The organism is Micromonospora sp. NPDC049049 (assembly GCF_040649115.1).
Lineage (GTDB): Bacteria > Actinomycetota > Actinomycetes > Mycobacteriales > Micromonosporaceae > Micromonospora.
On sequence record NZ_JBEZEX010000041.1, the window covers coordinates 1 to 49,768 of the forward strand.

At 71.6% G+C, this 49,768-nt stretch carries 44 protein-coding genes; 25 read left to right on the top strand and 19 right to left on the bottom strand.

Annotated features, from left to right (window positions below; translation table 11 throughout):
* Positions 1-223: 223 nt before the first annotated feature.
* The 3 genes from AB0B68_RS28825 to AB0B68_RS28835 are packed head-to-tail and all read right to left on the bottom strand — an operon-like array spanning position 224 to position 3,607.
* The gene (locus tag AB0B68_RS28825) at positions 224-988 is read right to left on the bottom strand and encodes a succinate dehydrogenase/fumarate reductase iron-sulfur subunit (RefSeq protein WP_355007162.1); all 765 of its coding nucleotides are present in this window, start codon (positions 986-988) and stop codon (positions 224-226) included.
* A complete protein-coding gene (locus tag AB0B68_RS28830) occupies positions 985-2,922 on the bottom strand; it encodes a fumarate reductase/succinate dehydrogenase flavoprotein subunit (RefSeq protein ID WP_355007163.1) in 1,938 nt (645 codons plus the stop codon). Before AB0B68_RS28830 ends, AB0B68_RS28825 begins: the two co-directional genes overlap by 4 nt.
* A gap of 1 nt (position 2,923) precedes the next feature.
* Entirely contained in the window at positions 2,924-3,607 is a 684-nt protein-coding gene (locus AB0B68_RS28835; protein ID WP_357206583.1) for a succinate dehydrogenase cytochrome b subunit, read from the bottom strand.
* A gap of 83 nt (positions 3,608-3,690) precedes the next feature.
* Between AB0B68_RS28835 and AB0B68_RS28840 the strand changes: the two genes are divergently transcribed.
* Positions 3,691-4,623 carry a LysR family transcriptional regulator gene (locus tag AB0B68_RS28840; RefSeq protein WP_357206571.1) on the top strand — a complete coding sequence of 311 codons (933 nt, stop codon included), beginning with the start codon at positions 3,691-3,693 and terminating at the stop codon, positions 4,621-4,623.
* A 79-nt stretch (positions 4,624-4,702) separates the two neighbouring features.
* Here AB0B68_RS28840 and hrpA read toward each other — a convergent pair whose 3' ends face one another.
* The gene (gene hrpA, locus AB0B68_RS28845) at positions 4,703-8,767 is read right to left on the bottom strand and encodes an ATP-dependent RNA helicase HrpA (protein WP_357206573.1); all 4,065 of its coding nucleotides are present in this window, start codon (positions 8,765-8,767) and stop codon (positions 4,703-4,705) included.
* 143 nt (positions 8,768-8,910) lie between these two features.
* On the opposite strand from hrpA, the gene AB0B68_RS28850 reads away from it, so the two are divergent.
* Complete coding sequence (locus AB0B68_RS28850; protein WP_357206575.1) at positions 8,911-9,303, top strand: cytidine deaminase; 393 nt, start codon at positions 8,911-8,913, stop codon at positions 9,301-9,303.
* Positions 9,304-9,314: 11 nt separating this feature from the next.
* Here the strand turns inward: AB0B68_RS28850 and AB0B68_RS28855 are convergent, their stop codons facing one another.
* Entirely contained in the window at positions 9,315-9,674 is a 360-nt protein-coding gene (locus AB0B68_RS28855; RefSeq protein WP_357206577.1) for a YciI family protein, read from the bottom strand.
* Between the two features lie 118 nt (positions 9,675-9,792).
* Here AB0B68_RS28855 and AB0B68_RS28860 point away from each other — a divergent pair, with 118 nt between their 5' ends.
* Genes AB0B68_RS28860 through AB0B68_RS28880 form a run of 5 tightly spaced genes read left to right on the top strand, consistent with a single transcriptional unit; the run spans position 9,793 to position 15,875 of the window.
* Positions 9,793-11,772 (top strand): multicopper oxidase domain-containing protein, encoded by a 1,980-nt coding sequence (locus AB0B68_RS28860; protein WP_357264034.1) that lies wholly within the window; start codon positions 9,793-9,795, stop codon positions 11,770-11,772.
* A 60-nt stretch (positions 11,773-11,832) separates the two neighbouring features.
* Positions 11,833-12,873 (top strand): iron ABC transporter permease, encoded by a 1,041-nt coding sequence (locus tag AB0B68_RS28865; RefSeq protein WP_357264036.1) that lies wholly within the window; start codon positions 11,833-11,835, stop codon positions 12,871-12,873.
* Positions 12,870-13,985, top strand: coding sequence for an iron ABC transporter permease (locus tag AB0B68_RS28870; protein WP_357264039.1), 1,116 nt, complete (start codon positions 12,870-12,872; stop codon positions 13,983-13,985). Before AB0B68_RS28865 ends, AB0B68_RS28870 begins: the two co-directional genes overlap by 4 nt.
* A gap of 19 nt (positions 13,986-14,004) precedes the next feature.
* Complete coding sequence (locus AB0B68_RS28875; protein WP_357264042.1) at positions 14,005-14,928, top strand: ABC transporter ATP-binding protein; 924 nt, start codon at positions 14,005-14,007, stop codon at positions 14,926-14,928.
* A complete protein-coding gene (locus AB0B68_RS28880) occupies positions 14,928-15,875 on the top strand; it encodes an iron-siderophore ABC transporter substrate-binding protein (RefSeq protein ID WP_357208448.1) in 948 nt (315 codons plus the stop codon). The genes AB0B68_RS28875 and AB0B68_RS28880 overlap by 1 nt, the downstream gene beginning before the upstream one ends.
* 136 nt (positions 15,876-16,011) lie before the next feature.
* Here AB0B68_RS28880 and AB0B68_RS28885 read toward each other — a convergent pair whose 3' ends face one another.
* Complete coding sequence (locus AB0B68_RS28885; protein ID WP_357264045.1) at positions 16,012-16,941, bottom strand: hypothetical protein; 930 nt, start codon at positions 16,939-16,941, stop codon at positions 16,012-16,014.
* 284 nt (positions 16,942-17,225) lie between these two features.
* Positions 17,226-17,870, bottom strand: coding sequence for a hypothetical protein (locus tag AB0B68_RS28890; RefSeq protein ID WP_355007174.1), 645 nt, complete (start codon positions 17,868-17,870; stop codon positions 17,226-17,228).
* Positions 17,871-18,111: 241 nt separating this feature from the next.
* Here AB0B68_RS28890 and AB0B68_RS28895 point away from each other — a divergent pair, with 241 nt between their 5' ends.
* The gene (locus AB0B68_RS28895; protein WP_357264078.1) at positions 18,112-18,843 is read left to right on the top strand and encodes a class I SAM-dependent methyltransferase; all 732 of its coding nucleotides are present in this window, start codon (positions 18,112-18,114) and stop codon (positions 18,841-18,843) included.
* 186 nt (positions 18,844-19,029) lie between these two features.
* On the top strand, positions 19,030-20,166 hold the full coding sequence (locus tag AB0B68_RS28900) for an acyltransferase (RefSeq protein ID WP_357264048.1): 1,137 nt from the start codon (positions 19,030-19,032) through the stop codon (positions 20,164-20,166).
* Here AB0B68_RS28900 and AB0B68_RS28905 read toward each other — a convergent pair.
* The gene (locus AB0B68_RS28905; RefSeq protein ID WP_357264051.1) at positions 20,144-22,657 is read right to left on the bottom strand and encodes a DUF3516 domain-containing protein; all 2,514 of its coding nucleotides are present in this window, start codon (positions 22,655-22,657) and stop codon (positions 20,144-20,146) included. The genes AB0B68_RS28900 and AB0B68_RS28905 overlap by 23 nt on opposite strands.
* A gap of 112 nt (positions 22,658-22,769) precedes the next feature.
* Positions 22,770-23,399, bottom strand: coding sequence for a tRNA (guanosine(46)-N7)-methyltransferase TrmB (gene trmB / locus AB0B68_RS28910; RefSeq protein WP_357206151.1), 630 nt, complete (start codon positions 23,397-23,399; stop codon positions 22,770-22,772).
* Between the two features lie 208 nt (positions 23,400-23,607).
* Between trmB and AB0B68_RS28915 the strand changes: the two genes are divergently transcribed.
* From AB0B68_RS28915 to AB0B68_RS28925, 3 genes are all read left to right on the top strand, one after another.
* Positions 23,608-24,195 carry a hypothetical protein gene (locus AB0B68_RS28915; protein ID WP_357264081.1) on the top strand — a complete coding sequence of 196 codons (588 nt, stop codon included), beginning with the start codon at positions 23,608-23,610 and terminating at the stop codon, positions 24,193-24,195.
* A 235-nt stretch (positions 24,196-24,430) separates the two neighbouring features.
* Positions 24,431-25,096 carry a class F sortase gene (locus tag AB0B68_RS28920; protein ID WP_357264054.1) on the top strand — a complete coding sequence of 222 codons (666 nt, stop codon included), beginning with the start codon at positions 24,431-24,433 and terminating at the stop codon, positions 25,094-25,096.
* 573 nt (positions 25,097-25,669) lie between these two features.
* Positions 25,670-26,638 (top strand): zinc-binding dehydrogenase, encoded by a 969-nt coding sequence (locus tag AB0B68_RS28925; RefSeq protein ID WP_357264057.1) that lies wholly within the window; start codon positions 25,670-25,672, stop codon positions 26,636-26,638.
* 14 nt (positions 26,639-26,652) lie between these two features.
* Here the strand turns inward: AB0B68_RS28925 and AB0B68_RS28930 are convergent, their stop codons facing one another.
* Genes AB0B68_RS28930 through AB0B68_RS28940 form a run of 3 tightly spaced genes read right to left on the bottom strand, consistent with a single transcriptional unit; the run spans position 26,653 to position 28,745 of the window.
* The gene (locus AB0B68_RS28930) at positions 26,653-26,970 is read right to left on the bottom strand and encodes an antibiotic biosynthesis monooxygenase (RefSeq protein ID WP_145784112.1); all 318 of its coding nucleotides are present in this window, start codon (positions 26,968-26,970) and stop codon (positions 26,653-26,655) included.
* Positions 26,971-26,989: 19 nt separating this feature from the next.
* On the bottom strand, positions 26,990-27,787 hold the full coding sequence (locus AB0B68_RS28935; RefSeq protein ID WP_357206145.1) for an exodeoxyribonuclease III: 798 nt from the start codon (positions 27,785-27,787) through the stop codon (positions 26,990-26,992).
* A gap of 37 nt (positions 27,788-27,824) precedes the next feature.
* Positions 27,825-28,745 (bottom strand): PAC2 family protein, encoded by a 921-nt coding sequence (locus AB0B68_RS28940; protein WP_357206147.1) that lies wholly within the window; start codon positions 28,743-28,745, stop codon positions 27,825-27,827.
* A 420-nt stretch (positions 28,746-29,165) separates the two neighbouring features.
* Here AB0B68_RS28940 and AB0B68_RS28945 point away from each other — a divergent pair, with 420 nt between their 5' ends.
* The 3 genes from AB0B68_RS28945 (at position 29,166) to AB0B68_RS28955 (ending at position 31,084) form a co-directional block, all read left to right on the top strand.
* A complete protein-coding gene (locus AB0B68_RS28945; protein ID WP_357264060.1) occupies positions 29,166-30,026 on the top strand; it encodes a peptidase M23 in 861 nt (286 codons plus the stop codon).
* A 106-nt stretch (positions 30,027-30,132) separates the two neighbouring features.
* Positions 30,133-30,279, top strand: coding sequence for a hypothetical protein (locus AB0B68_RS28950; protein ID WP_167457721.1), 147 nt, complete (start codon positions 30,133-30,135; stop codon positions 30,277-30,279).
* 49 nt (positions 30,280-30,328) lie between these two features.
* Positions 30,329-31,084, top strand: a complete 756-nt coding sequence (locus AB0B68_RS28955) for an EcsC family protein (protein ID WP_357264063.1) — start codon at positions 30,329-30,331, stop codon at positions 31,082-31,084.
* A 16-nt stretch (positions 31,085-31,100) separates the two neighbouring features.
* Here the strand turns inward: AB0B68_RS28955 and AB0B68_RS28960 are convergent, their stop codons facing one another.
* The gene (locus AB0B68_RS28960) at positions 31,101-31,952 is read right to left on the bottom strand and encodes a GDSL-type esterase/lipase family protein (protein WP_357207257.1); all 852 of its coding nucleotides are present in this window, start codon (positions 31,950-31,952) and stop codon (positions 31,101-31,103) included.
* Between the two features lie 120 nt (positions 31,953-32,072).
* On the bottom strand, positions 32,073-32,666 hold the full coding sequence (locus AB0B68_RS28965; protein WP_357207259.1) for an antibiotic biosynthesis monooxygenase: 594 nt from the start codon (positions 32,664-32,666) through the stop codon (positions 32,073-32,075).
* Between the two features lie 123 nt (positions 32,667-32,789).
* Between AB0B68_RS28965 and AB0B68_RS28970 the strand changes: the two genes are divergently transcribed.
* From AB0B68_RS28970 to AB0B68_RS28990, 5 genes are read left to right on the top strand one after another with little or no spacing between them, the layout of a single operon-like run.
* On the top strand, positions 32,790-33,053 hold the full coding sequence (locus AB0B68_RS28970) for a DUF6343 family protein (protein ID WP_091401582.1): 264 nt from the start codon (positions 32,790-32,792) through the stop codon (positions 33,051-33,053).
* A gap of 12 nt (positions 33,054-33,065) precedes the next feature.
* Positions 33,066-34,481: an NADP-dependent succinic semialdehyde dehydrogenase gene (locus tag AB0B68_RS28975; RefSeq protein ID WP_357230711.1), complete on the top strand. Its 1,416-nt coding sequence runs from the start codon at positions 33,066-33,068 to the stop codon at positions 34,479-34,481.
* 42 nt (positions 34,482-34,523) lie between these two features.
* Positions 34,524-35,489 (top strand): TIGR03885 family FMN-dependent LLM class oxidoreductase, encoded by a 966-nt coding sequence (locus AB0B68_RS28980; RefSeq protein ID WP_355007188.1) that lies wholly within the window; start codon positions 34,524-34,526, stop codon positions 35,487-35,489.
* Positions 35,490-35,527: 38 nt separating this feature from the next.
* Complete coding sequence (locus tag AB0B68_RS28985) at positions 35,528-37,099, top strand: Na+/H+ antiporter (RefSeq protein ID WP_357207263.1); 1,572 nt, start codon at positions 35,528-35,530, stop codon at positions 37,097-37,099.
* Entirely contained in the window at positions 37,096-37,353 is a 258-nt protein-coding gene (locus tag AB0B68_RS28990) for a UBP-type zinc finger domain-containing protein (RefSeq protein ID WP_091401591.1), read from the top strand. Before AB0B68_RS28985 ends, AB0B68_RS28990 begins: the two co-directional genes overlap by 4 nt.
* 65 nt (positions 37,354-37,418) lie before the next feature.
* Here the strand turns inward: AB0B68_RS28990 and AB0B68_RS28995 are convergent, their stop codons facing one another.
* Complete coding sequence (locus AB0B68_RS28995; RefSeq protein WP_357264066.1) at positions 37,419-38,393, bottom strand: hypothetical protein; 975 nt, start codon at positions 38,391-38,393, stop codon at positions 37,419-37,421.
* A 244-nt stretch (positions 38,394-38,637) separates the two neighbouring features.
* Between AB0B68_RS28995 and AB0B68_RS29000 the strand changes: the two genes are divergently transcribed.
* Positions 38,638-39,294, top strand: a complete 657-nt coding sequence (locus AB0B68_RS29000; RefSeq protein ID WP_357264069.1) for an HAD family hydrolase — start codon at positions 38,638-38,640, stop codon at positions 39,292-39,294.
* Between the two features lie 67 nt (positions 39,295-39,361).
* On the opposite strand, the gene AB0B68_RS29005 is transcribed toward AB0B68_RS29000, so the two are convergent.
* Complete coding sequence (locus AB0B68_RS29005; protein WP_357264072.1) at positions 39,362-41,971, bottom strand: glycoside hydrolase family 9 protein; 2,610 nt, start codon at positions 41,969-41,971, stop codon at positions 39,362-39,364.
* A 271-nt stretch (positions 41,972-42,242) separates the two neighbouring features.
* On the opposite strand from AB0B68_RS29005, the gene AB0B68_RS29010 reads away from it, so the two are divergent.
* Entirely contained in the window at positions 42,243-42,968 is a 726-nt protein-coding gene (locus AB0B68_RS29010) for a protein phosphatase 2C domain-containing protein (RefSeq protein WP_357207008.1), read from the top strand.
* A gap of 8 nt (positions 42,969-42,976) precedes the next feature.
* Here AB0B68_RS29010 and hrpB read toward each other — a convergent pair whose 3' ends face one another.
* The 3 genes from hrpB to AB0B68_RS29025 are packed head-to-tail and all read right to left on the bottom strand — an operon-like array spanning position 42,977 to position 46,612.
* Entirely contained in the window at positions 42,977-45,517 is a 2,541-nt protein-coding gene (hrpB, locus tag AB0B68_RS29015; protein ID WP_357207010.1) for an ATP-dependent helicase HrpB, read from the bottom strand.
* A gap of 28 nt (positions 45,518-45,545) precedes the next feature.
* Positions 45,546-45,746, bottom strand: coding sequence for a DUF397 domain-containing protein (locus AB0B68_RS29020; RefSeq protein ID WP_355007195.1), 201 nt, complete (start codon positions 45,744-45,746; stop codon positions 45,546-45,548).
* A gap of 41 nt (positions 45,747-45,787) precedes the next feature.
* Positions 45,788-46,612 carry a helix-turn-helix transcriptional regulator gene (locus tag AB0B68_RS29025; RefSeq protein WP_357207017.1) on the bottom strand — a complete coding sequence of 275 codons (825 nt, stop codon included), beginning with the start codon at positions 46,610-46,612 and terminating at the stop codon, positions 45,788-45,790.
* Positions 46,613-46,794: 182 nt separating this feature from the next.
* On the opposite strand from AB0B68_RS29025, the gene AB0B68_RS29030 reads away from it, so the two are divergent.
* The 3 genes from AB0B68_RS29030 to AB0B68_RS29040 are packed head-to-tail and all read left to right on the top strand — an operon-like array spanning position 46,795 to position 49,568.
* Positions 46,795-47,421, top strand: coding sequence for a GPP34 family phosphoprotein (locus AB0B68_RS29030; RefSeq protein ID WP_355007196.1), 627 nt, complete (start codon positions 46,795-46,797; stop codon positions 47,419-47,421).
* A gap of 48 nt (positions 47,422-47,469) precedes the next feature.
* Positions 47,470-48,981 carry an APC family permease gene (locus tag AB0B68_RS29035; RefSeq protein WP_357207013.1) on the top strand — a complete coding sequence of 504 codons (1,512 nt, stop codon included), beginning with the start codon at positions 47,470-47,472 and terminating at the stop codon, positions 48,979-48,981.
* Positions 48,978-49,568 carry a GNAT family N-acetyltransferase gene (locus AB0B68_RS29040; protein WP_357264075.1) on the top strand — a complete coding sequence of 197 codons (591 nt, stop codon included), beginning with the start codon at positions 48,978-48,980 and terminating at the stop codon, positions 49,566-49,568. Before AB0B68_RS29035 ends, AB0B68_RS29040 begins: the two co-directional genes overlap by 4 nt.
* Positions 49,569-49,768 lie beyond the last annotated feature (200 nt).

Sequence of the window (49,768 nt, forward strand, 5' to 3'; positions counted from 1 at the left end):
GCAACGGCCGCTCGCTCGCCCCGGCAGGGGCCGACGGGGTGGATCAATCCGATCGACGCCGGCCGGTACGGTGGCTAGGTCGCCCCAGCCCCACCGCAACCGAAGCCCGAAGCCCGGAGCCGGAGCCCGGAGCCGGAGGCCAAAGCCCGCAGCCGCGAGAAAGCAAGACCGCCGTACCCCCGAGGAAAGCGGGATACGGCGGTCTGGTGTCGTGCGGCGCAGCTCAGGAGCCGGGGGTGTTGTTCGCTCCCTTGGCGGTGGCCGCGAGGTAGTCGCGGTTGAGCCGGCCGATGGTGTTCAGCGGGATGCCCTTCGGGCAGGCCGGGGTGCATTCGCCGGCGTTGGTGCAGCCGCCGAAGCCGGCCTCGTCGTGCGCGTCGACCATGCCGATCACCCGGGTGTAGCGCTCGGGCTGGCCCTGCGGCAGCAGGGAGAGCTGGGTGAGCTTGGCGGCGGTGAAGAGCATGCCGGAGCCGTTCGGGCAGGCTGCCACACAGGCGCCGCAGCCGATGCAGGCCGCCGACTCGAAGGCGGCGTCGGCGTTGGCCTTGGCGACCGGGGTGGAGTGGGCCTCGGGCGCGCTGCCGGTCGGCGCGGTGACGTAGCCACCAGCCGCGATGATCGTGTCGAAGGCACTCCGGTTGACGACCAGGTCCTTGACCACCGGGAAGGCGCTGGCCCGCCACGGCTCGATGTCGATCGTCTCGCCGTCCTTGAACTGCCGCATGTGCAGCTGGCACGCGGTGGTGCCGCGCTGCGGCCCGTGCGCGTCGCCGTTGATCATCAGGCCGCACATGCCGCAGATGCCCTCGCGGCAGTCGTGGTCGAACGCCACCGGGTCATCGCCCGCGAGGATCAGCCGCTCGTTGAGCACGTCGAGCATCTCCAGGAACGACATGTCCGGGGACACGTCGTCGACCGGGTAGGTCACCATCCGACCCTTGTCCTCAGGGCCCTTCTGGCGCCAGATGCGCAGGGTCAGGTTCACTTGTAGCTCCGCTGCGTGGGGTGGACGTATTCGAACTTCAGGTCTTCCTTGTGCAGCACCGAGGGCTCGCCGTCGGCGGTGAACTCCCAGGCCGCCACGTACGCGAACCGGTCGTCGTCGCGCTGCGCCTCACCGTCGGGGGTCTGGTGCTCGGCCCGGAAGTGGCCGCCGCAGGACTCCTCGCGGTGCAGGGCGTCGATGCACATCAGCTCGGCCAGCTCGAAGAAGTCGGCCACCCGGCCGGCCTTCTCCAGCGACTGGTTGAGTTCCTCGCCGGTGCCGGACACCTTGACCCGCTGCCAGAACTGCTCGCGCAGGGCACGGATCTCGTCGATCGCCTTGCGCAGCCCGGCCTCGCTGCGCTCCATGCCGCAGTGTTCCCACATGATCTGGCCCAGCTCCCGGTGGAACGAGTCCACGGTCCGGTCGCCGTCGACAGCGAGCAGCCGCCGAATGCGGTCCTCGACGTCGGTGCGCGCCTCGATCGCCGCCGGGTGGGTGGCGTCGACAGTGTCCAGCCCGCCGGAGGCCAGGTAGTTGGCGATGGTGGTGGGCAGCACGAAGTAGCCGTCGGCGAGGCCCTGCATCAGCGCCGAGGCGCCAAGCCGGTTCGCGCCGTGGTCGGAGAAGTTCGCCTCGCCGATCACGAACAGGCCGGGGATGTTCGACTGGAGGTCGTAGTCGACCCACAGGCCGCCCATCGTGTAGTGCACGGCGGGGTAGATGCGCATCGGCACCTCGTACGGGTCCTCGCCGGTGATCCGCTCGTACATCTCGAAGAGGTTGCCGTACTTGGCCTCGATGGCCTTGCGGCCCAGCCGGCCGATCGCGTCGGCGAAGTCGAGGTAGACGCCGAGCTTGGTCGGCCCGACGCCCCGCCCCTCGTCGCACACGTTCTTCGCGGCGCGGGAGGCGATGTCGCGGGGGACCAGGTTGCCGAAGGAGGGGTAGATCCGCTCCAGGTAGTAGTCCCGCTCGTCCTCCGGAATGTCCTTCGGGCTGCGGTCGTCACCCTTGGTCTTCGGCACCCAGACCCGGCCGTCGTTGCGCAGCGACTCGCTCATCAGGGTCAGCTTCGACTGGTGGTCGCCGGAGACCGGGATGCAGGTCGGGTGGATCTGCGTGTAGCACGGGTTGGCGAAGTACGCGCCCTTGCGGTGCGCGCGCCAGGTGGCGGTGACGTTGCAGCCCTTGGCGTTCGTGGAGAGGTAGAAGACGTTGCCGTAGCCGCCGGAGCCGAGCACCACGGCGTCCGCCATCTCGGTGCTGATCTCGCCGGTGACCATGTCCCGGACGACGATGCCGCGGGCCTTGCCGTCGACGAGGACCAGCTCCAGCATCTCGTGCCGGGTGTTCATCTCGACGTTGCCCAGGCCGATCTGCCGTTCGAGGGCCTGGTACGCGCCGAGCAGCAGCTGCTGGCCTGTCTGGCCCCGGGCGTAGAAGGTGCGCTGCACCTGGGCGCCACCGAAGGAGCGGGTGTCCAGCAGGCCGCCGTACTCGCGGGCGAACGGCACCCCCTGGGCGACGCACTGGTCGATGATGTTGACCGACACCTCGGCGAGCCGGTGCACGTTCGACTCCCGGGAGCGGAAGTCGCCGCCCTTGACGGTGTCGTAGAAGAGCCGGTGGACGGAGTCGCCGTCGTTGCGGTAGTTCTTCGCCGCGTTGATGCCGCCCTGTGCCGCGATGGAGTGCGCCCGGCGCGGGCTGTCCTGGTAGCAGTAGGACTTGACGTGGTAGCCCTGCTCGGCCAGGGTCGCGGCGGCGGAGCCGCCGGCCAGGCCGGTGCCGACCACGATCACCGTCATCTTGCGGCGGTTGGCGGGGTTGACCAGCTTGGCCTCGAAGCGCCGGGTCTCCCAACGCTTCTCGACCGGGCCGGTGGGAGCCTTGGTGTCGGCGATCGGGTCGCCCTCGGTGAAGAGTTCCATGTCAGGACACCAATCCGGTGAGTACGGCGAACGGGACCACCAGGTACCCGGCGCAGAGCAGCACGGCGAAGACCAGAGCCGCGGTACGCGCCCTGCGCTCACCGCGTGGCGTCTGCTGGCCGAGGCTGCGGAACGCGCTGAACGCGCCGTGGCGCAGGTGGAAGCCGACCGCGAGGATGGCGAGGGTGTAGAAGAGCGTGACGTACCAGCGCTCGGGCGCGAAGTCGGCGACGACGTTGCCGTACGGCTTGCTCTCGTCGCCGACCGGGTTCAGCGTGCCGGTGGTCAGGTCCAGCAGGTGGTAGATCACGAAGAGCAGGATGATCACTCCACCCCAGCGCATCGTGCGGGCCGCGTAGCTGCCGTTGACCTTCTTGCGGTGGGCGTACTTGACCGGGCGGGCGGCGCGGGCGCGCCGGGCCAGCACGGTGGCGGCCACGATGTGGGCGACGACCGCCACGACCAGCACGGTGCGCAGGATCCACAGGAACCAGACGCCGGGCAGCAGTGGCTTGCCGATGTCGCGCAGCCAGTGCGCGTAGTGGTCGAACGAGGTCTCCCCCGTGAACACCTTCAGGTTGCCGAGCATGTGGGCGATGAGGAACAGCGCCAGCAGGATGCCCGTCACCGCCATGACGGCCTTGAGGCCGACGTTCGAGCGGATGGGCGACCGAGTCTTCGTGATTACCACGCAACCGACGCTAGGAGCACTTCGATCAGTCGTCCAATGCATCAAACTCGCAGTGTTGATAGCCGTAGGCTATTTAGATGCAGCTCCATCAGCTCCGGTACTTCGTCGCGGTGGCCGAAGTACGACATTTCACCCAAGCGGCCGACCTCGTGGGCATCACTCAGCCTTCTCTCAGTAAGCAAATTCACGCTCTGGAGGCCGACCTCGGAGCACCACTGTTCGAGCGGGTAAGGGGCAATATCGCCCTCACCGCAGCGGGTGAGGTGCTGCTGCCGTTGGCCACCCGGATCCTCGCCGACGTGGAGACCGCGACCCGGGAGGTCCAGGAGTTGGTCGGGTTGCGCCGGGGCCGGGTCCGGCTCGGGGCCACCCCCAGTCTGGCGACCTCGCTCGCCCCGCCGGTGCTGCGCCGGTTCCGCGACGCCCACCCCACTGTCGACCTCAAGGTCGAGGAGGGCGGCTCCCAGGACCTGGTCCGCGACCTGCTTCGCGGCGACCTCGACCTGGCCCTCATCATCATGCCGGCGCAGGGGGCCGACCCGGGGCTGCGGGTCGACCCGATCCTGCGCGAGAGTCTGGTGGTGGCCTCGGTGGGGGAGGTGCCCACCGCGTCGACGACCGGGGAGCTGCGCATCACCGACCTGCGGGACCAGCCGATGGTGATGTTCCGGGAGGGGTACGACCTGCGCGACGCGACCATCCAGGCGTGTCGGGAGGCGGGCTTCGAGCCCACCTTCGCGGTGGACGGCGGCGAGATGGACGCGGTGCTCAGCTTCGTCGAGGCGGGACTCGGCATCGCTCTCGTGCCCGGCATCGTGTTGGCCCGGCGGCCGGGCGTGCGGATCACCCCGCTCGCCCCGCCCGGGGTGCGGCGGACCATCGCGGTGGCCCGTCGGCGCGACGTCGTACCCACCCACGCGGGTCGGGAGCTTCGGCGCATCCTGCTCGACTACATCCAGTCGGCGATCAACCTCGGCGAACTGCCCCCCGGCGTCGAGCCACTGACCTGACCCGCCGGGGAAAGCTGCCGCGAGGAGGCCGGACGGGGCCGCCGCCGCGACCAGGTCGGCGACGGCCCCGCGGTCCGGCTCAGCGGCCCTCGGCGTCGTCCATCGCCCGGTAGATCCGCTGCTCGGAGACGGGGTACGGGGTGCCCAGCGCCTGAGCGAAGACGTTCACCCGCAACTCCTCGATCATCCAGCGGATCTGCCGGACGGCCGCCTCCTGGCGGCGGGCCGGCGACAGGTTGGCGAGCAGGTCGGCGTACTCCTTCTGCACCACAGCGATCCGGTCCTGCTGCTGGCGGTCCCGCTGCGGGTTGCCGCCGAGGCGCTCCAGCCGACGCTCGATGGCGGTGAGGTAGCGCAGCAGGTCGGGCAGGCGTGCGTACCCGGTCTCGGTGATGAAACCAGCGTGCACCAGCCCGGCGAGCTGGTTGCGGATGTCGGCCAGCGCCGCCACCACGGCGAGGTTGCGGGTCGCGCCGAGCCGCTGCTCGACGGTGTACGCGGCGGCGAGGACCTTGCGGACCCGGTCCATCACCTCGACCACTGTGTCGACCAGGTCGGCGCGGACCTTCTCACGCAGGGCCGCGAAACCGTCGGCGTCCCACGCCGGCCCACCGGCCACAGCGATCAGCCGGTCGATGGCGGCGCCCGCCGCGTCCTCGATCAACTCCTGCACGCCGCCGTGCGGGTTGCGGCTCAGCGCCAGCTTCGCCTCGTTGTCCAGCCGCCCCTGCAGGAACCGCGCCGGGGACGGCACGGTGAGCCGCAGCAGCCGGCGGGTGCCGGCCCAGTGCGCCGCCTCCGCCTCGGCGGGGGAGTCGAACACCCTCACCCCGACCGTGGCGCCCTCGTCGACCAGCGCCGGGTACGCGGTGACCGCGTAACCCGCGCGGACCTGCTCGATGGTCCGGGGCAGTGTGCCGATGCTCCACTCGCGCAGCCCGGTGCGGGCCACCTCCGGCGCGGCGGCAGCCACCACCTGGCGTACCTCCTGGCGGAGTTGGCGTTGCAGGGCCGGCAGGTCCTTGCCCTCGGCGACCGGCTTCTCGTCGTCGCCGAGGACCCGGAACGTCACCCGCAGGTGTGCCGGGAGCTTGCCCGGTTCCCACGCGTCGCGGGGCACTGTCACTCCGGTCATCCGGCGCAGTTGCCGGGTGAGCGCGTCCAGCAGCGACTCCTCGCCGGGAGTGATCGCCGCCAGGGCCGCCCGGGCGTAGTCCGGCACCGGGACGAAGTTGCGGCGGATCGCCTTGGGCAGCGACCGCATCAGCGCGATCACCGTCTCCTCGCGCAGCCCCGGCACCTGCCAGTCGAAGGTCTCCGCCGGCACCTGGTTGAGCAGCGGCAGCGGGATGTCCACTGTGACGCCGTCGTCCGGTGTGCCCGGCTCGAACCGGTAGGTCAGTGGCAGGCTCACCCCGTCGGCCTGCCACTCGTCCGGGTAGTCGTCCTCGTCCACCCCCGGTCGGCCGTCGTTGATCAGCAGGTCGCGGGTGAAGGTGAGCAGGTCGGGTTGCTCGCGGCGGGTCTTCTTCCACCAGCTGTCGAAGTGCCGGCCGGAGGACACGTCGGCCGGTATCCGCTGGTCGTAGAAGCCGAAGATGGTCTCGTCGTCGACCAGGATGTCCCGGCGTCGGGCCCGGCTCTCCAACTCCTCGATCTCGGCGAGCAGTCGCTTGTTGTCCGCCCAGAACTGGTGGTGGGTCTGCCAGTCGCCCTCGACGAGGGCGTGCCTGATGAACAGCTCCCGGCTCAGCGTCGGGTCGATCCGGCCGAAGTTGACCTTTCGGGAGCTGACCAGCGGGACGCCGTACAGGGTGACCTTCTCGTAGGCCATCACCGCGGCCTGCTTCTTCTCCCAGTGCGGTTCGCTGTAGCTGCGCTTGACCAGGTGCTGCGCCAGCGGCTCGACCCACTCCGGCTCGACCCGCCCGGCGATGCGCCCCCACAGCCGGGAGGTCTCCACCAACTCGGCGGCCATCACCCAGCGCGGCGGCTTCTTGAACAACGCCGAGCCGGGGAAGATCCCGAACTTCGCTCCCCGCGCCCCCAGGTACTCGTGTTTCTGGGCGTCCTTCAGGCCGATGTGCGACAACAGGCCGGGCAGCAGCGACTGGTGCACCTTCGGGGTGTCGATCTCCTCCGGCAGGTCCGCGCCGCCCCGGCGGCCCCGGCCGGCGTCCGCGTCGTCCGAGGTGTCGCGCGCCGGCCGCCCGCCACGCCGGTCGCCGTCGGACGGGGTACGCAGCACCTGGCGCAGCTGGCTGACGATGTCCTGCCACTCGCGGATGCGCAGGTAGTTCAGGTACTCCGCCTTGCACATCCGGCGGAACGCGCTGGAGGAGAGCTCCCGCTGCTGCTCGCGCAGGTAGCGCCACAGGTTGAGGAAGGCGACGAAGTCCGACTCCTTGTCGGCGAACCGGGCGTGCGCCTGGTCCGCCTGAGCCTGCTTCTCCGCCGGCCGCTCCCGCGGGTCCTGAATGGAAAGCGCCGCGGCGATCACCAGCACCTCGGTGGCGCAGCCGTTGCGTTCGCCCTCGACCACCATCCGGGCCAGGCGCGGGTCGACAGGCAACTGGGCCAGCCGCCGGCCGAGCGCGGTGAGCCGCTTCTCCGGGTCGGCCTCGGTCGGGTTCAACGCGCCCAGCTCGTGCAGCAGGTTGACGCCGTCGGTGATGTTGCGCTTGTCCGGTGGGTCGATGAACGGGAACGCGGCGAGGTCGCCGAGCCCGATCGCGGTCATCTGGAGGATGACCGACGCCAGGTTGGTCCGCAGGATCTCCGGGTCGGTGAACTCGGGCCGGGAGAGGAAGTCCTGCTCGTCGTAGAGGCGGATGCAGATGCCGTCCGAGGTACGGCCGCACCGGCCCTTACGCTGGTTGGCCGACGCCTGGGAGACCGGCTCGATCGGCAGCCGCTGCACCTTGAGCCGACTGGAGTAGCGGGAGATGCGGGCGGTGCCCGGGTCCACCACGTACTTGATGCCGGGCACTGTCAGCGAGGTCTCCGCGACGTTGGTGGCGAGCACCACCCGGCGCGAGGAGTGCGCGGCGAAGACCCGGTGCTGCTCGGCGCTGGACAGCCGCGCGTACAACGGCAGGATCTCGGTGCCGAGGAGCGAGCGCTTCGTCTGCACCAGCTTGCCCAACGCGTCGGCGGTGTCCCGGATCTCCCGCTCACCGCTGAGGAAGACCAGGATGTCGCCGGGGCCCTCGGCGGCCAACTCCTCCACGGCGTCGCCGATCGCCTGGATCTGGTCGCGGACGGTCTCCTCGTCGCCGTCGCCGTCCTCCTCACCCTCGGCGAGCTCGACGAGGGGCCGGTAGCGCACCTCCACCGGGTAGGTACGCCCCGAGACCTCGACCACCGGGGCGGGCACTCCGTCGGGCTCGTCGGCAGTGGGTGGCCCGGCGAAGTGCCGGGCGAACCGGTCGGTCTCGATGGTCGCCGAGGTGATGATCACCTTGAGGTCGGGTCGTCGGGGCAACAGCTCCCGCAGGTACCCGAGGATGAAGTCGATGTTGAGGCTGCGCTCGTGTGCCTCGTCGATGATCAGCGTGTCGTACTGGCGCAGCATCCGGTCGGTCTGCAACTCGGCCAGCAGGATGCCGTCTGTCATCAGCTTCACCAGGCTGCGCTCGCTGACCTGGTCGGTGAAGCGCACCTTGTAGCCGACCACGTCGCCCAACTCGGTGCCCAGCTCGTCGGCGATCCGGTCGGCCACCGTCCGGGCGGCCAACCGCCGGGGCTGGGTGTGCCCGATCAGGCCGTGCACCCCGCGCCCCAACTCCAGGCAGATCTTGGGAATCTGGGTGGTCTTGCCGGAGCCGGTCTCGCCCGCCACGATCACCACCTGGTGATCGCGGATCGCAGCGGCGATGTCGTCCTTGCGCTCACTGACCGGCAGACCCACCGGGTACGTGATCACGGGCACCGCCGCCTGCCGGGCGGCGAGCCGTTGCTCGGCCCGGACCAGGTCGGCGGTGATCTCGGTCAGCGCCGCCTCCCGACGCTGCGGGTCGCGCAGCTTGCGGGCACCGTCCAGTCGCCGCTGGAGCCGGCGCTGGTCGCGGAACATCAGAGGTGTGAGGCGGCGGTGCAGCTCGCGAACGGGGTCGGACGCGACGGAGGCGGTTGGATTCTGCATGTCGTGCCCAAGGATAGGCAGCCCGGCGGCGCAGCGCCCCTGGGTTACCGAGCGGCCGGCTCTCCGACGGCCACCTCCGGTCCCTTGACGGTCACGGGCGGGCCCTAGAGTTGGCGGCCGACGTCGAGCGCTGGGGGAGCCGGATGGAGATGCGCGACACCGACCGCGCGTTGGTGCAGGCCGCCACCGCGGTCTCCAAGCTGCGCTGTCGCAGCCGGCACCACACTGTCGCGTCGGCGGCCCGGACCGCGGACGGGCGGGTCTTCACCGGCGTGAACGTGCAGCACGCCACCGGAGGGGTCTGCGCCGAACTCGTCGTCATCGGCACGGCCGCCACGCAGGGCGTCACCGCGTTGGAGACGATGGTCACTGTCGCCGACCGTGGCCGCGAGGTCGTCGCGCCCTGTGACCGGTGTCGGCAGGTGCTGCGGGACCACTTCCCGCACCTGCGGGTGGTCGTCGGCCCGATGGACGCCCCGCGGGTGGTCCCGATCGGGGAGTTGCCCGCGGAGGCCGGCAGCGGCTCGGCCGGCTGACCGGGCCCGGGTCAGTCCCCGGAGGCCGCCTCCAGCATCGACTGCGGCACCGGCACGCTCTCGAACCGCAGGGTGCCCTCCGGAAGCAGCCACGATGTGACCCGCGCGACCAGGCGACCGGCCCGCACGGCGGGGTCGTTGGCGAACAGCGCGCGTGCCTCGTCCGGGGCGATGGACATCACCACGAAGCCCCGCAGATGTTCGTCGTCGGGATGCAGGAACGGCCCGGCCGCGAGGACGAGGTCCTGCTGCACGAGGCCCGCCTGGTGGGCCAGGTGGGCGTCCCGCAACCTGTCGATCGCGTCCTGCGGCAGCTCCGGCGGATCCGACGGTCGGGTCAGCAGGACGACCGTGTGCTGGTCGAATCGCATGTCCACACCCTATGACGTGAATGTCCCTCTTATGGGTGTCATCTGCCATCTGTCCGCCCTGTGGTCGTCCGCGAATCTCATTCTCATATCGAGGTTCGAAGCGACTGGGAGGTGCGGCATGGTCACCAGACGTCGGCTGCTCGCGGCCGGTGCCACCGGCGGCGCGGCGGCGCTGATCCCAGCGGGCTGGGCGGCCTCGGGCCGGGCCCTCGCCGCGGTCGCGCCGCTGGACGTCCGGGACATTCCGAAGTACGTCACGCCGCTGCGGATCCCCCCGGCCATGCCGACGGTGGTCACCGATCCGGAGCGCGACACGTACGAGATCGCGGTGCGACAGTTCCGCCAGCAGATCCTGCCGCCGTCATGGCCCCGCACCGCGGTGTGGGGGTACGGCTCCACCGCCCACCCCGGCAGCTTCGGATACCCGGCGCCCACCATCATGGCGCGGGTCGGCCGCCCGGTACGGGTGACCTGGGTCAACCAACTCGTCGACGACCGGGGCGACTACCTGCCGCACCTGCTGCCGGTGGACCCCACCCTGCACTGGGCCAATCCGGCCGGTGGCATCGAGCACCGGGACCACCACGGGCAGTGGGACGGCAGCCCACGGGGCTATCGCGGCCCGGTGCCCCAGGTGGTGCATCTGCACGGTGGGCACAGCACGCAGGAGAGCGACGGACACTCCGAGGCGTGGTACCTGCCGGTGGCCCGTGACCTGCCGTCCGACTTCGCCGTGTCCGGCAGCGCGTACCGGGAGTTCCGGTCCCGGTTCGCCGAGCGGTCCGGCCTGCGCTGGGCGCCGGGCTCGGCCACCTTCGAGTACGCGAACGACCAGCGGTCGGGCACCCTCTGGTACCACGATCACGCGCTCGGGCTCACCCGGGAGAACGTCTACGCCGGGCCGGCCGGGTTCTACCTGCTCGGTGGTGGGGACGAGCTGCCGGAGGGAGTGCTGCCCGGCCCGGCGCCGACCCGCGACGATCCGCCGAACGCCTCGTACCACGACATTCCGCTGATGATCCAGGACCGCAGCTTCACCGCCGACGGTGAGCTGCGCTATCCGTCGAGGTACTCCGGCGGCGGCGACGGGCCACCGACCTGGGTGCCCGGGTTCTCCGGCTCCACGATCGTCGTCAACGGCCGCACCTGGCCCTCGTTGACGGTCCAGCGCCGTCGCTACCGGTTCCGGCTGCTCAACGGCTGCAACAGCCGGTTCCTGCTGCTCAGCGTGGCCGCCCACGCCACCGCGCGGCCGGCCCGGCCGGTGCTGCCGGTCTGGCAGATCGGCAGCGACGGCGGTCTCCTGCCCGAGCCGGTGCCGCACGAGCGGGTCACCCTCGGCCCGGCCCAGCGGGTCGACGCGATCGTCGACTTCACCGACGTGCCGGCCGGCACCGAGCTGTACCTGGTCAACGAAGGGCCGGACGGGATGTATGGCGGCGGTCGGCCCGGGGTGGACTTCGACCCCGCCGACCCGCACACCACCGGGCAGGTGCTGCGCTTCGTGGTCACCGACGCGGCCGGCGCGGATTCGAGCGTGCCACCGGAGCAGCTACGGCTGCCGTCACACCCGCGCCTGGGCCAGGCCCAGCGGGTACGCCGACTGTCGCTCAACGAGCGGATGTCCGGCGGTTCGATGATCATGCTGCTCGGCGTCCTCGACGAGCGCGGCCGGGGGCTGCCGTTGCGCTGGAGCGACCCGGTGACCGAGCAGCCGTCGCTCGGCGACACCGAGGTGTGGGAGGTGCGCAACTTCACCCGTCACGTGCATCCGGTCCACCTGCACCAGGTCCAGTTCGAGCTGCTCGGCCGGGGACACTCGGGGCGGTCGCTGCCGGACCCGGGGGAGCGGGGGTGGCTGGACACGGTGCTCGCGTACCCGTGGGAGGTGACCCGCATCAAGGCGCGCTTCGACCTGCCGGGTCGCTTCGCCTGGCACTGCCACCTGCTGGAGCACGAGGACAACGAGATGATGCGGCCGCTCAACGTCCTGCCGCGCGGCGGCGCGGCGGCCGGGGACGGCGGCTCGCGTGACGTGCCGGAGTCGCCACGGGGCGTGCCGGAGGTGCCGGTCACTGCATCGACCGAGGCCGGTTAGGCGCCTTTTCGCAGGTCGGCTAAGGTTAGGCGAACCTAAGCCCGATCGTGCAGGAGATTCGTGACCGCCCTCGCCAGCCGGCCGACCCGTAGTCGGGCCAGCACCCGCACCGGGCGTCGGGTGACAGTCACCGTCGGGGCCGCGCTGGTGCTGCTGCTCACCGTGCTGGCCAGCTTCGCGCTCGGCAGCCGACAACTCGGCGTCGACCAGGTCTGGCACGCGCTCGTCGCGCCGGACGGCAGCGATGCCGGCACCATCGTCCGGGAGCTGCGGATGCCCCGGACCGCGCTCGGTCTCGCTGTCGGGCTCGCGCTCGCCGTGGCCGGGGTGCTGTTCCAGGCGCTCACCCGCAACCCCCTCGCCGAGCCGCGCATCCTCGGCATCAGCGCGGGCGCGTCGTTCGGGGTGGTGCTCGCGATCTCCGTCTTCGGCGTCGGCACGCTCGCCGGGTACGTCTGGTTCGGCATCGCCGGGGCCCTGATCGCCGGGCTGCTGGTCTTCGCCATCGCCACCCGCGCCCGCGAGGGCGCCAGCCCGGTCACCCTCGCGCTGGTCGGCGCGGCGCTCGACGCCAGCCTGGCCTCCGGGGTGTACGCGCTGCTCAGCATCGACGCCCGCACCTTCGAGGAGTACCGCTTCTGGGTGGTCGGCGGGCTGGCCGGACGGGACCTGTCGGTCGCCGCGCAGGTGCTGCCGTTCGTCCTCGTCGGGTTGGTGCTCGCCGCCCTGGTGGCGCGGGGCCTGGACGCGCTGGCCCTCGGCGACGACGTGGCCCGTGGCCTCGGCCACCGCATCGGCCTGGTCCGCCTCGGTGGTGGCCTCGCCGCCGTGCTGCTGACCGGCGCCGCGGTGGCCGCCGCCGGACCTGTCGCGTTCGTCGGGCTGGCCGTGCCGCACCTGGCCCGCGCCCTGGTCGGCGCCGACCACCGCTGGACCCTCGCCGTCTCCGCCCTGCTCGGCCCGGCGCTGCTGCTCGCCGCCGACATCGCCGGTCGACTCGTCGCTCCGCCCGGCGAAATCCCGGCCGGGATCGTCACCGCGCTGATCGGCGCGCCACTGCTGGCCGTGCTGGTCCGCCGCGCCCGGGTGGTGACAGCGTGACCACCACCCAGCGCCCCCCGGACCCCACCGACACGCCCCGCCCGTCGAGCCCGATCGGGCTCGCCGAGCCGGCCGGGCAGGCCCGGCTTGCGGGGCGGTCGCTGCTGCGGATCGGCCCGGTCAGCCTGCTGATCCGCCGACGCGCGGTGCTGGTGGCCGCCGTGCTGACCGTGCTTCTTCTGCTGGCCGTCGTGCTCAGCCTCTCGCTGGGCACCCCGTACGTCGCCCCGGCCGACGTGCTGCGTGCCCTCTCCGGAGCCGGCACCCCGTACGACCTCGTGGTCTTTGACCTGCGGCTGCCTCGGGTCGTGCTGGCGGCCGTGGCCGGCGCCGCCTTCGGCGTGGCCGGCACACTGATCCAGAGCGTGGCCCGCAACCCACTCGCCAGCCCGGACGTCATCGGCATCACCCAGGGTGCCGGCCTCGCTGCGACAGTGGCCCTGACCAGCGGAATGGCCGCGGTGCTGGTGGCTCCCACCGCGCTGGTGGGCGGGCTGCTCGCGGCGGTGCTGCTGTTCGCCCTCGGCGCCCGGCACGGGCTGGCCGCGCAGCGGTTCGTGCTCGCCGGGGTGGCTGTCGCGTTCGGCTTCCGGGCGCTCACCGAGGTGGTCATGCTCACCGCCGACCCGATCGACGGGCTGCGCGCGCAGATCTGGCTGATCGGCACCCTGGCCGGCAAGGGCTGGACCGAGGCCGCCTGGATCGCCGGCACACTGCTGGTGCTGCTGCCGGTGCTGGCCTGGGCCGGCTGGGCGCTGAACAGCACCGCCCTGGACGACGACACCGCCCGGGGAGTCGGGCTGCGTCCGGTGGCCCGCCGGGTCGGCCTCGCCGGCACCGGCGTGCTCGTCGCCGCGATGGTCACCGCCCAGGTCGGCGCCGTCGACTTCGTGGCGCTGGTCGCCCCGCAGGTGGCCCGTCGCCTGGTACGCGCCGAACGACCACCGCTGGTCTGCGCGGCGCTGCTCGGCGCACTCCTGCTGGTGCTGGCCGACCTGGCCGGCCGACGCCTGTTCGCACCCACCCAGCTACCCGCCGGTGTGCTGACCGCCGCGATCGGCGGCCCGTACCTGATCTTCCTGCTGCTGCGCGGCCGGCGGCGGTCGTCGTGACGCCTCAAGGAGTCGTGTGATGCTCTCCACCCGCGACCTGGTCGCCGGCTACGACGAGCGGACGGTGCTCGACGGGCTCGACCTCGACCTGCCCACCGACGCCTTCACCGTGATCGTCGGACCCAACGCGTGCGGCAAGTCCACCCTGCTGCGCACGATGGCCCGGCTGCTCACCCCCCGCCGAGGCACCGTGCTGCTGGACGGCACCGCCATCCGCGAACTGCCGACCCGGGAGGTCGCCCGCCGCCTCGGCGTCCTGCCGCAGAGCCCACTGGTGCCCGAGGGCGTCACTGTGGCGGACCTGGTCGGGCGCGGCCGCCAGCCCTACCAGCGGTGGTGGCGGCAGTGGTCGGCGCAGGACGGCGCCGCGGTGGACCAGGCGATGGCCCTCGCCGACGTCACCGACCTGGCCGACCGGCCGGTGGACAGCCTCTCCGGCGGTCAGCGGCAACGGGTGTGGATCGCCATGACACTGGCCCAGGACACCGACGCCCTGCTGCTGGACGAGCCGACCACCTTCCTCGACCTGGCTCACCAGGTGGAGGTGCTGGATCTCCTGCACCGGCTGCGCTCCGAGCGTGGCCGCACCGTGGTGGCCGTGCTGCACGACCTGAACCAGGCCGCCCGCTACGCCGACCACCTGGTCGCCATGCGCGCCGGCGCAGTGGTCGCGGCCGGCCCGCCCCGGGAGATCCTCACCGCCGACCTGGTCCGTGACGTCTTCGGGCTGGCCTGCGTGGTCGTGCCCTGCCCGGTGACGGGAGCACCCCTGGTGGTGCCCGCCTACACCGGAGGCAACGCTCTGGTCCCGGGTGACCCGGCCGACGCGTCCGCCGGCGCGAAGGACCCCGATTCGTCGACGGCGTCCGTACCGGACGCCCGACCCGCCACCGGCGACGCGGCCAACCCGCTCGCCGGCTCGCACCCCTCGAAAGGACTCTGATGCGTCGTCTCGTCGCAGCTCTCGCCGCGGCCGTCGCCCTCGGCGCCGGCCTCACCGCCTGCGGTGAGAGCGACCCGGTCGCCGGCTCCACCACCGGGGAGACCCGGGAGATCACCCACGCCATGGGCACCACCAAGGTCCCGGCCGAGCCCAAGCGCGTCGTCGTGCTCGACACCGACAAGATCGACACGGCGCTCTCGCTGGGCATCACGCCCGTCGGCGCGGCCACCGCCGGTGAGGCGAAGAGCTGGCCCACGTACTTCGGCGCGGACAAGCTCGCCGGCATCAAGGAGGTCGGGGTGCTCACCGAGCCCGACCTGGAGGCGATCAACGCGCTGAAGCCGGACCTCATCCTCGGCAGCAAGTTCCGCCAGGAGAAGTTCTACGACGAGCTGGCCGCCATCGCGCCGACCGTGTTCACCGACAAGGTGGGCATCACCTGGAAGGACAACCTCCTCCTCGACGGCAAGGCGCTCGGCCGCGAGCAGCAGGCAAAGGATCTGCTCGCCACCTACGAGAAGCGGGCCAAGGACTTCGGCGCGACGCTCGGCGACGCCGCCGCGCGCAAGGTCTCCATCGTGCGGTTCCTGCCCGGCAACATCCGGGTGTACGGGCCGGACTCGTTCTCCGGCATCGTCATCGGCGACACCGGCCTGGGCCGCCCCGAGCGGCAGCTGCTCGCCAACAAGGAGGACAAGCGCTTCGACCTGGTCAGCCCCGAGCGGATCAACGAGGTCGACGGTGACGTCATCTTCGTGACCGCCTACGGCGACAAGGCCGCCGCCGAGCAGACCAAGGTCTCCGGCGGGACGCTGTGGAAGGGCCTCGGCGCGGTCAAGGCCGGCAAGGCGTACCCGGTCTCCGACGAGGTCTGGATGACCGGCATCGGCGTCGGCGCCGCCAACAAGATCCTCGACGACCTGACCAAGTACCTCCCCGCCGCCTGACACCCCCCAGCGCCATCCGCGTGAAGGCACGCATCTCGCGCACCCTGCGCGAGGCACGCGAGGCGTGCGCTCGCGGGCGCTGGCTCATGATCGTGCTCGATCCAGGATGTAGTGGCCTCCCCATCTAGGGAGGCCACTACATCCATGTTCGAGCACGATCATCGTCACCTGGGGGAGTTCGAGCGTGCCCGTAGGGCGGCCCGGACCTCGGCGAGGAACCCGTCAAGTCGTCTCGGAGGCGCTTGGCGGTCAGGTGCAGCACGATCCAGTCGCCGCCGAGCAGTCGGTTGAGGCGTTGGCGGTCCCGGTGGAACTGCTCAGGATCGTCGTGCCAGAGTCCGTCGTACTCCACCGCGACCTTGAACTGCGGCCAGGCCAGGTCCAGACGGGCCACGAATCGGCCCTGCTCGGCCACGACCCACTGCGTCTCCGGCCTCGGCAGGCCGGCGGACACCAGCCCGACCCGGGTGCGGGACTCCTGAGGGGACTCCGCGCCCGCGTCGGCCAGGTCGACCGCGCGTAGCAGCGATCGCCAGCCGCGTCGACCGGCCCGGCTCAGCGCGTACTCGCGCAGGGCTGGCGTGGTCGTCAGCCGGTTGGCCAGCATGGCGTCGATGACGACCACCGCCTCGATCACATCGAGCCAACGGGCCAGGTCCCAGCAGGTACGCGCTGGGCTGGTCACCGTGACCCCGGCCCGGTCCACGGTGTCGCCGGAGTCGATCTCTCCGTGGTGGACCCGGATGCCGGCGGTCGGGCCGATCCGGGTGGCGGTGGGAACGAGGACGTCGACCGGCTCGCTCGCGCTCGATTTCGCGCATCCGTAAAGGCCGGCCGCAGCGCGCCCTGCGATGGCCGCACCGGGCGGGACCAGCCAACGTCCGATGGCGGTGCATCTGATCGTGTGGGTGACTGCGATCTGGGCATCGGCGTAGACGTCGCGGAAGAGCGGTCGCCACGCCGAGCTGCGTAGCTCGTTGCGGGTCAGGAGGCCTCGCGAGACGGCGGTCGAGCCACGGAAGACCCGGCCCCGCAACTGCGGCGGCCGACGAGGAGCTTTCGGCATGGGCCTCAGACTGGCCGAACCTCTTCGCGTCACGCTGCCCCTGTGGATAACTACAGTCAACACACCGGCGCCGATGCGCGTCGTTATCCCCATGATCGCGCTCGAACATGGATGTAGTGGCCTCCCGAGGAGCGGAGGCCATTACATCCTGGATCGAGCGCGATCTTGCCGGGCTGGCGCACGGAGCGCGCGTCGCGCCTCAGGCGGACGTGGGTCGCGGGAGCGGGTGGGGTGCGTGGGTGGGAGGTAGAGGTCGGGGGTGGGACGTGGAGGTCGGGGGTGGGTCAGGCGGCGGTGGACCAGATGGCGCGGAAGGCGGCGGCTTCGCCGGAGAGCCAGCGTTCGATCTGGTCGGGCTTGGCGTCGGTGGGCATGCGGTGGGCCAGGCCGCGGCGGACGTCGACCAGGACCGGCTCGGCGTGCGGGAGCACCGCGTCCATGTGTCGGGCCATCAGGTGCAGGGTGGCGAGCACCGATTCCTCACTCGGTGGGGCCTCGTCGAAGTGCAGGCGGACCGCTTCGGCGCGGCCGTCGGCGTGGCGTACCCCGAAGTGGGGGTTGATCTTGACGGGCAGGTCACCCAGCATGGCCAGGGCGTCGCGGGTCTGGGCGAGATCGACGGCGGCCGGCTCGCCGAGGGAGCGAAGCCAGGTCGTGGCGCCGGGGACGAGCGCCTGGTAGAGCGGGCGCCATCGTGGCTTGACGATGTCGGCCACCCCGGCCAGGTGGGTGCCGCCGGTGTGGAAGGCGATGTCGGCCTTGAGTGCCTTGACGAACTGGCCGTGCGGGTTGAAGCCGGATCGGCTGGCGCGCTGCTTGCGCAGCCCGCCCACGAAGGTCGCCTTGGTGGGGCCGGTGCGGTCGACGTAGCGGGTGAAACCGAGCAGTGTCGCGTAGGGGGTGAGGGGCGTGGAGGCGGGCGCGGTCACGGGCGTCCTCCCAGGTCAGGATCTTGATTAGTACATACATTCTAATCGACAGGTCTGACATTGCCCAGCGAAGTTGAGGGGATCGCCGCCCAGTCGATGGCAGTCGATCGGAGCGCCACGAGTCATCCGGACGGCGGGCGGACCCGGTGACGCCGACGTAATCCGCCCAGGCGAATTGCCGTAGGTGAATCGCAGCATCCATCCTTGCCGCAGCCGGTACGGAAGCGGTTGGGTCAGTGACATGGCTCGCATCGCCTACAACAGCCACGACGCGGCAGCGTTCGAGGCCACCCGTCACTTGTCCGACCAGGCACTCGCCGGATGGTGTGAAGCGGTGACCCGCCACCTCAACCCTCAGCCCGGCACCCGCCTGCTCGACCTCGGCGCGGGCACCGGCGCGTGGGCGCAGACCTTCACCGACTGGTACGACGGCATCGACGTTGTCGCCGTCGAGCCGTCCGAGGCCATGCGAGCCCGCTGCCTACACCCTCAGGTCCTGGCCGGAGACGCTGCCAACGTCCCGCTGGCGGCCGGAAGTGTCGACGCGGCCTGGCTGTCCACCGTCATCCACCACGTGCCAGACCTGACCGCTGCCGCACGTGAGCTGCGCCGCGTGCTGCGTCCCGGCGGGCAGGTGCTGATCCGCTCCGCCTTCGCTGGGCGCCACCACGCAATCACGCTGTTCCGCTTCTTTCCCGAGGCCATCCGCGTGTTGAACACCTACCCCAGCGTGCACGACGTCGAGGCGGCTTTCGCCGCCGCTGGCTTCGCGACGATCTCACTCGAGCAGGTCCCGCAGACCACGGCACCGTCGCTTCGTGACGTCGCGGCCAGCATGCGCCGAGAAGCACACACGCCCCTACAGCTGATCACCAACAACGAGTACGCCGCCGGTCTGGCTCGACTCCACCTCGCCGCTCAAACCGAGTCCGGCCCAGTCATCGACGCACTCGACCTTCTCGTCCTTCGATAGAACGCCGTCCTCAGCGGCCAATCCAAGATCCGCGCGCATGGTGATTCCCTCGGGATCCACGTCCGGTGGGCTGTCTGTCGGGGGGAACTGGCTGATCGGAGGGACAGCCTGCCGGCGGCGGCCGCTCCCGTTACTCGCGTTCGCGATGCCACAAACTTTGTCCTAGTTGTGGCGTTATTGTGCGTTGTGGTCATCGGTGAGGCGTCCAGGGTCGTCATCCCTGGTAGGAGTACGGCGGCGCGCGCCGTCCAGTCCGCCGACCCCGCAGATGGCCGAAACCGCTACCTGGACCTGCTGCGGACGCTCGCCCTGGTCCGCGTCGTGATCTTCCACGTCACCGGTTGGATCTGGTTGAGCCTGCTGGTGCCGGCGATGGGTCTGATGTTCGGCATCGCTGGTTCGTTGATGGCGGCGTCACTCGACCGGCACGGTCCGCCGGCCGTACTCCGGCGGCTGCGCCGGCTGCTGCTGCCGTACTGGGCGTTCGGCGCGATCGCACTGGTGGTGCTCTCCGTCGGGTGGCGTCCGCTGCCCAGTGGCGTGGCCGGCTGGGCTGAACTGCTCTGGTGGGTGCTACCCCTGCGGGTGCCACCGGTGGGCGGACAGTCCTGGGCCTGGGTGTTCCACATCGGGCTCTGGTACGTCGTCACCTATCTGTGGTTGGTGCTGCTCTCGCCGGTGCTGTTGTGGCTGTTCCGGCGCTGGCCGTGGCCCAGCATCGCCGTCGCCACCGCGCTGCCGGTCGGGATGCATCTCGGCGGTGTGCACGCCGGCTACTTCGTCGCCGCCTACCTGTCCTGCTGGCTGCTGGGCTTCGCCCACCACGATCGGCTGCTGCACCGCGTCCCGTGGCGCTGGTACGGCTGCCTCGTGGCCGGCCTCGCCGGGGTGGGCGGCACCTGGGTGGTGGCCGCCATGGTGACCGGCCGGGCCGTCGACCTCAACCACATCGCGGGTGGCACCACACTGTGGTCGATGGCGCTCGTCGCCGTGCTGCTCAGAGTGCAGCCCCGGCCGGTCGGCCGGCCGCTGGGCGCCGTGCTCCGGGTGGTCAACGCCCGGGCGGTCACCATCTACCTGTGGCACATCCCGGCCAGCCTCGGGATGTTCCTGCTGCTCGCGCCGGTGCTCCCGTACAACTCGGTGGCCTCGATCGCGCTGCGACTGACCGGGGTGTGCCTACTGGCCGCCGGGGCGGTACTGCTGTTCGGCTGGATCGAGGACGTGGCCGCCCGGCGTACCCCGGCCCTGTTGGGCCCTCGGTCGGGCGCCGCCGGTCGGCACCGCGCCGATCGACACCTCAGAGCTGGCCGACGTCGGTGATCCGGACGACCGCCGCGCCGACCTCGTCCGAGGCCACCAGGTCGATCTCGGCGCTGATGCCCCAGTCGTGGTCGCCGTCCGGGTCGTCGAAGATCTGCCGTACGGTCCACCGCTCCCGGCCCTGCTCGATCATGAGCAGCGCCGGACCGCGGGCGTCCGGACCGACCCCGATCGAGTCGTACGACTCGAAGTACGGCGCCAGGGCGTCGGCCCACGCGTCGTAGTCCCAGCCGTCCTCGGCGTCCAACTCGGCGAGCAGGTCCCAGCGGCGTAGCGCGGCCAACTCGACGCGCCGGAACAGTGCGTTGCGCACCAGCACCCGGAACGCCCGCGCGTTGCGGGTCACCGCCGGTGGCCGATCGGTCAGGGCGGCGTGCGCCTGAGCGACCTCGGCAACGTCGGACGGGTTGCGCAGCCGTTCCCACTCGTCGATGAGGCTGGAGTCGACCTGGCGGACCAGCTCGCCCAACCACTCGATGAGGTCGATCAACTCCTCGGTCTTGGCGTCCTCGGGCACTGTCTGGCGCAGCGTCTTGTACGCGTCGGCCAGATAGCGCAGGACGAGACCTTCTGAGCGGGTCAGCCCGTAGAACTGCACGTACTCGGTGAAGGTCATGGCCCGCTCGTACATGTCGCGGACGACGGCCTTGGGGGAGAGCTGGTGGTCGGCCACCCAGGGGTGCCCCTGCCGGTACATCTCGTACGCGGCCTCCAGCAGCTCGGCCAAGGGCTTCGGGTGGGTCACCTCGTCGAGCAGTTCGAGGCGCGCCTCGTACTCGATGCCCTCGGCCTTCATGGCGGCGACCGCCTCGCCGCGTGCCTTGAACTGCTGCGCGGAGAGGATCTGCCGCGGGTCGTCGAGGATCGACTCGATGACGCTCAGCACGTCGAGCGCGTACGACGGGGACTCGGCGTCGAGCAGCTCGATGGTGGCCAGTGCGAGGGGGGAGAGCGGCTGGTTGAGAGCGAAGTCGAGCTGAAGGTCGACGGTGAGCCGGATCCGCCGGCCGGTCTCGTCCGGCTCGGGCAGCTCCTCGACGACACCGCCGGCCCGCAGCGCCCGGTAGATGGCGATGGCGCGGCGGATGTGCCGGCGCTGCGCGGCGGGCTCCTCGTGGTTGTCGGTGAGCAGGTGCCGCATCGCGGTGAACGCGTCCCCGGGCCGGCCGATGACGTTGAGCAGCATCGAGTGGCTGACCTGGAAGCTGGAGGTCAGCGGCTCCGGCTCGGCGTCGACGAGCCGGTCGAAGGTGGGCTGGCCCCAGCCGATCGAGCCCTCCGGCGGCTTCTTGCGGACCACCTTGCGTCGCTTCTTCGGGTCGTCGCCGGCCTTGGCGAGGGCCTTCTCGTTGTCGATGACGTGCTCGGGGGCCTGCACGACGACCCGGCCGATGGTGTCGTAGCCGGCCCGGCCGGCCCGCCCGGCGATCTGGTGGAACTCCCGGTTCTTCAACAGCCGGGTACGGACCCCGTCGTACTTGGACAGGCCGGTGAACAGCACGGTGCGGATCGGCACGTTGATGCCGACGCCGAGGGTGTCGGTGCCGCAGATGACCTTCAGCAGGCCGGCCTGGGCGAGGGTCTCCACCAGGCGGCGGTACTTGGGCAGCATGCCGGCGTGGTGCACGCCGATGCCGTGCCGGACCAGGCGGGACAGCGTCTTGCCGAAGCCGGCGGTGAACCGGAAACCACCGATCGCCTCCGCGATCATGTCCTTCTCGGCGCGGGTGCAGACGTTGACGCTGGTCAGCGCCTGGGCGCGTTCCAGCGCGGCCGCCTGGGTGAAGTGCACGACGTACACCGGGGCCTGCTTGGTCTCCAGCAGTTCCTCGAGCGTCTCGTGCAGCGGCGTCATCGCGTACGAGAAGATGAGCGGGACCGGCCGCTCCGCCGTGCGCACGACGGCGGTGGGTCGCCCGGTGCGCCGGGTCAGGTCGTCGACGAAGCGGGTGGTGTCTCCGAGCGTGGCGGACATCAGGATGAACTGGGCCTGCGGCAGCTCGATGATCGGCACCTGCCACGCCCAGCCTCGGTCGGGCTCGGCGTAGAAGTGGAACTCATCCATGATCACCTGGCCGACGTCGGCCTTGGTGCCCTCGCGCAGCGCCAGGTTCGCCAGGATCTCCGCGGTGCAGCAGATGATCGGGGCGTCGGCGTTGACACTGGCGTCGCCGGTGAGCATGCCGACGTTCTCGGCGCCGAAGACCTCGCAGAGCGCGAAGAACTTCTCCGACACCAACGCCTTGATCGGCGCGGTGTAGAAGGTCGTCCGGCTGTCAGCGAGGGCCGCGAAGTGCGCGGCGATCGCCACCAGGCTCTTACCCGAGCCGGTGGGCGTGTTCATGATCAGGTTGGCGCCGGAGACGATCTCGATGACCGCCTCTTCCTGATGGGGGTAGAGGTCGAGGCCGCGCTCCTTCGCCCAGCCGGCGAACGCGTCGAAGAGGGTGTCGGGGTCGGCGCTTGTCGGCAGCGCGGCGGTGAGCGTCATAGCCTGTCCATGGTGCCTGGATCATGCCCCGGTACGCCAACCCGGTCCGCACCGGACCCCCGTCCGGGCATCCCGAACGCCCCGCCGCGTTCCGGTTCGGGCGTTTCGTCGGTCACCGTCGGCGGTACAACAGGTCGGCGACCGGCCGACCGGCAGTGATCGCCCGACGTTCGAACTTCGTCACCGGTCGGTGCGCCGGCCGTGGCGCGAAGCCGCCGTACGCGTCGATCAGCTCCGGGTCCGCGTCGAGGGTCACCCGCATCGCCTCGGCGTACTCGGCCCAGTCGGTCGCGCAGTGCAGCATCCCGCCGGGGCGCAGCCGGGACCGCAGCAGCGCCACGTGCGTCGGCTGGATGATCCGCCGCTTGTGGTGGCGGGACTTCGGCCACGGGTCCGGGAAGAAGACGTGCACGGCGTCCAACACACCCTCGGGCAAGCCGTTGACCAGGGACAACGCGTCGCCCTCCGCCACCCGTACGTTGCGCAGGCCACCGCGCTCCACCAGGTGCAGCAGGTTGGCGATTCCGGGCGTGTGCACCTCGACCGCCAGATAATCTCGATCCGGGTCGGCGGCAGCCATCGCAGCGGTGGTGTCGCCCATGCCCGAGCCGATCTCCAGCACCACGGGCGCCCGGCGACCGAACAGGTCGGCCAGGTCGACGGGCAGCACAGGTCCGTCCGGCACATCCAGGCCGTACGCGGGCCAGAGCCGGCTCAGCGCGTCGGTCTGCCGGTCGCTCATCCGACCCCGGCGGGGGTGGAACGTGCGGATCGTCCGGCTCGCGGGCGGGACGGCGGGGTCATGGTCGATGGCGGTCACAGCGAAACGAGCGTACGCGACGCCGCCAGCAGATCGGATGTGATGTGCGACCGGAAATGAGAGGATCCAACTGGTACGGCAGGTCGGGTGCTCCGCTGCCCGACACGGCCGCACGGCGTCGAGAGGGGGCATCGTGACAGTGACCCACGGCGTCGTGACGCTGTCGCTGGTGACCGTGCTGGCCGGCCCCCTGCTCGCCGCCGCGCCCGCCCTCGCCGCGCCCGAGCGGGCGGTTGCCGTCGCGCCCGCGCCGCAGCCCGGAGGGCCGCCCGGCGGAGCTCCCCAACCGACTCCGGCGGTGGACATCTTCGTCGAGGTCAGCCCCAGCACGGTGCAGCCCGGATACCTGGTCGGCATCCGGGCCAGTTGTCGGGACAACTCGGTGGGCGCCACGGTGGTCTCCGACGCCTTCGGGGCGGTCGGCGTGCAGCCCCAGCGTGGGGTGCTCACCGCCGCGCCGATGGTCCGCGAGCGCACCCGCCCCGGCAACTACCGGGTCAAGCTGGAGTGCCGCGACGGCGAGACCGCCTCGACAATGCTCCAGGTGGTCAAGAAGGTCCCCGTCCAGCCGAGCCGGGGTCCGGCGACCGGGTTCGGTGGGAGCAGCGGCGGGATCACCGGCAAGCTGCTGCTGCCTGGCGGCGCGGCACTGATCATCACCGGGCTGGTCCTCGCCGTGATGGCGCTGCGTCGTCCCCGAGCCGCCGTGCGTCGCTGAGGCTGCCATGACGATCTTCCGCCCCACGCCACCGCCAGCCGGTTCACGCCCGCCGTCGCCTGGCCGTCCCGCCTCGCCGCCGGCCGCTGCCCGCCAGCCGTTCGCCGGCCGCCCGGCCTCGCCACCCGATGACGTCCGGCTGCGGTTGGACGACGGTTGGCCGGGCTCCGACCGCCCGCCAGGTCCTCAACGCCCGCCGCATTCCCAGCGCCCGCCAGACCCCGAGCGCCCGTCGGTGGCCGCGCGTCCGCCGACCGCCGTCGCCCCCCGGCGTAGTCGTCCGTCCGGGCGCAGCCCCTGGTCCATACCGTTGGCTGTGGTGTTGGTGTTGGCCGGCGTCTTCGCCACCGGGGCGGGGCTGGGCCGTTCGGTCGGCCCGTTCGACCTGGCCCCGACCGGCGGTGACCGACCGGCCCGCAGTGAGTCGGTCGGGCTGTCGGCCAGTCGCCCGGTGCGCCTCTCGGTGCCGGCGATCAAGGTGACCGCGCCGGTGGCGCCCGTCGGGCAGGCGCGGGACGGCTCGATCGCCGTACCGCCGTTGGAACGACACAACGAGACCGGCTGGTACGACCGGGGGCCCACGCCCGGTGAGCCTGGCCCTGCGGTGATCGTCGGGCACGTGGACACGAAGAGCGGCCCGTCGGTCTTCTACGACCTGGGCAAGCTCAAGCCGGGCGACCTGGTCGAGGTCGCCCGTGCGGACCGGTCGACGGTGATCTTCAAGGTCGACACCGTGGAGCACTTCCCGAAGGACCAGTTGCCCGCCGAGCGCATCTACGGCCACGACGGCCCCGCCGGGCTGCGGTTGATCACCTGCGGCGGCCAGTTCATCGGTGGACGCACCGGCTACGCCGACAACGTGATCGCCTTCGCCACCCTCCAGTCCTCCCGCAAGCCCTGAGACGCCCCGGCCAGGGCGGCCAGGGCCGTACGCCCGTAGGCCCCGCCGTGCCGCCCGCCTGAGCGGCCACCTGCTCGTGGAAGCGGCCGCTGCCGCTTGATCGACTCGGGATCATTGAAGTCGGGGTGTCGGACCGACCCAGACACCCCGGTTTCGCTGAACCCGAGTGGATCAAGCCGACGGCGGCGCACACAGATCAGGGCTCGGCGAGCCGTGGCGCGACCTGGTGCCACATGAGGTGCGTATCGGGAATGCCGTGCAGCAGCAGAACGGGCGGCCCGCTTCCGCCCCGGCGCCGTGGATCCTCGCGCCGGGCGTGTCGATGTCGAACTCTTCGAACCCGTCGAACATGACCAGGATCCCCCGCGCCTTGGGATGCGCCCTGAACGAACGGCGTGGAAAGGCTGGCAGGGCGACTGGTGGCCGACTACCGCTCGGTCTGCCTCGACGCTATCAACGGCGACAGCCGGTCCGGCGCGACTTGACCTCAACCAGCATTCAGGTCCTAGCGTCGCTGACACGAGGTATGGAAGCGGATCCGAAGCACTGGACCGCGGCTGATCGGAGACACGCGTGCGGGCGATCCAGGTTTCTGAGTACGGGGGTCCAGAGGTTCTGAACCTGGTGGACCTGCCCGATCCGCAAGCCAGGGAGGGGGAGGTCATCGTTCGGGCCGAGGCCGTGGACACGATCTACCTTGAGACTCAGATCCGCGGTGGCTGGGGTGAGATGTTCGCTGTCACCCCGCCGTACACACCGGGCGGCGCAGCGGCGGGAACTGTGGTCTCCGCCGGTCCGGGCGTCTCTGCGTCCTGGCTTGGCCGCCAGGTCGTTGCGGGTGCCGGGACGCGGGGTTCATACGCTGAACTGGTTCGGGCGAGCGTCGACCGGCTGGTGCCGGTCCCCGACGGACTGAGCCTGCGGGAAGCGGCTGCTCTCGCACACGACGGCGTGACCGCCATGGGCATCATCGACAGTGTCGGCGTCAAGCCGGGCGACCGGGTCCTGATCCTGGGGGCCGCGGGCGGCATGGGAACGCTGCTTGTCCAGCTCGCCCACCGTCTCGGCGCGCAGGTCGTGGGAGCGGCCCGTGGCGCGGACAAGCTCACACTGGTACGACGGCTCGGCGCCGACGCTGTCGTCGACTACGCGGGTGACGGATGGACCGACGCGGTACGCGAAGCCCTTGGCGGTCTGTCCGTCGATGTGCTGCTGGACGGTGTCGGGGGAAAACTCGGCAGCGACGCCTTCCATCTGGTGGCCGACGGCGGGCGGGTTTCGGCCCATGGGGCGGCGAGTGGCGAGTTCGCCACGGTGGACCTGGAAAGTGCGCAGGCGCGCGGCATCGACGTACACGGCATCGCGGACGTTCAGTTCGAGGCGCCGGAGATGGTGCGGCTCGCGGGCAGGGCCCTGACCGAGGCGGCGCAGGGGCGGATACGCCCGGTGATCGCACGCGAGTACCCACTGTCTTGCGCGGCTGAGGCTCACCGCGCGATGGAGGCGCGCTCGATCTCGGGCAAGGCCCTCCTCATTCCGTGAGACGTGGCAGTCGCTCAGGGCTGGGGGACGTGCAGCGCCACCTCGAACTCCAGCAGGCTGGCACCGGTGGAGACCGGGGGACGGGGCTTGTCGCCGGGGGCGGCGGCGTGGGCGGCGCGCGACGGGCCGGCGGCCCACGCCTGGAACGCTTCTTCGCTCTCCCACTTCGTGTAGACGAAGTAGCGGGTCTCGCCGGCCACCGGGCGGAGGAGTTCGAAGCCGAGGAAGCCGGGGGAGTTCTCCACAGCTCCGGCCCGCGCGGCGAACCGCTTCTCCAACTCCGCGCCGCCACCGGGCGGGACGTCGATTGCGTTGATCTTCACGACTGCCATCTGCCCACCCTAGCCAAACTCAGAACGTCTCGACCGCGGGCACCAGATCAGCGTCGACCACGATCGGCGCGTGGTCGGAGGGTCCCTTGCCCTTGCGGGCCTCCCGGTCCACGTACGCGGTGCGGACCGCTCGGGCGAACGGCGCGGACGCGTACACCAGGTCGATTCTCATGCCCTTGTTCTGGTGGAACATGCCGGCCCGGTAGTCCCAGTAGGTGTAGGGGTGCGGGCCCTTCATCGGGGTGGGCACGACGTCGCTGAGGCCCAGGTCGCGCAGCGCCGCGAGGGCTGCCCGCTCGGCCGGGGTGACGTGCGTGGAGTGGGTGAAGACCGCCGGGTCCCAGACGTCGGCGTCGGTCGGGGCGACGTTGAAGTCGCCGCAGACCGCCAGCGGCAGACCGCCGGCCAGCTCGGCGTCCAGCGCGTCGCGTAGCGCCGCGAACCAGGCCAACTTGTACGCGTAGTGCGGGTCTTCCGGCGTCCGGCCGTTGGGCACGTACACCGACCAGACCCGCACCCCGTCGCAGGTAGCCGAGATGGCCCGGGCCTCGGGCTCGGGGAAGCCGGGCTCGTCGGCGAACCCGACCCGGACGTCGTCCAGCCCGACCCGGGACAGGATGGCCACCCCGTTCCACCGGCCGTCGCTGTGGCTGGCCACGGTGTAGCCCAGCGCGCCGACCTCGGCAACCGGGAAGGCGCCGTCGGGGCACTTCGTCTCCTGAAGGCAGACGACGTCCGGCCCGGTGTCGGCCAGCCACTCCAGCAGCCGGGGTAGGCGGGCCTTCACCGAGTTGACGTTCCAGGTCGCCAGGCGCATGCCCCCAGCCTGCCGCATTCGCCGCCGCGACGCCGGGTCAGCCGGCCGGGGTGTCGCCGGGACGGGTCTGTTCGGCCAGGAACCGTTCCAGTTCGGCGCCGAGTTCGTCGGCGGTGGGCAGTGGGCCGGCATCAGGGGCGAGCAGGCTCTTCTCGCCCCGACCTCGGGCGAACGCGTCGTACTGCTCCTCCAGGGCCTGGACCAGGGCCGCGGCGTCCTCGGTCTGCGCCACCTGCCTGTCGATCTCCACCCGGACCACCTCGGCGGCCGAGCGCAGCCCGTCGCCGGGCAGCAGCAGCCCGGTGCTGCGCGACACGGAGGTGAGCAGCACCTCGGCGGCTGCCGGGTATTCGGTCTGCGCCACGTAGTGCGGCACGTGGGCGGCGAAGCCCAGCGCGTCGCGGCCCTGTTCGCCGAGGCGGAACTCCAGCAGGTGACCGACGCTGCCGGGCACCTGGACGCGTTGCAACCACGGCTCGTAGCCGGCGATCAGCTCGGGGCGGGTGGCGTGCGCTGTCACCCCGGTCGGCCGGGTGTGCGGGACCGCCATCGGGATCGAGTTGAGCCCCACTGTGAGCCGGACGTCCAGCCGGGTGGCGAGCCCGGCCACGGCGGCCACGAAACGCTCCCACTGGAGGTCCGGTTCGGGGCCGGTGAGCAGCAGGAACGGGGTCTCGTCGTCGTCCTGCAGCAGGTGCAGCTCCAGCTTGGGCGCGTCGACGCTCTCCCAGTGGTCCTCGACGAAGGTCATCACCGGTCGTCGCGACCGGTAGTCGAAGAGCTGGTCGACGTCGAACGTGGCGATCGGCCGACCCTCCAGCGAGGTGAGCAGCTGCTCACGCGCCAGTCGGCTGGCGTTTCCGGCGTCCACGAACCCGGTGAGGGCCTGGATCAGGACCGGCTGCCCGAGGTCGGGCAGATCATCGGTGAGCTGGTAGAGCTCGTGTGGGTCGAGCACCGGTGCGGACCTCCCTGAAATGTGCCTGCGGGGTGCCGTCGCGACGGAGGGCACCCGTTCGGGCAACGTACCCGCCATCCTGGCGCATTCCTTCGTCGGGCGATCCGTTGGCCGGGTGGTGGGCGTGACCGGACTAATCGTCTGTTTACGCCACCAGGCCGAGCCTCGTGGCCGATCGGCCGAGGGGCGGTTCGGCCCAAAGGCCGAGTTTGTCGATCATGTTGGGCTCAGGGGTGGAATGTTCGCTTCCGTCCTGGCCCGTGCGGGTCCGCGTGCGGCGCCAGCTTCATCCGGTACGCGAGGTCCGTTCCCCGGGCGGGTCACCCCGCCCGGGTCGTCCACCAGTACGGCTCCGATCTGTGTCGAGCGCCACGTGATCACCGTGCGTGATCGGGGTTTCCACCTGCCTAGCCTCGGTTGATGCGTGACGACGGCACCCTCGACGACCCGTACGCCCCGAGCAGCCCCACTGCCGATACGGAGGATGGCACCTCAACCGAACGGACAACCGCCGCGACCCGGCTTCGGGCGTACGCCCGGGACCTGACCGGTCGACGCCGGGCACAGCTGGCGCTCGCCACCGGTGTGGTGTGCTGCCTCGGTCTGACCGCCGTCGTCCAGGTTCGTAACGAGGACGCCGACGCGGCGACGCGGAGTGGATCGCTCTCCAGCTCCGAGCTGGCGCAGCGCGCCGAGCAGCAGCGCGCCTCCCGTTCCCTCGACCGCACGGTCGTCCCGAGCGCCTCCGCCGCCGCCCAGTCCGCCGCGGCGAGCCCCGCCGATCCGGACACCAGCGCGCCGGCCCGCAAGGTCGCCCCGGTTCGCCCGACCGACCCGGCGCCCGTCGCCGGGCTGGACGAGGACCAGATGGAGAACGCCGAGGCGATCGTCCGTACCGGCCGCAAGATGGGGGTGCCGCGCCGGGGTCTGGTGATCGCGGTGGCCACCGCCATGCAGGAGAGCAACCTCTACAACGTGGCCAGTGGCGTGCTGCCCGAGTCGCAGGACTATCCGCACCAGGGCGTCGGCTGGGACCACGACTCGGTCGGGTTGTTCCAGCAGCGTTCCAGCAGCGGCTGGGGCCCGGTGGGGCAGCTGATGGACCCCGAGTTCGCCACCCGGCAGTTCCTCAGCGCGCTGGAGCAGGTGCCCGGCTGGCAGCGGATGCGGCTCACCGACGCCGCCCAGGCGGTGCAGGTCTCCGCGTACCCCGAGCACTACCAGCAGCACGAGTGGCGGGCCACCCGGGTCGTTGACGCCATCGTGCCGGCGGGGCGGTAACCTACCGCCCACTATGGACGGTCAGGGTTGAGGCTGTCGGATCCCGGGTACATGTGTTGCAGGTTCGGGGTACACATGACTACGGGACCATCGACAGGAGGACGCCATGTCACTGATGCAGCGGATCACCACGTTCCTGAGATCGCCGAAGGGGCAGCAGTTGGTCGAGCGAGGCCGTCGGGAGATGGCCAAGCCGGGCAACCAGCAGAAGCTGAAGGGGTTGGCGGCCCGGCTGTCCAACCGCCGCCGCTGACCGTTCCATCGGCCGCCCTGCCCACCGTTTCCACCCCTGGGGAGACCTGGTGACCGACACCCCGCCCGTCGGCGGTCAGCCCGCCGTCCCTACTCCGCAGCCGTCCGTCGACCTGCCGGCCGGGCCGGTGGACGCCCCCGAGGGTCCGCCGGCCCGGCTCTGGGACCGGATGCGTGACGACCCGCAGTACGCGCCGGAGCACCTTGCCCTGGAGGCGGTGCGCCGCCTGGGGCCGGAAGCCGCGCAGTGGGCCGCCCGGGCCCGGGTCGAGCAGCCCGGGGTTTCCGCCGAGGCCCTGGCCGACCAGGCAGCCCGCAAGTTCGTCAACCTGGCCCGACTGTCCGGCGCGGTCTCCGGCGCGGCCGGGCTGCCCGGCGCGGTGATCGACGTGGGCGTGCTGGCCTGGACCCAAGCGCGGATGGCCCTGCACATCGCCGCCGCGTACGGCGTCGACCCCCTGCACAGCGACCGGGCCACCGACCTGTTGGTGCTCCAGCGGGTGCACAAGGTCGCCGAGAGCGCCAGGCTGGCGCTCGGCGTGGCCGCCGGGCGGGAGCGCGCCGACGCGCTATTCGGCCTGGGCGGCCAGCGTCCGCTGGGTCGGGTCATGCTGCAACTCGGCGTCCGGCTGGCCCAGATGGCCGGCGTGCGGGCCGCGAAACGGATGGTCGCCAAGATCGTGCCCGGTGCGGCAATCGTGCTCGGCACCTGGGCCAATTCGTCGGCCACAAAGGATCTCGCCCAGCGGTCCCGGGCGCTCTACGGCTCCCGCGGCAACGGCGTCCCGGAGCCGCGCCAACCCTGACGGCCCGTCCGGGCCGTCAGCTGGCCAGGCCGGAGGAGCGCCAGGTCACCTCGGCGATCCGGCCCTGGCCGGTGGCGTTGGGGTGGAACCAGTCCAGCGGGTTGAGCAGGTCCAGGGTGAATCGGACCTTGTGCAACGCGCCGCCGTCGTGCCGGCACCGTGATCCGTACGCCCGGCAGGCCGCCTTCAACTCGGCGTTGTAGGCGTCGATCCGGTCCCGGACGGCGGCCCGGCGCGCCCGGTCGGCGGGCGCGGTCGAGGTCGCCTCGGCGAGCAGGGCCGGGCAGATGCCCCGCCGCCACGCGCGGGTGGCCCGTTCGTCGTCGTGCCCGACCTCCCAGAGCCGGTACAGGTCGGGGATGCTCACCACCAGCACCCGGGCCTTGGGCCGGCCGGTCCGCAGGACCCGCAGCCCTTTGTCGACGTCGGCCCGGAACTGCGCCACCGGTGTCATCGCGTCGACCCCGCCCCGACAGACGTCGTTGGCGCCGATCAGCACTGTGACGTAGTCGGCGCGGTCGCGTACCGCCGCCTGGGCCTGACCGACGAGGGCGTCCGCGCGGGCGCCGGGACGGGCATGGTTGTACGTCCGGTCGCGGATCGCCGAATTCTGTTCGAGCAGCCGCCGGTAGTGGCTCTGCACCCGCAGCCCGTCCCCGGTCGACCAGGAGTTGCGCTCGCAGGAGGTGAGCACCAGGCAGGAGGCGAAGCCGGTGCTGATCGAGTCGCCGAGAGCGGCGATGCCGCCGGGCCCGGTCGACGGCCTGCCGCTCGTGGTGGGACGGGGCTCCGCGGAGTTGCCGCCCTCGCAGGCCAGTGCGACCAGCGCCGCGAGACAGGCCAGTGCGGCGACCCAGCGTCGAGGCATGACGTCTCCCGTTCCCGCAGCACAGAGCGACAGCGCGGTAACTCTATGCGCAGGATGTGGTTGGCCGGGAAGTTGCTGTCGGGTATGCGGCAGAGTGCCGACGCGGAAGCCGTAGAGGTGCTATGCGTCCCGCCACGGTGCCCGTTGACCGTGCAGCCACCAGTGCAATGCCCGGGTGATCCGAGGCAGCACCAGATAGGTCATCAGCGGGGTCAGGCAGAGCGTCATCAGCAGCACCCGGGCCGCCAGCGGCATCGCGTCGAGGAAGCGGCTCGTCAGCAGGGTGGCGGTCAGGCTCAGGGGGAAGAACGCCAGCCAGATGGTCACCGCCTGCTTCCAGCGGGGCGGCGACGGGGGCGGGGCCAACTCCACCGGGTCCACCGAGTGCTCCAGCGGCCTGTCGAACCAGCCCTCGATCCCGGTACGCCGCTCCACCCGGGTGTGCTCGACGATGCCCTGCGCCGAGCTGAGCCACCAGTGCCGCTGCGGCGACTCCTCCCACCGGCGCAGCGTCTCGGCGTCGGCGAAGCGGTAGAGCATGTGCCACTCCGGCGAACCGGGCCCGCTCTGCACCCAGCCGGCGCCGAGAAACCCGGGGAACGCCTCGGCCAGCGCCGTGCCGGCCCGCATCCAGGCCACCATCTCGCTGGCCCGGCCGGGATCGACGCGGCGGGCGATGGAGACGGTCACCGGCACGGCGAGGGTCATTGACATACGCCCATCCTGCGGTCGACCGGGGCCGCGGCGCGAACGGATGTGCCGGAGCACACCGGCGGGCGCGGGTGTGCAGGCGCGCGGTACAGGTTAATCCGGCCGATCGGGGGTAGCTCCGTAAGCATGACGAGATCGCAGCCCCGGCGCGCCCGTGGCACGGTCGGCCATGCGAACAGCGCGTTGAACCTTCGGCTCACGCTCGCCAGCTTCGGGTTGGTGATCATGGTGCTCTTCGCGGTGCTGGCGTTCTGGGCCGGCATCGCCTGGCTCGGCGTACTCTGCGCGATCTTCGCCGTGGTCGCCGTGGTCGACCTGGTCGTGATCCAGCGCCGCCGCGCCGCCCGCCGCCGCGAGGAGCCGGGCGTACGACACTCGTTGTTCGAGTGACAGGAGGACGGAATGCCCCACATCGCCACCACCAACCCCGCCACCGGACAGGTGCTCAAGACCTATGAGGCGATGTCCACCGAGCAACTCGACGACGCCATCGAGCGCACCGACCTCGCGTTCCACCAGCTGCGGGCGACGACAGTCGACCAGCGCGCCCAGTGGATGAACGCCGCGGCCGACCTGCTGGACGCCGAGCGCGACGAGATCGCCCGGATCATGACCACGGAGATGGGCAAGACGTACGTCGCGGCGCAGGCCGAGGTGACCAAGTGCGCCACCGCCGCCCGCTTCTACGCCGACAAGGCCCCCGCGTTCCTCGCCGACGAGCCCGCCGACGCCGACGCCGTGAAGGCCACCCGGGCGTTCATCCGCTACCAGCCGATCGGCGTGGTGCTCGCGGTGATGCCGTGGAACTTCCCGCTCTGGCAGGTGATGCGCTTCGCCGCCCCGGCGCTGATGGCCGGCAACACAGGCCTGCTCAAGCACGCCTCGAACGTGCCGCAGACCGCGCTGCTGCTGGAGGACGTGTTCCGGCGAGCAGGCTTTCCCGAGGGAGCCTTCACCACAGTGCTGGTCGACTCGGAGGCCGTCGACCACATCCTCAGCGACCCCCGGGTACGCGCCGCGACGCTCACCGGCAGCGAGCCCGCGGGCCGGTCCATCGCGCAGATCGCCGGACGGGAGCTGAAGAAGACCGTCCTCGAACTCGGCGGCAGCGACCCCTTCGTGGTGATGCCCTCGGCCGACGTGGACCGGGCCGCCGAGGTTGCCACCACCGCCCGCTGCCAGAACAACGGCCAGTCCTGCATCGCCGCGAAGCGGTTCATCGTGCACACCGACGTGTTCGACGCCTTCGCCGAGAAGTTCGCCGCCAACATGGCCGCGCTGCGCGTCGGCGACCCGATGGACCCGAACACCGACGTCGGGCCGCTGGCCAGCGAGCGTGGCCGCGACGAGGTGCACGCCCAGGTCAGCGACGCGGTCGACAACGGGGCGACGGTGCTCTGCGGCGGCGAGCGGCCGAACGGCGACGGCTGGTTCTACCCGCCGACAGTGGTCACCGACCTCACCCCGCAGATGCGGATGTGGTCCGAGGAGGTCTTCGGCCCGGTCGCCGGCCTGTTCCGGGTCTCCTCGTACGAGGAGGCGATCGAGGTCGCCAACGGCACCAGCTTCGGGCTCGGCTCGAACGCCTGGACCCGGGACCCGGCCGAGCAGGAGCGCTTCGCCACCGACCTGGACGCCGGCAACGTCTTCATCAACGGGATGACCACCTCGTACCCCGAGTTGCCGTTCGGCGGTGTGAAGAACTCCGGGTACGGGCGGGAGCTGTCGGCGCTGGGCATGCGGGAGTTCTGCAACACCAAGACGGTCTGGGTGGGCGAGGGCGCCGCCTCGGCCGGCGCGGGGGCACACGCGGAATAGGGCACGCATCAGGGGACGCGGACGTGGGTAGGAGGTGTGCCCATGACGTCGTTCGGCTTTCACGCCTCGCATGAGCAGATCGGTCCGCGCGCCCTCCTGGAGGCGGTGATGCACGCCGAGCGGGCGGGCTTCGACGCCGCCATGTGCTCCGACCACTTCTCCCCGTGGAGCTCCCGGCAGGGCGAGTCCGGCTTCGCCTGGTCCTGGCTGGGCTCGGCGTTGCAGGCCACCGGCATGCCCTTCGGCGTGGTCAACGCGCCCGGCCAGCGGTACCACCCGGCGATCATCGCGCAGGCCATCGGCACCCTCGGCGCGATGTACCCGGGCCGGTTCTGGGCGGCCCTGGGCACCGGCGAGGCCAGCAACGAGCACATCACCGGCGACCCGTGGCCCCGCAAGGACGTGCGCGCCGCCCGGCTGCGGGAGTGCGTCGACGTGATCCGGGCCCTGCTGGCCGGCGAGGAGGTCAGCCACGACGGCCTGGTCCGGGTGGACCGCGCCAAGCTGTGGACCCGCCCCGAGCAGCCGCCCGCGCTGGTCGGCGCCGCCGTCAGCGTGGCCACCGCCCGCTGGTGCGCCGAATGGGCGGACGGGCTGATCACCGTGAACGCCCCGGTGGAGCACCTGCGCGAGATGATCGACGCGTACCGGGACGCGGGTGGGCGGGGGCCGCTGCACCTCCAGGTGCACGTCTCCTGGGCGCCCGAGCAGGCCCAGGCCGAGGCGCTCGCGTACGACCAGTGGCGCAGCAACGTCTTCGCCCCGCCGGTCTGCTGGGACCTGGAGACCGTCGAACACTTCGACGTGGTCTCCGCCGACGTGCCGGCGCAGCGGGTCGCTGAAGTGGTGAACGTGTCGGCGGACCTGGGTCGGCACGTCGGCTGGCTGGAGGAGTACGCGCAGCTCGGCTTCGACCAGATCGCCCTGCACCACGTCGGGCAGGAGCAGCGCGGCTTCATCGACGCCTTTGGCGCGGAGGTGCTGCCGAAGTTGCGCCCGGGCGGCTGATCGAGGCCGGAACCGGCGTACCCCTAGGCTCGTACCCCATGGAAAGCCTGTTTCCGGTCGTCGTCTTCCTGGCGATCGCCACCCTGGGCGCCGCGTTGGCCCGCCGGCTCGGCCTGCTCGCGCCGATCGTGCTGGTCGTCCTCGGCCTGGCGCTCTCGTTCGTGCCGGGCTTCCCGCAGGTGCACCTCGAGCCGGAGTTGGTGCTGGTCGGCATCCTGCCGCCGCTGCTCTACGTGGCCGCGCTGGAGACCTCGGTGCCGGCGTTCAAAAACAACATCCGGCCGATCCTGCTGCTCGCGGTCGGCCTGGTGTTGTTCACCGCGTTCGTGGTCGGGTTGGTGCTGCACCTGCTGTTGCCGCAGCTGCCGTTCGCGATCTGCCTCGCCCTCGGCGCGGTGGTCGCCCCACCGGACGCCGTGGCCGCCACGGCCGTCGCCCGTCGGGTCGGGCTGCCCCGCCAGGTCGTCACCATTCTGGAGGGCGAGAGCCTGGTCAACGACGCGACAGCGCTCGTGCTGCTGCGGGTCGCGACGATGGCCACCATCGGCTCGGCCGTCGGCGCCGACAAGATCGCCATCGAGGTGCTGCGGTCCACCGGCGGCGGCATCCTGATCGGGGCGCTCGGGGCGCTGGTGTTCGGCTTCCTGCATCGGCGGATCACCGACCCGCTGCTGGACAACGCGCTGTCGTTGATCATCCCGTTCGCTGTGGTGTTCACCGCCGAACACCTGCACGCCTCCGGTGTGGTCGCCGTTGTCGTCACCGGCCTGGTGCTCGGGCACAAGCTGCCCCAGCTGCTGTCGGCGGCGTCCCGGTTGCAGATCGGCGCGTTCTGGCGGCTGGTCCGTTTCCTGCTGGAGGGCCTGGTCTTCCTCCTGGTCGGGCTGCAACTGCGGGAGGTGTTGCGCGACCTCGACGAGCCGATCGGCTCGCTCATCCTGATCACCTTCGCGGTGCTCGCCACCGTCTTCCTGACCCGGTTCGTCTGGCTCTTCCCGGCCACCTACCTGGCCCGGTTGGTCCCCCGGGTGCGCCGCCGTGACGCCCGGCCGTCACCGAAGTTCCCGATCATCATCGGCTGGGCCGGCATGCGGGGCGTGGTGACCCTGGCCGCCGCGCTGGCCCTGCCGCTGACCCTGGCCGACGACAAGCCGTACCCCAGGGCGTTGTTGATCTGGCTGGCCTTCGCCGTGATCGTTTTCACCCTGGTCGGCCAGGGCGCCACCCTGCCACTGGTCGCCCGCCGGTTGAAGCTGCCACCGGACGACGCGGTGCAGGACGCGCTCTCCGCTGCCGCCGTGCAGCAGCAGGCCAGCAAGGCCGCTCAGGACCGCCTCGACGAGTTGGCCGACGGCGCACCGGATGCTGTGGTGGACCGGCTACGCCGAGCGGTGGCGGACCGCACCAACATGGCGTGGGAACGACTCGGCGGCAACGAGCGGGAGACCCCGTCGCAGGCGTACGGTCGGCTGCGGCAGGAGATGATCGACGCCGAGCGGGACGTGTTCCGGGCGGCCCGGGACTCCGGTCGGATTCCTGAGGAAGTGTTGGTGCAGGCCTACCGTGACCTGGACCTGGAAGAGTCGTTGCTGCGAGAGGTTGAGAAGTGAGCTGTCAGCACCTGACCGAGGCCGGTGCCGCCGAGCCGCGTACCCCCGACGAGTGCGCGGACTGCGTCGCCATCGGCGACACCTACTGGGTGCACCTGCGCACCTGCCTGAGCTGCGGGCAGGTCGGCTGCTGTGACTCGTCGCCGAACCAGCACGCGAGCAAGCACTTCGCGTCCACCGGCCACCCGGTGATCCGCTCGGCGCAGCCGGGCGAGGCCTGGCGCTGGTGCTTCGTCGACGAGGAGATCGGCTGATCGTTCGCCGTCGGCCGTCGGCCGGGTCGGGCACGGTGGGCGGGACGGGCGTCGTCAGGCCGGGTTCAGCGGCTGATGACGTCGACGAGACGTTCGGTGGCGAGGCAGGAGACGAGGCAGCGTTCCTTCGCGTCACCGCTCAGCCGGGCGGTCCAGTCGGTGAGGCCGCCGTCGCCGATCTCCAGTCTGCCGTTCAGGGCGGTGATCCGCAGGGCGCAGCCCGTGTAGTAGCCGCGACCGCGAGATCGCTCCGGTTCGTCCACGAGCGGCACCGCACCTGCGTCGACTGCCGGTCGGACCATGTCGGCCAGCCGCTCCCGGACCGTCTCGTTGTCGAACGTGGTGACGTGCAGTTGAGGCGCGGCGGCCGGTGCCAGCTCGGCGAGGACGGTCTGCCAGTAGGTGAGGTGCCGGACCAGCAGCCGGGCCTGCGTGTCGCCCGAGCCGGTGTCCCGGGCGCTGGAGACCAGGGCGAAGAGCCGGAAGTGCGCCGACGCGGCGCTGCCGAAATCCTGCGCCCGCAACACCCGGTGGGCCGCGGCCAGGTGGACCTCGCTCTGTCGGCGGCGACGTACGGCCGCCTCGATGGCGAGGGCGTTTGTGGGATCGCTCAGCACCTCGCTGGCGCGCATCGTGGTGACGATCCTGTTCTGGCTGACCGGTGCGACAGCCGAGCAGGCGCCGACCGGTACGACCGGCGACAGTTCCACCCCGGCGACGTCGGCGGGCAGCAGTTGCCACATGCGGGCCTCCACCCGCGCGAGCGCGCGCGGGTCGGTGCGAGCCGGGCGGACGAAGCGGTCCTCGCGCCACCGTCGTACCACTTCGGACGGCCGCGCTGTCGCCGCCCGGTCGCGGGCCACGCTCAACAGCAGACTGCGCAGGTCCGCGCCGGAAAGCCCGGACAATGCGCTGCGGGACCCGGCCGGCATCGCCGCCCACACCCGACGCTCCGCGCCAGTCAGATCACCACCGGCCAGATCACCGCCAGTCGATCCACCGCCAGCCAGATCATCGTCAACCAGACCGCTGCCATCCATGGCGTCACCATGGCCCACTCGGCGCGTCCGATCCACCGCTTTTGCCGCGTGCCGGTGATTCGTCCACGTCATCAGCTCGACAGTGCCGGCCGCAGACACCCTGCCGGCGTGCCCCGAACTGTCCTGCGGAGCGCCACACCGCCACCGCTGTGCAGCCACCCATCAAGTGATCATCCAAGCCTGCCGGCTGCGCGTACCCCCGCCTATGCTTCACCGACGATGTGAGCGTCGACGGGGGACGGACATGATTGACACTGTCATCTTCGATGTGGGTGGGACGATTCTCGACGAGTCCCACGAGTTCGCTGCCTGGGCCGACTGGCTCGGCGTGCCCCGGCACACCTTCTCGGCGGTCTTCGGTGCGGTGATCGCCCGGGGTCTGGACTATCAGGAGACGTTCCGGGTCTTCCGGCCCGACTTCGATCTCGCCATCGAGCTGGAGCGTCGGGCGGCGGCCGGCCAGCCGGAGTCGTTCGCCGAGGAGGATCTCTACCCGGACGCGCGGGGATGCCTGAAGTCCTTGAAGGACCAGGGCCTGTTCGTGGGCCTGGCCGGTAACCAGCCGGCTCACGCGGAGGCGACCCTGCGCGATCTCGACCTTCCGGTGGACGTGATCGGCACGTCGCACGGGTGGGGTGTGGCGAAGCCGTCACCGGCGTTCTTCGAGCGGGTCGTCGCCGCGGGCGGTGGTGTCGCGTCGTCGATCCTGTACGTCGGCGACCGGCCCGACAACGACGTGCGCCCGGCCCTGGAGGCGGGCATGAAGACGTGCCTGATCCGACGCGGTCCGTGGGGGCACATCCTCGACGCCTCCACGGTGGCCGAGCGGTGCCTGTTCCGGATCGACTCGCTCGACGAACTCCCGAGCCTGGTGGCCGAGCACAACGCGGCCGGCGGTTGACCCGCCGGCCGTGCGAAGCGTGCGGTCCTGGTGGCCGCCCTTCCCCGGGCGGCCACCAGGACGTCGGTCAGGTCAGCGAGCAGGCCGCCCCGTTGACGGTCACCAGGCCGGGGCTCGGGTTGGCGCCCCCGGTGGTCGTCGCGTTGAAGCCGAACATCACTGAGCCACCCGGTGCGATCTTGGCGTTGTGCGACTCGTTGCGCGCGGTCACCGTCGCGCCGGACTGAGTGACCTTCGCCAGCCACGCCTCGCGTACCCGCTGGTCACCGGTGAACGCGAAGCGCACGCTCCAGCCGTTGACGGCGGTGGTGCCCGTGTTCTGGATGGTCAGCTGCCCGGTGAACCCGGTGCCGCCCTGCCAGGCGCCGTAGTTGGTGTAGCGCGCCGTGCAGGTGGCGGCCGGCACCGCGCCGGCGTCACCCTGGTCGGCCAGGAACGAGGCGATCCAGGTCAGCGCCGAGTTCCAGTTGATCGCCACCTCGTTCGTCGAGTACGAGTTGATGTCGTCGACGTAGCAGAACATCGGCTCGCAGCCAGCCAGCAACTGTGCCACGAACGGGTCCTGCAGGGCCGCGTTCGGGCCACCGGCGAGGGAGCCGGCGGGCGGTCGGGGAAGGCTCGGGTCGAGCTGGTGGCCGAAGATCCGGCTGTGCTGGTTCTCCGCGGCGTGCTCTCCCCACCCGGTGACGTAGGAGATGTTCAGGGCGTTGCGACCGAGGATGTAGTCCATCGCCTGCACGGCCCCGTCACGGTAGGCGACGTTGCGGGTCAGGTCGAAGGCCGTGGCCAGCACCACCGCGTTGTTGATGACGTTGCTGTTGCCGCCCCAGAAGTAGCTGTTGGCGTCTCCGGGCATCGGCAGCCCGTAAGCCTGCCGGCGCAGCTCGGCGAGGTACGTGTCGGCGGCGGCGGTGACCGAGGCGCGGACCCGGGCCAGATCGGCGGCGGGCAGTCCGTTCGGCACGGTGGCCAGGTCGAGGCGGCCCAGCGCGGCCACGCTCTGCCAGCCGAAGCCCCGGGCGTCGAACACGTTCCCGGTGTGGTGCGGTGAGGCGGTCAGGTCGGCCAGGTAGTTCTGCGCCCCGGTGGTCAGGTACAGCTCGGCCGCCGCCCAGTAGAACTCGTCGGTGACGTTGCTGTCGTCGTACGCGCCGCCGCCGGTGCCGTCGGTCGGGCTGGCGTACACCGCCGGGTGGGCCTTGGCCGCGGCGTAGGCGGTCTTCGCGGCAGTGCCGCAGCGGGTCGCGAACGCCGCGTCGTAGGGGGCGAAGAGTCGGGCGCACTGGGCCGCGGTGGCGGCCATGTTGAGGGTGGCCGCGGTCGACGGCGGGTGCAGCTCGCGAGGCTGCGGGTCGTCCTGTGGGGACAGCGGCAGCCCGGTCCAGTTTTGATCGTGGATCTTGTGGTGGACCATGCCGGCGAGCGGCTTGCCGGCGGGCACCTGCATGCGCAGCAGGAACTCCAGCTCCCAGCGGGCCTCGTCGAGGATGTCCGGCACGGCGTTGCCGCGCTCGGGCACCCGCAGCGTGCTGTCGGCGAGTTCGGCGCCGCCGTTGGCGGTGGCCGCCGTCTTGGTCCGCTCGAAGGTGTTCAACAACTGGTAGGTGGCGATGCCGCCGTTGACCACGTACTTGCCGTGATCGCCGGCGTCGTACCAGCCGCCGCGCACGTCCAGGGAGTAGTCGCAGACACCCGGCTGGCAGGGCACGTTGGTGTCGCCCTGGTTGGGTGCGACGCCGAGGTGGCCGGCGGGCCGGGCGTACTCGTCGCCGATCAGGTCACCGTCGATGGCGATGCCGCTGCGCTGGGCGTAGAAGAACTGCAACGAGTCGGAGCGCAGCTGGTCGTAGAGGGCGCCGGAGATGTCGAACGGGTGGCTGGTCTCACCGTCGACGGTGAGCGTGAGCCCGGTGCCAGGGGTGCGGTAGCTGGAGAAGTCGACGGTCTGCACGTTCTGCCCGGAGGCGGCGTCGACGCCGCGAGCGGTGGTGGTGCCACTGGCCACGACGGTTCCGGTGGCGTTGCGCAGCTGCCAGGGCAGCGCCGCGGTGGCCTCGGTGACGACAGTGGCGTTCTTCGGGCCACCGGGCAGGTAGCCGACCTGGTTGACGCGCACCCGTGGCCCGGTGTCCGGCACGTACGGCTCGGGCGGCTCGCCGCCGCGCAGCGAGACGTCGTCCAGGCAGATGGTCTGCGCCTGGGCGGCGCCACCGACCTGGAAGATCAGTTGCGCGTTGGGGTTGTCGTCCGGGACGGTGAAGGTCTGCTCGACCCGCTGGAGGGTGCCGGTGGCGGTGGCGTCCACCGCCGCGTACGTGGTGTACGGGGCGCTGCCGAGCTGCAACACGGCCTTGACCGCGGCGCCGGGAGTGGCGGAGACGGCGAAGCCGAGGGTGTATTCGGCGCCGGCGATCAGCGGCACGCCGTCCTGGCCGATACCGGCGTCCCACGGGTTGGCCAGCCCGCCCGCGACAGTGGTGCAGAGCTGGCCGTCGGTGACTGCCAGCGCGCCGGTGCCGAAGGAGAACCAAGGGCTCACGCCCTCGCTGAAGTCGCCGTTGTCGATCTGCTCGGGGGCGTCCGGTGGTGGGTCGGCGTGGGCCGCGCCGGCGCCCGCGCCGGTGAGGGCCAGGGTGGTCGCCGCAGCCAGCAGGAGGCGGCGTCGGGATGGCGTCACGGGAGTCCTTCCGGGACGGGAAGTGGGACAGTGGTGGTGGCAAGGAGCTGGGAAGACGCTGGGAGCGCTCCCAGGTGTCTGCTCGATGTTTCCAGTGCCAGCACGCCCTGTCAATTGATCTGGTTGGATGGGTTTCAGCATCCGACGTGGGCGGCCAGCCCGAGCGGCACCCCCGACGCGCCGCCCTCCGGACGTGAGATTGGCCGCGCCACGCGCCGTCGTCCTGATCTCCTAGAGACAACTGCGCCCTTCGCCTGGCAGGCTGCCACCCATGACCCTGAAGCTGCGTTCCGTGGGAACGAGCGACCGTGGGCTGATCCGCAGCGGAAACCAGGACGCCCTGCACGCCGGCACCTGGCTCGTCGCCGTCGCCGACGGCATGGGCGGAATGGCCGCCGGCGACCTGGCCAGCGCCCTCACCATCGACGCGGTCGCCCCGCTGGACCTCGAGACACCCGAGGACGCTCTGGTGGCCGCGCTCGAGGGCGGCATCGCGCTCGCCACCTCCCGGATCCGACAGGCGGTCGCCGAGGATCCCGAGCGCCAGGGCATGGGCACCACGCTGACCGCCCTGCTCTTCGCCCGTACCGGCAGCTGTCTGGCGCTCGCGCACGTCGGCGACTCCCGGGCCTACCTGTTCCGCGAGGGCGTGCTCAAGCAGGTCACCCGGGACGACACCTTCGTCCAGATGCTTGTGGATCAGGGCGTGATCACCGCCGACCAGGCCAGCAGCCACCCTCGCCGGGCCGTGGTCACCCAGGCGTTGCAGGGTGACGAGGTCTCCCCGTCGTACGCGACGATGGTGCCCCGGGCGGGCGACCGGTGGCTGCTGTGCAGCGACGGCCTCTCCAACGTGGTTCGCCCGGACACCCTCACCGAGGTGCTCAGCGGCTATCCGGACCGGGACGCCTGCGCCGCCAAGCTGATCGACCTGGCCCTGCACGCCGGCGCGCCGGACAACGTCACAGTCGTGGTGGCCGACGTCGTCGAGGAGTAGACCGCCGCTCAGCGCCGACGCGGCGTGGCGTGCCGGGTGGGTTTGGCCGTTCCCGGATCCTCCGGCCACGGGTGCCGGGGATAGCGCCCGCGCAGCTCGGAGCGGACCTGCGGATAGCCGGTACGCCAGAACGACGCCAGGTCGGCGGTGACCGCCACCGGCCGGCCGGCGGGGGAGAGCAGGTGCAGCAGCACCGGCACCCGACCGTCGGCGATGCGGGGGGCCGCCGGCCAGCCGAACGTCTCCTGGAGCTTCACGGCGAGCACCGGCGCGGCGGGGTCGCCGTAGTCCAGCCGGATTCGAGAACCACTCGGCACCTCGATCCGCTCCGGGGCCAGCTCGTCGAGGCGGGCGGCCTGCGCCCAGGGCAGCAACCGACGCAGCGCCGACGGTACGTCCACCCGCGCCAGGTCGGTCCGGCGTCGCGCGGCGGCCAGCTCCGGGCCCAGCCAGGTCGGCGCGGCGTCGAGCAACGAGTCGTCGCCAACCTCCGGCCACGGCTCGCCCAGGTGGTGCCTCAGGAACGCGAGCCGCTCACGCAGCGCCCGAGCCGCCGGCGTCCAGGGCAGCAACCCCAGCCCGTCCTGGCGCAGGCCGGTCAGCAGCGCGGCGGCCACCTCCGCCCGGTCCGGCCGGTCCAGGCGCCGCTGGACCAGCTCGATCGCGCCCAGCCGGGTCACCTCCCGGGCCACCACGTCCCCGTCCGACCAGCCGACCTCGCGGCCGGTGCGCAGCAGCGGACCGGCCGCCTCCCGGGCCGTCGCCTCGTCCACCGGGGAGGCCCGGCGGATGCGGGCCGACGGCGCGCCGGGTGTGCGGTCCGCGACCGCTACCGCCAGCCAGTCGGACCCGGCCAGCCCCGAGCCGGCGGCCAGCTCCGCGGCGGTCCCGCCGGTCATCAGGTACGCCGAGCCGCCCGGCCGCCGCACCCGGGCCAACCGTTCCGGGTACGCCAGACCGACGAGCAGCCCGGCGGCGAGATCGTCGCTCAGTCCACCCGGGCCGGTGCGGCCGGTGGCCTCGGCGCGGCCCTTCGGCGGGGCGTCGGCAGGCAGCGCGGCCCGCAGCCGGCGTACCTCGGTGCGCCAACGGGCGGTCGCGCCCGCGTCCACGCCGGTGCGCAGCCGACGCCAACCGGCGACCAGATCGTCACCGGGGCCGGCGGCGCCCTCCTCGGCGAGCAGGGCGACCACCTCGGCGGCCCGGTCGGCGCCGACCCGGCCGGCGCCGTCGAGGAGCGCCCGGGCCAGTCGTGGATGCGCCCCGGCGGCGGCGATCGACCGCCCCCGCGTCGTGATCCGACCGTCGATGTCGACAGCGCCCAGGGTTTCCAGGGTGTCCCGGGCCACCGTCATCGCGGCGGCCGGCGGCGGGTCGGGCAACGCGAGCCCGACACCGTCCGGTCGGCCCCAGGCGGCCAACTCCAACGCGAAGCCGGTCAGGTCGGCGGTGGCGATCTCCGGCTCGGCGCGGGCGGGCAGCCGCTCGTGGGTCGCCGCCGACCAGCAGCGGTAGACGTACCCGGGGGCCTCCCGGCCGGCCCGGCCCGCTCGCTGGGTGGCGGCGGCGCGGGAGACCGGCACGGTGACCAGCGCGCCCAGCCCACGGGCCAGGTCGATCCGAGGCACCCGGGACAGCCCGGCGTCCACCACGATCCGCACCCCCGGGACGGTCAGGCTGGTCTCGGCCAGCGCGGTGGCCAGCACCACCCGCCGTCGGTCACCGCGACGCAGCGCGGCGTCCTGCTCGGCGCCGCGTTGACGGCCGTGCAGCGGGAGCAGCGCGACAGCGTCCCGTAGGTCGGCCAGCCGGCCGGTGACCGCGGCGATCTCGCCGGCCCCGGGCAGGAAGACGAGCACGTCGCCGTCGTGCTCGCGCAGCGCCCGCCGGACGGTGGCGGCCACGTGGTCGAGCAGGGCCCGGTCCACCGGCCCGGCCCCGGGCGGGGCGATCGGGCGCGCCGGGGGCACCCAGATCCGCTCTACCGGGTGCAACGCCGAGTCGGCCCGCACCACAGGTGCCGGGGTGGGCCCGCCCAGCAGCGCGGCGAACCGGTCGGTGTCCGGGGTCGCCGACATCGCCAGCATCCACAGGTCCGGCCGGAGGGTGGCGCGCGCCTCCACGGTGAAGGCCAGCGCGAGGTCGGCGTCGAGTTGGCGTTCGTGGCACTCGTCGAGCAGCACGGCACCCGTGCCGGGCAGCTCCGGGTCGTGGTGCAGCCGGCGGACCAGCAGGCCGGTGGTGACCACCTCGATCCGGGTGGCCGGGCCGACCCGGCGCTCGCCGCGTACCGCGTAGCCGACCCGCTCACCGACCCGCTCGCCGAGCAGCTCGGCCATGCGCCGGGCAGCGGCACGGGCCGCCACCCGGCGGGGTTGGGCGATCACCACCCGACCGGTCACCCGGTCGGCCACGGCCAGCGGCGCGAGGGTGGTCTTGCCGGTGCCCGGTGGAGCCACGAGCACACCGGCGCCGGCCGCGTCGAGAGCCGCGACCAGCGCCGGCAGCACCGGGCGGACCGGCAGGTCAAGGGTTACGTCGGAGAGCACGGCCCAGTCTCGCACCGGGACGGGTGCGTCAGGAGCGACGGACCTCGCCGACGCCGAGCACGAAGGCCCGCCAGGCCGTCGCGCCGAAGGCGAGCACCGGGCCGGAGCGGTCCTTGCTGTCCCGGACGGCGACCTGACCCGCGACTGTCGCGACCTCCACGCAGTTGCCGTTGCCGCTGCTGCGCGTGCTGGTGCGCCAGTCCGCTCGGGTCAGGTCGTACGCCGTCATCCGCGGTACCTCTCGTCTGCGTCGGCGTGCCGCAGAAGCGGTCACGCAAAGTTACGAGAAGCATGCTCAAGACGGGTCAACGACGCCGTCGGATCGAGCGCCATCCGGCACAGCTCCTCGTGCAGAAGGCTATACCCGAGCACATGATCGGCTTCTTCCAGAGCCAGCCCCATCGTGAGGTTATCCAGGTAAACCACTGACGCGTCGGCGGCATCGGCGAAGTTGAGGATCACGTACGGGGTGCTCATCGCGGGATGCCCGCCAGCGGTGAAGGGCAGTACCTGAATTGTCACGTTGGGTAGCTGCGCGATCCGGCTCATGTGGACCAGTTGCTCGGCCATCACCGCGGTTCCGCCGACCGGGCGCAGGAGCACCGCCTCGTTGAGGATCACCGACAGAACGACCGGGTCCTCGCGGCGCAGCACCTCCTGTCGGCGCAGCCGGGCGGCGACCTTGCGCTCCAGACCGTCCTCGCCGGCGGTGCGCCGGAAGATCTCCCGGGCGTACGCCTCGGTCTGCAACAGTCCGGGCACCGACTCGGCCTCGTACGTGCGCAGCGCCGCCGCCTCGGCCTCCAGCCCGACGTAGAACTCGAACCACTCGGGGAGCACGTCGCTGTAGTTCTGCCACCAGCCGCGCTGCTGTGCCCCCCGGGCGATCTCGATCAGTGCCTCGGCATCCGAACCGGTCACCTGGTACAGCGCGAGAGCGGCCCGGACGTCGCGGGGTTTGATGCCGATCTGCGCGGTCTCGATCCGGGAGAGGTTGCTCTTCGACATGTCGAGCTGACGGGCGGCCACATCGAGGGTCATGCCCGCGCGTTCCCGTAGCTGGCGGAGCTCCCGGGCGATGCGGCGACGCCGCACGGTCGGGCTGGCGGCGGGTCGGACGGTGGGGGTGGCGGTCACCGTCCGAGTCTGCCACGACAAGATCCGCAGGTCGCAGATGCACGGAGTGCAACTTTCAAATCTGGGAGTTGCGTTGCAGTAGCTGTCGGTGCATCCTTTCCCGGTTGCGAACACTGTGGACACGCCTGTCGGGAGGATCGTTGCTCATCGCCGACGAGTTTTTCCTGATCGCCCACAACGACAGTCGTGGTAAGGCAAAACTGCACCCGGCTGCGACGGGGCTCGGGCTGGCCGGCGGGCTCCTCGGCGAACTGATCCTCTACGGACACATCACTGTCGTGGCCGGCCAGGTCACCGTCATCGACAGGCGTCCGCCAGCCGACGCCCTGGCGCACACCGTGTTGGACCAGCTGATCGGCGAGTCGCAACACCGGGAGCTGCGCACCTGGCTGAGTTTCCTGGCGCAGAGCGCCACGGCGTCGGTGGGAGAACGGCTCGCCCGCGCCGGGGTGCTGCGCCGCCAGGAGAGCCGCCGACTGCTGCGTACCACGGTCAGCTACCTACCGATCGACCTCAACGCGGTGGCCTGGCCGGCCACCCGCCTCCGGGCCCTGCTGGACCGGCCGGAACCACCGGGCGTGCCAGATGCCCTGCTGCTCGGCCTGGTGGTGGCCGCCGGGCTGACCCGTGAGGTGCTGTGGAGCGCCGGCCCTCGGGCGCACCACCGGCTGAACGTCCTCATCCCCGCGCTGCCGGCCCCGCTCAAGGAACTCGTCGGGCACACCGAGGCCGCCGTCGGCGCCGCCGTGCTGCGCGGCATCCCCTGATCCCCTCCGGTAACCCCCAACCCTCCCCTCGACGATCGGAGTAGTCGTATGCCCCCGACATCGACAGTCGAACGACCCAGCAACGTCTCCGAAGCCCTGGCCCGAGGTCGCCTCGGCATCCCGTCGGTCATCTTCTTCGTCCTCTCCGCCGCCGCGCCGTTGACAGTGGTGGCAGGCGTCGTCACCACCGGCTACGGCGTCATCGGGGTGACCGGAATCCCGCTGGCCTTCCTGCTGATCGCCGCGGTCCTCGCCCTCTTCTCGGTGGGCTACGTGGCGATGTCCCGCCGGGTGGAGAACGCGGGCGCCTTCTACGCCTACATCTCCCGAGGACTCGGCCGACCGGCCGGCGTGGGCGCGGCCTGGGTCGCGCTGATCGCGTACAACGCGCTCCAGGTCGGGCTGTACGGCACCATCGGTGCGGCGGCCCAGCCGGTGCTCGACCGGCTCTTCGGCGGACACCCGCACTGGGCCGTCGTGGCCCTGGTGGCGTGGGCGTTGGTCGGCGTGCTCGGCCTGCTCCGGGTCGACCTCAACGGCATGGTCCTGGCCGCGTTGCTGGTCGCCGAGGTCGTGGTGGTCCTCATCTTCGACCTGGGGCAGCTCGGCAACCCGGCCGACGGCCAGGTCAGCTTCGCCTCGTTCTCGCCGGACAACCTCTTCGTGTCGGGCGTCGGCGCGGTGCTGGTGCTGGCCGTCCTCGGCTTCGTCGGCTTCGAGTCGGCGGTGGTCTTCAGCGAGGAGAGCAAGGACCCGAAGCGGACGGTGCCGCTGGCCACCTACCTCTCGGTGGCGATCATCGCCGGGCTGTACGCGCTGTCGTCCTGGACCATGACGGTCGCCGTCGGGCAGGACAAGATCGTGGCCGAGGCCGGCACGCAGGGCGTCGAGCTGATCTTCAACCTGGCCGGCGCGCAGCTCGGCGACACGATGGTCACCATCGGGCAGGTGCTCTTCCTGACCTCGGTGCTCGCCGCGATGATCTCGTTCCACAACACCACGGCCCGGTACACGTTCGCGCTCGGTCGGGAGCGGGTGCTGCCGGCGGTGTTCGGTAAGACCTCGGCCCGTACCGGCGCGCCGCGGGCCGCCTCGGTGGCGCAGAGCGTCCTCGGGCTGCTTGTCATCGCGCTGTACGCGGTCAACGGCTGGGAGCCGGTGGTGCAGCTGTTCTTCTGGGTCGGCACCACAGGCGGCTTCGGCGTCCTGCTGCTGATCGCCACCACCTCGGTGGCGGTGATCGCCTACTTCGCCCGCACCGCCAGCGGCGAGAACCTCTGGCGACGGGCCATCGCGCCCGGCCTGGCCACCATCGCGCTCTTCGTGATCATCTGGTTAGCCGTGTCGAACTTCGCCAACCTGCTCGGCGTCGCGCCGGACTCCCCGCTGCGGTGGGCGCTGCCCGCCGCGTACCCGGTGGCTGCCCTGCTGGGCATCGGGTGGGCCCTGCTGCTGCGCAGCAACCGCCCGGACACGTACGCCCGGATCGGCCTGGGCGCGGCGAGCGCCGCCGCCGTCACCAGGCCGGAGGCGCCGGCCGCCGTGGAGGTGACCCGATGAGCGTGGTCATCGAGCGGCTCGGGCCGGAGGAGACGTCGCTCGTGGCGGCCCGGATCGCCGAGGCGTTCACCGTTTTGGAGGTGACGTACTGGCTGGTCCCCGACGCGAGCAAGCGGGAGGCCGTGCTGGCCGGAGACTTCGAGATCCTGGTCGAGCACGCGATGCGGCACGGCATGGTCCACGCGACCGAGGACCGGGCCTCGGTGGCGGTCTGGTTTCCCTCGGTCGGTGAGCCGGCGCCGCCGCCTGCGGACTACGACGCCCGACTGGCCGCCGCCTGCGGCGAGTGGACCGACCGGTTCCAGCACCTCGACGAGCTGTTCGCGGCGCACCACCCGCACCCGGACCACCACCACCTCGCCTTCCTGGCGACCCGGCCCGACCGGCAGGGGCAGGGGTTGGGGAGCGCGCTGATGCGCCACCACCACGCCTGGCTGGACGCCAACGGGATGCCGGCGTACCTGGAGGCGAGCAGCCCACGCAGCCGGGACCTGTACGCGAAGCACGGCTATCTGGCCGGCGAGCCGTTCCGGGTGCCCAACGGCACGCCGTTCTGGCCGATGTGGCGGGAGCCGGTCGGACACTGAGCCGTTCGAACACTGAGCTGGTCGGGTCGACGTGACCAGCACGCCTTGTGATCGAGCTGTCACGCTCGCGTGACAGCTCGGGCAAAGCGGAGGGCCGGGTCCCCAGCCCGGCATGCCACGACTCCTCGTTCCCGTCCGGGATCGCCGCACACTGCTGTCCATGCAGCCCGACTTCGATCGGCTGGCAACCGAGTGTCGGC

Bases quoted from the DNA above. Each gene is read 5' to 3' on its own strand.
- AB0B68_RS28830 (WP_355007163.1), bottom strand. From the start codon at position 2,922: ATGGAACTCTTCACCGAGGGCGACCCGATCGCCGACACCAAGGCTCCC.
- AB0B68_RS28840 (WP_357206571.1), top strand. From the start codon at position 3,691: ATGCAGCTCCATCAGCTCCGGTACTTCGTCGCGGTGGCCGAAGTACGA.
- hrpA (WP_357206573.1), bottom strand. From the start codon at position 8,767: ATGCAGAATCCAACCGCCTCCGTCGCGTCCGACCCCGTTCGCGAGCTG.
- AB0B68_RS28850 (WP_357206575.1), top strand. From the start codon at position 8,911: ATGGAGATGCGCGACACCGACCGCGCGTTGGTGCAGGCCGCCACCGCG.
- AB0B68_RS28855 (WP_357206577.1), bottom strand. From the start codon at position 9,674: ATGCGATTCGACCAGCACACGGTCGTCCTGCTGACCCGACCGTCGGAT.
- AB0B68_RS28860 (WP_357264034.1), top strand. From the start codon at position 9,793: ATGGTCACCAGACGTCGGCTGCTCGCGGCCGGTGCCACCGGCGGCGCG.
- AB0B68_RS28875 (WP_357264042.1), top strand. From the start codon at position 14,005: ATGCTCTCCACCCGCGACCTGGTCGCCGGCTACGACGAGCGGACGGTG.
- AB0B68_RS28880 (WP_357208448.1), top strand. From the start codon at position 14,928: ATGCGTCGTCTCGTCGCAGCTCTCGCCGCGGCCGTCGCCCTCGGCGCC.
- AB0B68_RS28885 (WP_357264045.1), bottom strand. From the start codon at position 16,941: ATGCCGAAAGCTCCTCGTCGGCCGCCGCAGTTGCGGGGCCGGGTCTTC.
- AB0B68_RS28895 (WP_357264078.1), top strand. From the start codon at position 18,112: ATGGCTCGCATCGCCTACAACAGCCACGACGCGGCAGCGTTCGAGGCC.
- AB0B68_RS28905 (WP_357264051.1), bottom strand. From the start codon at position 22,657: ATGACGCTCACCGCCGCGCTGCCGACAAGCGCCGACCCCGACACCCTC.
- trmB (WP_357206151.1), bottom strand. From the start codon at position 23,399: ATGAGCGACCGGCAGACCGACGCGCTGAGCCGGCTCTGGCCCGCGTAC.
- AB0B68_RS28930 (WP_145784112.1), bottom strand. From the start codon at position 26,970: ATGGCAGTCGTGAAGATCAACGCAATCGACGTCCCGCCCGGTGGCGGC.
- AB0B68_RS28935 (WP_357206145.1), bottom strand. From the start codon at position 27,787: ATGCGCCTGGCGACCTGGAACGTCAACTCGGTGAAGGCCCGCCTACCC.
- AB0B68_RS28945 (WP_357264060.1), top strand. From the start codon at position 29,166: ATGCGTGACGACGGCACCCTCGACGACCCGTACGCCCCGAGCAGCCCC.
- AB0B68_RS28950 (WP_167457721.1), top strand. From the start codon at position 30,133: ATGTCACTGATGCAGCGGATCACCACGTTCCTGAGATCGCCGAAGGGG.
- AB0B68_RS28960 (WP_357207257.1), bottom strand. From the start codon at position 31,952: ATGCCTCGACGCTGGGTCGCCGCACTGGCCTGTCTCGCGGCGCTGGTC.
- AB0B68_RS28965 (WP_357207259.1), bottom strand. From the start codon at position 32,666: ATGTCAATGACCCTCGCCGTGCCGGTGACCGTCTCCATCGCCCGCCGC.
- AB0B68_RS28970 (WP_091401582.1), top strand. From the start codon at position 32,790: ATGACGAGATCGCAGCCCCGGCGCGCCCGTGGCACGGTCGGCCATGCG.
- AB0B68_RS28975 (WP_357230711.1), top strand. From the start codon at position 33,066: ATGCCCCACATCGCCACCACCAACCCCGCCACCGGACAGGTGCTCAAG.
- AB0B68_RS28980 (WP_355007188.1), top strand. From the start codon at position 34,524: ATGACGTCGTTCGGCTTTCACGCCTCGCATGAGCAGATCGGTCCGCGC.
- AB0B68_RS28985 (WP_357207263.1), top strand. From the start codon at position 35,528: ATGGAAAGCCTGTTTCCGGTCGTCGTCTTCCTGGCGATCGCCACCCTG.
- AB0B68_RS28995 (WP_357264066.1), bottom strand. From the start codon at position 38,393: ATGGATGGCAGCGGTCTGGTTGACGATGATCTGGCTGGCGGTGGATCG.
- AB0B68_RS29000 (WP_357264069.1), top strand. From the start codon at position 38,638: ATGATTGACACTGTCATCTTCGATGTGGGTGGGACGATTCTCGACGAG.
- AB0B68_RS29010 (WP_357207008.1), top strand. From the start codon at position 42,243: ATGACCCTGAAGCTGCGTTCCGTGGGAACGAGCGACCGTGGGCTGATC.
- AB0B68_RS29020 (WP_355007195.1), bottom strand. From the start codon at position 45,746: ATGACGGCGTACGACCTGACCCGAGCGGACTGGCGCACCAGCACGCGC.
- AB0B68_RS29035 (WP_357207013.1), top strand. From the start codon at position 47,470: ATGCCCCCGACATCGACAGTCGAACGACCCAGCAACGTCTCCGAAGCC.
- AB0B68_RS29040 (WP_357264075.1), top strand. From the start codon at position 48,978: ATGAGCGTGGTCATCGAGCGGCTCGGGCCGGAGGAGACGTCGCTCGTG.